This window comes from Streptomyces sp. NPDC016469 (assembly GCF_040632905.1).
Taxonomy (GTDB): domain Bacteria; phylum Actinomycetota; class Actinomycetes; order Streptomycetales; family Streptomycetaceae; genus Streptomyces.
On record NZ_JBEYCQ010000012.1, the window covers coordinates 1 to 56,372 of the forward strand.

Sequence of the window (56,372 nt, forward strand, 5' to 3'; positions counted from 1 at the left end):
GGGCCCGCCCGGGTCCCCGCCGGGTCCCTTTTGGGGGGGGGGCCCGGGACCCCGGCCCCCCCCGACGCCGTCACGGGAACGCCGGCTGGAGGCCCGCGTACACGCCGTGGCGGCCCAGCAGCTCCTCGTGCGTGCCGGCCTCCGCGATCCGGCCGCCCTCCATGACCACGATGCGGTCGGCGCCCTGGATGGTGGAGAGGCGGTGGGCGACGACGAAGACGGTCCTGCCGTGCACGAGGCGGGACAGCGCCTCCTGGACCAGCGCCTCGGAGCGGTTGTCCAGTGCCGAGGTGGCCTCGTCGAGCACTAGGACCCTCGGATCGCGGATCAGCGCCCGGGCGATCGCGAGCCGCTGCTTCTGGCCGCCCGAGAGCCGGGCGCCGCGCTCACCGACCACCGTGTCCAGGCCCTGGGGCAGGCGGCGGACGAACTCCATGGCGTTGGCGTCCTCCAGGGCGCTCAGCAGCGTCGCCTCGTCGGTGTGCCCGAGCCCGTACGTGACGTTGTCGCGGATGCTGCCCTCGAAGAGGATCGACTCCTGCGGCACGACCGAGAGGAACCGCCGGTAGCTGCGCAGGTCGAGCCCGGCCATGTCGGTGCCGTCCAGCAGGATGCGCCCCGCAGTGGGCCGGATGAACCCGATGAGCAGGTTGAGGACCGTCGACTTGCCCGCCCCCGAGGCGCCGACCAGGGCGATCGTCTCGCCGGGCCGCGCGGAGAGTGTGAACCCGTCGACGGCGGGCCGTTCTTCCTCGTACGCGAAGGAGACGTCCTCGAAGTCGATGCGTCCGGTGACCTGCTCCACCTGCGCCTTGCCCGCGTTGTGCTCCAGGTCGGGGGCCTGAAGGACCTCGCCCGCAGAACGGACCGACTCCAGGCCCTTGGTGAGGATGGGGGCGAGCCCGAGCAGCGTGGTCACCGAGCCGGTCAGGACGGTGAAGAAGGCGCTCAGCATGACGACGTCACCGGCGGTGACGTCCAGCCAGCCGTGGTACGCCACCAGCGCGGACCCGGTCAGGCACAGCACGCCCAGTGTGTTGAGCAGGACCCAGGCCAGCGAGCCGAAGCGGCCGTTGAGCATGTCCAGGCGCAGACCGGCGGCGAACACCTGTCGCAGGGAGCCGTCCACGCGTCCCAGTGCGGTCCGCTCCAGGCCGTGGGCGCGCGTGATGGGGATGAGGGTGGTCATCTCGCCGACCCGGGACGACAGCTGTTCCACCTCGCGCCGGAAGGACTCGTTGTGGCTGCGCAGCCTGCCCCTCAGCTTCATCACGAGGAACCCGGCGGCGGGGACGACCACCAGGAAGACGGGCAGGAACGAGGGGACCCGGATGCCGATGACGACGAGCCCGCCGACCAGCGTCACGACGGCCCCGAGCCCCATGTCGGCGCTCTGCTGCACCATCTGCTCGACCGCTTCGACGTCACGGACCACTTTGGCCTGGAGCACGCTGGAGCTGACCCGTGCGTGGTAGCCGACGGACAGCTGCTGCATCCGGCGGCAGAGCGCGGAGCGCAGGGTGATGCCCATGCGGCGGATGCTGCCGCCGAGGCACCGCACGTACCACTGATGGAGCGGGTAGTTGAGGACGAGGATGAACAGCAGGAGGCCGGTGGCCTTCCAGAGCTCGGATTCCGGGCCGTGCTGGACCACCACGTCCAGCACGGTGGCGGTGATCAGGGGCAGCAGCCATATGGGGCTGTGCTTCACGGTGAAGAGGACGACGGCGAGCGCCAGCCGCCGCCGGTCCGGGTGGAAGAGGAGTGCGAGGGTGCGGACCGGGTGTTCGCCGCGGTAGCGGTGGTCCAGGTGGTCGAAGGGTGCCAGGGATTCGGCGGAGGGTTGGGATACCGCTTTCTGCATGGCACCATCCCAACCCGCGACCGATGCCCGGGGCAACTGTGTTCCACGTACGGGACAGGGCGGCTCGGGCGGTAGGGGAGCGGTCAGCGCACGGGAAGTTCGCTCGGCCGCTGCTCCGGTGCCGGTTCGGCGCGGCGGGGGCGCCCCACGGTGGCGATCGCGCTGGTGACGAGACCGGCGAGCAGGCCCCAGAAGGCCGAGCCGATTCCCAGCAGCGTCACGCCCGACGCGGTGGCGAGGAAGGTGACGACGGCCGCCTCGCGCGACGCTTTGTCGGCGAGTGCGGTGGCCAGTGAGGACTCGATCGTCGCGAGAAGCCCGATCCCGGCGATCGCCATGACGAGTTCGTGCGGCATGGCGGTCAGCAGTGAGGCGACGGTCGCGCCGAGGAGCCCCACGCACAGGTAGAAGAACCCGGCCCACACCGCCGCCAGATAGCGCTTGTCGCGGTCCGGGTGCGCCTCGTCGCCCGTGCAGATCGCGGCCGTGATGGCGGCGAGGTTGATCCCGAACGCCCCGAAGGGCGCCAGCACGGCGTTGGCCGCCCCGGTCCATGTCATCAGCGGGGACACCGGCACGTCGTAACCGGAACCGCGGAGTACGGCGACCCCGGGGAGGTTCTGCGAGGCCATGGTGACGACGAACAGCGGAGCGCCGACGCTGACGAGCACCTTCCAGTCGAACTCGGGCGCGGTGAAGACCGGTGTGGCCAGGGACAGCTGGACCTCGCCGGTCCGCCAGCCCCCGGTGAACAAGGTGGCCACCACCCCCGCGGCCAGCGCCAGCAGCACCGCGTAACGCGGCAGCAGTCGGCGGCCCAGCAGGTAGATCACGAACATCGGGAACGCGACCGCGAAGCTCTGGTGCATGGTGCTGAACAGACCCGTGCCGAACCTCAGCAGCACACCCGCGAGCAGTGCGGCGGCCAGCGGCACGGGGATGCGGTTCATGACCCGGGCGAACCAGCCCGTGACACCGCTCACCACGATGAGCAGCGCCGAGAAGATGAACGCGCCGACGGCCTGGGCCATGGTCACCCCGCTCAAACCCGTCGTCAGCAGGGCCGCGCCGGGCGTGGACCAGGCGGTCACGACCGGTGCCCGGTGGCGCAGCGACAGGCCGGCACAGGTGCAGGCCAGTCCGACGCCGAGCGCCAGCATCCAGGAGGAGATCTCGCGCGCGTCCGCCCCCGCCGCCTTCGCGGCGGTGAAGACCAGCGCGGCGGAGCTGGTGACCCCGACCATGACGGCGATCAGCCCGGCCGCCACGGCGGAAGGAGGTGCGGCCGAACGTATGCGGGTCAACGCGGGCATGAGTGAGCCACTTCCGGGAAGCTGCCGGGCGTTCCGTATACGGAACGTTCTGTTTGTGGAACACTAGAGACGCGGGCCGGTGCCCGTCAACCAAAGAGGCGAGCGGGCGGACGCGATGGGGCTGAACGAGGACGTGGGGCGCAGGCTGCGGGCCCTGCGGCACGGCATGGACGTGTCGCTGTCGGAGCTCTCGCGGCGCTCAGGCGTGGGCAAGGGCACGCTCTCGGAGCTGGAGAGCGGCCGGCGCAACCCCACCCTGGAGACCCTGTACGCGCTCACCACTGCCCTCGGCCGCCCCCTCAGCGCGGTGCTGAGCGACCCGTCGCCCGACGGGGCGGGCGTCTCCGGCAGCGCGGTCACCGCCGTGCTGATCGAGCGGTACGAGGACGGGGAAGCGGTCACCGATGTGTTCCGGGTGACCATCCGCGCGGGCGCGGTCCAGGAGTCGGAGGCCCATGTGCCGGGTACGTCCGAGAGCCTGATGGTGCTCGCCGGTACCGCCGTCGTCGGACGGCCTGCTGACCTCAGCACCGTCGGGCCCGGCGCGTCGGCCCGGTGGCGGGCCGACGCGCCCCACGTCTACAGCGCGCCCGACGGCGATGTGCAGGGGATCCTCTTCGTACGCTGCCCGGTCAGCCCGTGCCGAGGAGATTGACCAGGCGGATGTAGCGGACCCAGTCCCAGTTCGGGCCCGGGTCGGTGTGGTCGGTGCCCGGCACCTCGACATGGCCGAGGATGTGGGCCCGGTCCTTGGGAATCCGGTAGCGGTCGCAGATATTGGCCGTGAGCAGCGCCGACTGTTCGTACATGGAGTTGGTGAAGTACGCGGGCTGGTCCACCCAGCCCTCGTGCTCGATGCCGATGCTGCGGGTGTTGTAGTCCCAGTTCCCCGCGTGCCAGGCGACGTCCTTCTCCCGCACCATCTGGTTGACGTACCCGTCGCCCGAGCGCACCACATAGTGCGCGGAGACCTGCTTCGCCGGGTTCTGGAAGATGGACACCGTCTCGGAGAACGTCTCCTGGGTGACATGGATGATGACGTACTGCACGGGATACGCCGAAGGGCGCGAAGAGGTCGTGTAGTTGGACCCCGAAGCGGGAACCCAGTGCGCCGCCGGGTAATCCGTGGCGCCCGTCGTCGCGGCGGTGGCGCGGACGGAGGCGGGGAGCAGCGCTCCCGCCGCCGCCACCGCGGCGCCCTGAAGGATTCTTCTGCGTTCCATGTCAACTCCTGTGGGGGTGAGACGGACAGGGGTACGGCAGGCGCGGCGCCGAGTGCGGGCCCCACCGTATGGGGAGCCGCGCATGACGCGGAAGACGTCAGGAGCCCCAAATCCCTTCCAGGAAAGGGGCGTTCAGGTGGCCGACCCGTTGTCAGACACCTTGCGCCTCCGCCCAGGCGGCCGCCGGATCGTCGTCGGACGGACCCGCCGGGAACCACTGACCGTTCTCCTTCCGGTACGGATACCAGCGCCCGTCCGGTCCGTAGCGGAGCTGGAGGCCGCCGTCCGCCGACGTCCAGCGGTTGCGCTCGGCCCGCAGCCGGGGCGCCTCGTCCTCCTCCCATGCCTCGGACAGCCGGGTCCTGGCCCGGGCCAGCGCCTCGCCGTCCAGGGGCCGGTCCTCGTCGAGCACGGCGAGCGCGGTCGCCCCACCGTACCGCCAGGCCGCGACCGCGGCGGGGAGCCCGGCCCGCGTCTTCCCCGCGCCGCTCGCCAGCCGGTGGACGATCCACTGCTCCGGACGGGCGTCGGCGGCCAGCCTGACGGCGTCCTGGCGCACCGTCGGCCCCCCGGGCACCGGGCGCCCTTCATGACCGGGCGTCAGTGCGTCGGCGAGCATCCGGTGCGCCCGGGTGGCCGCGTCCCGCGCCAGCATCTCCAGCGCCGTCGGATCCACCCCCGCCTCGGGGTCCGTCTCCGTGTCGAGCGAGGGGGCGGGGCCCGGCTCTCCGGGAAGTTCCGGCGGAGCCGGCAGCGCGGGCAGGATGGAGCCGGCGGCGTACGCCTGTTCCGCGGGTACGCCGCTCACACCCGGGTCCGGCGCCGGCTCCTCGGCCCCGGTCGTGACGTCCGGCGCCCCGGCCGCCGCCGCGATCCGCTCCTGGAGCCCGTCCAGCAGCATCCGTTCGCCGCGCCCCCGCATCAGCAGCAGCACGAACGGGTCCTGGTCCAGGAGCCGCGCGACCTGGTAGCAGAGGGCGGCGGTGTGCGGGCAGTGGTCCCACGCCTCACAGGTGCACCGCGGTTCCAGGTCACCGATCCCCGGGAGCAGGTCCATGCCGGCCGCCGCGGCGTCCTCGACCAGGTGCGGCGGCATCTCCCGGTCGAGCAGCGCCGCGATGTGTTCCGTCCGCTCGGCCGCCATGCCCAGGAAACGGTCCCACTCCTGCTCGTCCAGCTCCTGGAGCAGCACATCGCTGCGGTAGGTGCTCCCGTCCCGCTCACGCACCACCGACGTGATCCGGCCGGGTCTCACGGACACGGCGCCGACCCCGCCCTCCCGGGCCACGCGCCGACCCGCCTTGAGCTGCCGGAGCTCCAGAGCGCTGTCCTCCAGCGCCTTGAGCCAGGCCTTTCCCCACCAGGAGGCGGCGAAACCGCGGCCGGGCGCCGGCGGCAGAGCGGCGAACGTCCGTTCCTGCGCTGCCGCCCCGTCCTCCCGGTCGTCGCCGCCGTCGGCGAACTCCTCGGTCTCGTATCCGTCCCTCATCGCGTCCCCCCTCGAAGCTCCACCAGGTCGGCCAGTTCCGCGTCGCTGAGCTCGGTGAGGGCGCTCTCTCCGGACCCCAGCACCGCATCGGCCAGCCCCTGCTTGCGGGCGAGCATGTCCGCGATCCGGTCCTCGATCGTCCCCTCGGCGATCAGCCGGTGGACCTGCACCGGCTGCGTCTGCCCGATCCGGTACGCGCGGTCGGTGGCCTGCGCCTCGACCGCCGGATTCCACCAGCGGTCGAAGTGCACCACATGACCGGCCCTGGTCAGGTTGAGCCCGGTGCCCGCGGCCTTCAGGGACAACAGGAACACCGGTGCCCCGCCCGCCTGGAACCGGTTCACCATCTCCTCCCGCGCGGCGACCGGTGTTCCGCCGTGCAGGAACTGCGTGCCGATGCCGCGCGCCGCCAGATGCCGTTCGAGGAGCCGGGCCATACCGACGTACTGCGTGAACACCAGCACCCCGGCGCCCTCCGCCACCATGGTGTCCAGGAGTTCGTCGAGCAGTTCCAGCTTCCCCGAGCGGCCGGCGATGCGCGGTTCGTCCTCCTTGAGGTACTGCGCCGGGTGGTTGCAGATCTGCTTGAGCGAGGTCAGCAGCTTCACCACGAGACCGCGCCGGGCCATGCCGTCGGCCTCCGCGATCGCCGCCAGCGTCTCCCGTACCACCGCCTCGTACAGCCCCGCCTGTTCGGGCGTCAGCGACACCGCCCGGTCCGTCTCCGTCTTCGGCGGCAGCTCCGGTGCGATGCCGGGGTCCGACTTGCGCCGGCGCAGCAGGAACGGCCGCACCAGTGCGCCCAGCCGCTCGGCCGCCGCCGGGTCCCCGCCCTCCACCGCCCGCGCGTACCGGGTGCGGAACGTGCCGAGCCGCCCCAGCAGCCCCGGTGTCGTCCAGTCGAGGATCGCCCACAGCTCGGAGAGGTTGTTCTCCACCGGGGTGCCCGTCAGTGCCACCCGCGCCCCGGCGCCGATGGTGCGCAGCGCGCGGGCCGTCGCCGAGTACGGGTTCTTCACGTGCTGCGCCTCGTCCGCGACGACGATGCCCCACCGCGCCGCGGCGAGCTTCGGCGCGTCCAGCCGCATCGTCCCGTACGTGGTGAGCACGAACCCGTCGTCCGCCAGGTCGTCGAGGGCGCGGGACGCGCCGTGGAAGCGGCGGACCGGGGTGCCGGGGGCGAACTTCTCGATCTCGCGCTGCCAGTTGCCCATCAACGAGGTCGGGCAGACCACGAGTGTGGGCCCGGCACCTCCTTCCAGGGTCTGGCGGTGCAGGTGCAGCGCGATCAGGGTGATGGTCTTGCCGAGCCCCATGTCGTCGGCGAGGCAGCCGCCGAGCCCGAGCGAGGTCATGGTGTGCAGCCAGTTCAGACCCCGGAGCTGATAATCCCGCAGGGTCGCGGTGAGCGCGGCCGGCTGACCGATCGCCGGCTCCCCGCCCCCGTCCGGCCGCGCCGGGTCGGCCACGCGCTCGCGCAGCCGCTCCAGCCAGCCGGTGGCCCGGACCTCGACCCGCCGGCCGTCCACCTCGGCGGAACCGGTGAGCGCCGCGCCCAGCGCGTCGATCGGGGAGACCTTCCGGTCCCGCGTCTCCCGGGCCCGCCGCGCCTCGTCCGGGTCGATGAGCACCCACTGGTCGCGCAGCCGCACCAGCGGCCGGCCCGCCTCGGCGAGCCGGTCCAGCTCCTCGCGGCTGAGCTGCTGGTCACCGAGCGCGAACCACCAGTTGAAGGTGAGCAGGGCATCGGACGACAGCAGCGGCGCGGCGTCCGACGCCGTCCGCGCGAGCCCTCGGGGCGCGCCGCCGTCCGCCTCGTCGCCGTCCGGGCCGATCACCGCGCCCGCCGTGAGCTTGCGGGCGGTCAGCTCCCTTGGCCAGTGGACTTGGACGCCCGTCGCGGCGAGCGCCCGCGCGGCGGGTCCGAGGAGTTCGGTGATCTCCTCGTCGGCCGGCTCCACCGCATCGGGCACGGCCGCCGACAGCAGCGGGGTGAGCGTCGGCCAGGCGCGGGCGGCCCGGCGCAGCATCAGCAGGGTGTCCATCCGGGCGCGTGGCCCGAACGCCTCCGCGGCCGGACCACCGCCTGCCCACACCTCGGCGGCGTCGGCGACCACGGCCGGGTCGCTGACGCTGTGGATCTGCGGCACCACGCGGAACGAAGGCCCGGAACCTGGTCCGTCGCCCCGGTCGAGGCCCGTCACCTCCACGCGCAGCGACAGCCGGACCCCGGCATCGTGCCCGGCCGCGACATCGGCGGCCCAGGCCCGGTGGCCGGGCAGCCGCTGCGGCTCCCACGCCGTGAACGCCGGCCCGCCCGCGGCGAGCGGTGCGGCGGGCGTCCGGGGCAGCGAGTCCGCGACCGCGTCGAGGAACGCCCGTACCAGGCGCTCCGGTTCGGGCAGGAGCAGCGGCCGGGCCGCCGCGTCGACGGGCACGGCGTGGGCGGTGGGCGGCATGGAGGCGGCCAGGGTGCGGACGCGCATCAGGTCGTCGGGAGTCAGCGGTCCGGACCGCCAGCTGTCGTGGTCCGTCGCGGTCAGCCCCGGAAGGAGCAGGCCCCGTGCGGCGAACTGCAGGGCGAGCAGCCCCGCCGCACCCCAGAACGCCACGGCCGCGGAGGCGTGCGCCGCCGCCCGCGCACGCGTGAGCACGGGCAGCCCGTCGGCGACGGACACGAGGCGCGCCGGCACCTCGTACGGCAGGGCGTCGGGGCCCGAGACCGTCAGCGTGCCGGGCTCGCCGGGACCGTCGGGCGGGTTGCTGCCGTCGGGGTGCCAGAAGGCGAGGCGGCCGGTGCGGAAGGGGTCCGAGGGCAGGAAGACCGCGGAACACCCGGCGAGTTCGGAGATTTCGGAGAGGGAAGCGGAGGAGGGGCTGTGCACAGCGATGTCAGATTCCTCAAATTTGACTAGCCGACCGAGGTCGCCGAGGGTACTCCAACTTCCGCTTCCTGGGGTCGCCCCTCCGTGTGAGGTGCGCCACGCGGTGGTGCGGGCGCGGCCGGCCGGTGCAGTCGGCCCCCCACCCCGGACGGGTGCTGGCACCACCATGCCTCGGGTGGTGGCGCCATGGCTCCCAGCACCCCGTGAACCGTACGTTTCCTGAGGTAGGAGCGGATTCGAGACCGGAGAAACCATGCCCCAGGCCACCCTTGCCGCAGCGGAACGAACGCGTGACGGCGCCCGAAGCCCAGGAAGCGACTTCGCACCGCTGCTGCGGGACGCCAAGGCGCAAGGACTCCTCGAACGGCGCACCGGCTGGTACGCCGCCGGTATCACCGTCAACCTGCTCGCCCTGGCGGCCGTGGTCACCGGCATCGTCCTCCTGGGCAACACCTGGTGGGTGCTGACGCTCGCCCTGCCCCTGGCCCTCCTCTGGGCCCGTACCGCATTCGTGGGACACGACGCGGGGCACGCCCAGATAACCGGCAACCGCAAGGTCAGCCGTGTGATCGGCCTCTTCCACGGCAACCTGCTCCTCGGCATGAACGAGGCGTGGTGGAACGACAAGCACGTACGCCACCACGCCAATCCCAACCACATCGACAAGGACCCCGACGTCGGTGTGGGCGCCCTCGTGTGGACCCAGAAGCAGGCCGCGCAGCGCGAGGGCTTCGCCCGCTGGCTCACCCGCAACCAGGCCCGCCTGTTCTTTCCGATGCTGCTCCTCGAAGGCATCGCGCTCAAGGTCTCCGGGTTCCAGTACCTGAAGCGGCAGCCCCTGCGCGAACGCGCCCTGTCCGGACTCCTGCTCACCGCACACCTCGGCCTCTACGCCACCCTGCTCCTCACCGTCATGTCCCCGGGGAAGGCGGTCGTCTTCGCGCTCGTGCACCACGCGCTGTTCGGACTCCACCTCGGCATGGCCTTCGCCCCCAACCACAAGGGCATGGAGATGCCCGACCCCGACGGGGACCGCTGGGACCACCTGCGGCGCCAGGTCCTCACCTCGCGCAACGTACGCGGAGCGGCCCTCACCGACTGGTTCCTCGGCGGCCTCAACTACCAGATCGAGCACCACCTCTTCCCGAGCATGCCCCGGCCGCACCTGCGGCTGGTCCAGCCCCTGGTCAAGGCCCACTGCGAGGCCGTCGGCCTGCCGTACACGGAGACCGGACTCGTCGAGTCCTACCGGCAGGCGCTCACCCATATGCACGAGGTCGGTGCGCCGCTGCGGTGACCGGGCGCTCCGCCCACGAGGGAACGGGAATCAGGAACCGATGAGGGCGCGCGGACGTTCTCGTCATCAGAGGCGGCCACGGGTCGCGAAGGAGGTACGGACGATGTCCAACAGCGCCAAGATCGCCATCGGGGGAGTCGTCGTAGCGGTCGTCCTGATGCCGTTCATCGGGTTCTGGCTGTCCCTGCTCGTGCTCGTCGGCGTCCCCACGCTCGCGTATCTCGCCCTGGACCCCGGCCAGCGCCGACGGCTCCGTAGGATCACACGCAAGGAGATCGGCCGTTGAGGGCCGGCCGCTGAGAGGGGTATCCGCCGTGAGTGGCACCGTGACCGCCGTCAGCAGGAACGAGACCTACAGCTTCACCAAGCCCAACCGCGACAGCGTCACCCTGATTGCCGGGCTCGGCGTGGAGGGCGATGTGCACGCGGGGGTCACGGTCAAGCACCGCTCCCGGGTGGCCCAGGACCCGACGCAGCCGAATCTGCGCCAGGTCCACCTCATCCACGAGGAGCTGTTCGACGAGGTCCGCGCGCTGGGCTTCGAGGTGGCGCCGGGCGACATCGGGGAGAACATAACGACCCGGGGGATCGATCTGCTGGCCCTGCCCGTCGGCACCCTGCTCCACCTCGGCGACGAGGCGGTCGTCGAGGTGACCGGGCTGCGCAATCCGTGCATGCAGATCGACAACTTCCAGGGCGGCCTCCTCAAGCAGGTCGTCGGCCGCGACGAGGCGGGCAACATCGTCCGCAAGGCCGGGATCATGGGCGTCGTCACGGTCGGCGGCGTGGTCAGGCCCGGAGACCCGGTCAAGTTCGAGCTCCCTGCCGAGCCGCACCGGCCGCTCGACCGCGTCTGATCCCGCCCGGCTCCGTCCGGTCCCGTCGGCGGTCGTCCCCGCCGGCGGTCAGGACGGGCGTACGGCGATGGCGTCCAGCGCCGTGAGGAGACCGGGCAGTTCGGGCCCGCGCCTGACCGGCAGGATCTCGCCGGGGACCTCGTCCAGGAGCAGGAAGGCGATGTCGTCGGTCCTCGCCACCATCGACCAGCCGGAGCCGTCGGCCCGGATCATCCGGGCCTCCCCGGGCGCGAACGAGGACCGGACACGGCCCGGCGGCGGAGGATCGTCCAGGTAGCCGCGCGCCTCGGCCAGCGCCCGCCGGATCCCGGGATGACCGCCGGAAGCCGGTGGTCGCGGTACGTCGTCCGGGGCGGGGCCGGCCTCCGTCGCGTCGGCGCCGGGAACCGCGGTCCCGGCCTGCGAGCCTTCACCGGCGGCCTCCGCGTCGTTTCCCTGGGCGGCGGCCCCGGCCTCCCCGCTCACCGGGGCGGAGTCCGTCGCGTCGTCCAGCTGCCCGCGCCAGGCGGCCCACTGCGAGGCGATGGCGTCCGCACCCAGGCGGCGCTGGGCCGGCCCCCACACATCGGTGTCGGGAGGCGACAGGGGGGCCGGGTCCTCCCCGTCCGCCTCCGGATCGGGTTCCGGGTCGTGCGGGGCCGGCACCCCCGGCGCGGCGACGGCGACGGCCAGCGGCCAGCCGGGGAGCGCGCAGACCACCGAGCCGTCGTCCGGCGACAGGTCGTACTCCATGCCGCAGTCCCACGACGCGATCGCCACCGCCACCAGGGAGACGTCGTCCACGACGACGGTCCACCGGGCGCCGTCGGAGTCCTGGCCCAGCACCAGCCCGTACCCCTCGGCGTACGGCTCAAGGCCCAGCGCCGCGCACGCCGCCGGATAGTCGTCGCCGAGCACGCCGGGGAACTGCGCGGGCGTCAGCAGGACCGCGGTCAGCACATACAGCGCGTCGTCGTCGGCGACCGTGTCGTCCGTCCCGGTCACTGCGCTCTCCTCATCCGTCATGGTTTCCGTCGGCGCACCCTAACCAGTGGGTAACCCCGCCGTCGAGGGCCTGACAAGGACGGATGTCCCATGGGAGCCTCCGCCTGCCCTTCCGGATCAGGTGTCGGACAGGCCCATCAGCTCCCGCGCCACCACCTGCGGCGATTCGTTCCGTTCACGGGCCAGCGCGATCACCGCCCGGCAGGCCAGCTCGCTGACGCCGAAGGAGAGCTGCTCCGGCGACACCCACCCGCTCGCCTCGTCCATCCGCCCCTCGTCGTCCTCGGCCGACGCCGCGACGAACACGGCCGCCGCTTCGAAGAGGTTGTGCTGCCTGCGCCCGGCCGTCGCGGGGGCCGTCGCCGGGCGGCCGGCCCTGCGGCCCGTGGTCACGGCTCTGCGCAGGACGCCGAATATCGCGGTCATGGGGACCCCGCCTTCCGTCGATGCGTCAACACGTCAACGCGCGTGCGTCGCGCGTACTCACCGTCTTGCCCCCGGACGTAGGCTGGGACACTCGACCTGGACAAGGGGGGCGGTGCGGTGAAGCGTTACGACCGGCTGAAGGAGATCCAACGCCTCGATCCCGAGCGGGACTTCCTGGAGATCTACCGGATCACCGTCACCTACGAGTTCCCCTGGGACATCACCCGAGCCCTCGAACTCGCCCTCTACCGGACCTATGCCGTCCCCAGCATCGGCCGTCTCCTCGCGGGCACAGCCGAACTGACGGACCGTTCGCAGAAGCGGTACGACGACACCGCGCTGCTCCTCGACACCGTCGTCGAGCACGGCTTCGACAGCGATCCGGGGCGCACCGCCCTCCGCCGGATCAACCGGATGCACGCCGCCTACGACATCAGCAACGACGACATGCGTTACGTGCTGTGCACCTTCGTCGTCACCCCGAAGCGGTGGCTCGACTCCTACGGCTGGCGCCGGCTCTGCGACCACGAGCTGCGCGCGTTCGCCGCGTACTACAGGACGCTGGGCGCCCGTATGGGGATCAAGGACCTGCCGCAGACGTACGAGGATTTCGAGCGCACCCTCGACACCTACGAGGACGCGCACTTCGGCTGGGACGAGGGCGCGCGCTCGGTCTCCGACGCCACGCTGGACCTGATGGCCTCCTGGTACCCCCGCCCGCTCGCGCCGCTCGTACGCGGCGCCAGTCTCGCGCTCCTGGACGACTCGCTGCTGCGTGCCTTCCGCTACGAGCGCCCGGCGCCCGTGGCCCGGAGCCTCACCCGGGGCGCGCTGCGGCTGCGCGCACGCGCCGTACGCCTGCTGCCGCCGCGCACCACGCCGCACTACGCGCGGCAGAACCCTGAGATCAAGGGCTACCCGGGCGGATACGAGGTGGCGGCCCTGGGAACGTTCCCCACCCCCGGGGTGCGCGGCTGCCCGGTCCGTGATCTCGCGCCGCCCGAGGCCGTCGCCGAGTGACCGGGGGCACCGGCCCTAGGGCTCTGTCCGGCGAAGTTCCGCCGGACAGGGCCTAGGCGCGCGGTTCGGTGCGACGCAGCTGGGCCAGCTCCTCGTTCATCGCCTCCAGGAAGCGGATCACGACACGCAGCTCTTCGTCGGCGAACTGCCTGCGCGCCGCTTCCGTGCCCTCCGCCAGCGGCTTGAAGAAGTCCCGGGCCACATGTTTCGCGGCGGCCGCGTAGTGAAGATGCACCACGCGCCGGTCGCTGCTGTCCCGTACCCGCCGGATGTGTCCCGCGCGTTCCAGCCGGTCCAGACACGCGGTCACCGCTCCCGAGGTGAGATCCAGCTGCTCACGCAGCCGCCCCGGTGTCATGGCGCGGCCGCCCTCCCCCCGGTCCGCGTCGAGGATGGCGACGAGCGCCTGCATATCCGTCGGGTGCAGGCCCTGGGCCTGAGCGAATTCATGTGCGATGCGGTTGAACTCGCTGTTCATACGGCGCAGCAGCACAGCGAACGACTGGAGGCCTGTAGGCCCGTCGTCCGTGCCTCTGTCCGGGCTCTCGTCTGCTGTGCGCATGCCTCTACAGTAATATCTCTTGATCATTGAGATAATGAATGGCCGAGAGACTTCGGGTCATGTGTGTCATGTGTCGATCCCTGAGGAAGCAATGAAGCCCCCACCGAGGCACCGCGTCATCCGCTGGCTCGTGCCTGTAGCGCTGCTTGTCGTCTGGCTCGGGATCGGAGGGGCACTCGGTCCGTACGCCGGAAAGCTCGGCGAGGTGGCGACCAACGACCGGGCGGCGTTCCTGCCGCGCAGCGCGGAGCCGACCCGGGTCGCGGACGAGCAGAAGGCGTTCCAGCGATCCGGGACCGTGCCCGCGATCGTCGTCTGGACCGGCGAAGACGGGGGACTCACGGGCAGCGCCCGCGCGTCCGCGACCCGTGCGCTGGCCTCCCTGTCCGGGAAGCCCGGCGTGGTCGGCACACCGTCACCCGCACTGCCGTCCGAGGACGGCGAGGCCCTGTCGGGCGTCGTACAGCTCCGCTCCGACCTCGGCGACGAGCTCCCGGCCACCCTGGACGAGGTGCGCGACGCCGCCGGTTCGGTGGCGGGCACGAGCGCCGAGATCGCGGGACCCGCGGCCACCCAGGCCGACCTCAAGGACGCGTTCGCCGGCATCGACGGACTCCTGCTCGGGGTGGCGCTCGCCGCCGTCCTCGTGATCCTGCTGCTGGTCTACCGCAGTGTGCTGCTGCCCTTCCTGATCATCATCAGCGCCGTCTTCGCCCTCGCGCTGGCCTGCGCCGTCGTCTACGTCCTCGCGGACCACGACGTCGTCCTCGTGGACGGCCAGGTCCAGGGCATCCTGTCCATCCTGGTGATCGGTGCGGCCACCGACTACGCGCTCCTGCTGACCGCGCGTTTCCGGGAGGAGCTGGCGCTCCACGGCGACCGGACCACAGCCGCCCTGGCCGCGCTCCGCCGCTCCTTCGGCGCCATCGTCGCGAGCGCCGCCACGGTCGCGCTCGGCCTGCTCGCGCTGCTGCTCAGCGACCTGACGAACAACCGCGCCCTGGGGCCCGTCGGCGCGATCGGCATCGTCTGCGCGGTGCTGAGCACGATGACCTTCCTGCCCGCCGTGCTGGTCCTGTGCGGGCGGGCGGCGTACTGGCCGGCCAAGCCGCGCCCCGCGGACGAAGCGGCCGGCGGGCACGGGATCTGGCGCCGCGTCGCCGCGCGCGTCGACGGGGCCCCGCGCAAGGTGTGGCTCTCCTGCGCGGTCCTCCTGGTCGCCTGCGCCGCGTTCGCACCCACCCTGAAGTCCCACGGCGTTCCGCTGGACGAGATCTTCGTGAACGACGCTCCCTCCGTCTCCGCCCAGGCCACGCTGAGCAAGCACTTCCCGGGCGGCTCCGGAAACCCGGCCGTCGTCATCGCCGACGCCGACCGGGCCGACGAGGTCACCGAGGCCGCCGAGGCGACGCCCGGCGTGGCCTCCGCCGCGCCCGTCACCGCCTCGGGCCGGCCCGGCGGGGGCAAGCCGCTCGTGGTCGACGGCCGGGTCCGCGTCGATGTCACCCTGAAGGACGCGGCGGACAGCGAAGCGGCAACGGAGACCGTCAAGCGGCTGCGTACCGCCGTCCACGCCGTCCCCGGGGCGGACGCGCTCGTCGGCGGCTACACGGCACAGCAGTACGACACCCAGCGCACCGCCGAGCGTGACCGGAACATCATCGTTCCGGTGGTGCTCGTCATCATCCTGCTGATCCTGATGGGCCTGCTGCGGTCGGTCCTGGTGCCGGTGCTGCTGGTGGCCACCGTCGGTCTCAACTTCCTGGCGACCCTGGGGGTCTCGGCCCTCGTCTTCGAGCATGCCTTCGGCTTCAGCGGTACGGACGCCTCGGTGCCCCTGTACGGGTTCGTGTTCCTGGTGGCCCTCGGCGTCGACTACAACATCTTCCTGATGTCACGGGTCCGCGAGGAGGCGCTGGAGCACGGGGCGCGTCAGGGCATGCTCAGGGGCCTGGTGAGCACCGGCGGCGTCATCACATCGGCGGGCGTGGTGCTGGCGGCAACCTTCGCCGCGCTGATCGTGATCCCGCTCGCGTTCCTCGCGCAGATCGCCTTCATCGTGGCGTTCGGCGTCCTGCTGGACACGCTGGTGGTGCGGTCGCTGCTGGCGCCCGCGTTGGTCGTGGACATCGGGCCCGGGGCGTGGTGGCCGAGCGCCATCAGCCGTACCGCGCGTGGCGGGGACCCGGCCCACTCCGACTGACGGCCGCCCGGACGGAGACGGCCCGGCCACCGCTGACGCGGAGCCGGGCCGGTGGGCGGTCAGCCTCAGACGTTCACGCCGAAGTCCTTCGCGATACCCGCCAGACCGGAGGCGTACCCCTGGCCGACCGCGCGGAACTTCCACTCGCCGCCGTGCCGGTACAGCTCGCCGAACACCATCGCGGTCTCCGTCGAAGCGTCCTCGCTGAGGTCGTACCGGGCGAGCTCCACACCATTGGCCTGGTTCACGACGCGGATGAACGCGTTGCGCACCTGGCCGAAACTCTGCCCCCGGCTCTGCGCGTCATGGATGGAGACCGGGAAGACTATCTTCGCGACGTCGGCGGGGACCGCCGACAGATTCACGTTGATGGACTCGTCGTCGCCGTCGCCCTCACCCGTCAGGTTGTCCCCGGTGTGCTGGACGGAGCCGTCCGGGCTGTTGAGGTTGTTGTAGAAGACGAAGTGCAGGTCGGAGACCACCTTTCCGTGATCCGCGCACAGCAGCGCACTGGCGTCGAGGTCGTAGTCGGCCCCCGTCGTCGTGCGTACGTCCCAGCCCAGGCCGACCGTCACCGCGGTCAGGCCGGGCGCCTCCTTCGACAAGGAGACGTTGCCGCCCTTGGCCAGGGTCACACCCATGAACTTCCTCCAATGATCCAGTGGTTCACCGACCGCCACCCGTACGTTCCGGCCGATCGCGGTCCGGCCGCCGCCCGGAACGGACGACGGCTGTCCCCTCTCACTCTTCAGGAAACGCGAGGATTTGCCCAGGGCGCGAGTGGCGTCCGGCCCGATTCATCGCGGAGCGGGCGGGGAAGGCGCACTCCACCCCGCTGCCTCCCGGTGTGTTCCGGTCAATGTTTCCCGTGGCGCTGTGAGGAGAGGGGATCGGACTGACGATGGTCAGGTCCGGAGGCGCACGAAGCAACCGCACAGCACGACCAGAAAACCGCACAACTGCACGACCGTACGGGCGCCGCCGTGAGGCAGCCGCCCCGCGCGGCAGCCGTACGAACGGGGTGGCCCATGGCAAGCAGGAACAGAGCGACAGGGGCAGGGAGGAGGGGGAGCCGGCTGCGGCGCACGGCGGTGTCCGCACTGTCCTTCCTCGTCTTGCTGGTCGCCGGGATCGGCTGGGGGTATCTGAAACTCACCGGCAGCATCGACACGTTCAGCGCCGACGGCGTCTCCGGCGACCGGCCGCCCGGTTCCGCCGGCGGGCAGAACGTCCTCGTCATCGGATCGGACACCCGCTCGGGCAAGAACAAGGGGCTGGGCGGAGCCACCGGTGAGGTCGGCCGCTCGGACACCGTGCTCCTGCTGCATGTCTACGCCGATCGTCGACATGCGGTGGCCGTATCCGTTCCCCGTGACGCCATGGTCGACATCCCGGCCTGCCGGAAGCCCGACGGCAGTTGGACGGCCCCGCGCCACCACAGCCAGTTCAACGGGGCGTTCTCGGTGGGCGAGACCGTCGAGGGCAACCCGGCGTGCACCCAGAACACCGTCGAGCACCTGACCGGGCTGCGCGTCGACCACACCGTCGTCATCGACTTCGCGGGGTTCTCCGCGCTGACCTCCGCCGTCGGAGGGGTGCCGGTGTGCCTGCCGAACGACGTCTACCAGCGCGACCTGAACCCCAAGCGCACGACCCGGGGCACCCTGGTCTTCGAGAAGGGCCCGCAGACGGTCTCGGGCCAACGCGCCCTCGACTACGTACGGCTGCGCCACGGCATCGGTGACGGTTCCGACATAGGGCGGATCAAGAGGCAGCAGGCATTCGTCGCCTCCCTGGTCAAGAAGATCAAGTCGCGCGGCATGAACCCCACGACCCTCCTGCCGTTGGCCGACGCCGCCACCGACGCGATGACCGTCGACCCCGGGCTCGGCTCCGCCGACAAGCTGCTCTCGTTCGCCCTCTCGATGAAGAACATCGACCTGCACAACACCAAGTTCATCACCGTTCCCTGGCGGTACGAGGGCGAGCGCGTCGCCGTCGTGGAGCCGGACGCCGACGCGCTGTGGGCAGCGCTGAAGGCCGACCGTCCCCTCGACGCCAAGGCGGGCGCCGGCGCGTCCCCGAAGGCTTCACGGTCTCCCGTCTCGGGTACGGGCATCCAGGTCGCCGTCTACAACGGCACCACGGTGCCCGGGCTCGCGGCCAGGGCGGCCGGGCTCCTGCGCTCACACGGCTTCACCGTCACCGACACCGCCACCGCGCAGGACCAGACCCGCTCCGCGACCCTCGTCGCCTACGGCCCCGGCCTGCGGGACGAGGCCCGCGCCACGGCCGGGCTCTTTCCCGGCGCACGGATCACCGAGTCCGGCGGCGCGGGGAGCGGAATCCAGGTCACCGTCGGCCAGGACTACGCGGACGGACCGACGGCCGCACCCGACACCGCGTCCGCCACGCCGGAAGTGCCGGCCGCGATCGCCGACGAGGCCCGGTCGGCGGACGACGACCCGTGCGAGAACCTCTCCTACGGCTGAGCTGCGATGGCTGCTTCCCGACCGGTCACGGGAGCGGCGTGCTTGCCCGTACGTGACCCGTGCGCAAGGCTTGCTCACGAGCGAGGCACGGGGAACGCGTGAACGGGGAGGAAACAGAATGGCGATGGACAGGGGACTCGACTGGCTCCTGGACGATCTCACCAAGCGGGTGGCGCACATACGGCACGCCCTGGTGTTGTCGAACGACGGCCTGGTGACCGGCGCGAGCACCGGGCTCGCCCGTGAGGACGCCGAGCACCTGGCGGCCGTCTCGTCGGGCCTGCACAGCCTGGCCCGTGGGTCGGGCCGGCACTTCCGTGCCGGAAAGGCCCGGCAGACCATGGTGGAGTTCGACGAGGCACTGCTCTTCGTTACGGCGGCGGGAGAAGGCAGCTGCCTGTGCGTGCTGAGTGAGGCGGAGTCGGATGTCGGTCAGGTGGCGTACGAGATGACGCTTCTGGTCAACCGCGTGGGGCAGCACCTCGGCGTGGACTCACGGCAGGACGGGAGCGGGGGAGCCGACCGGTTCTGACAGCCCGGCACACTCCGGCCGCCGCCGGGTCCGTGGAGTTATCCACAGGCTCGGCGGCGGTTGACTTTTCCGGTCTACTCTGATCGCAGAGAGTAATCGCGATGTGCGGGGGAGTGACGTCATGATGACGGCGAATCAGCTGCAGAACCGGGTGTTCGGGGCGGATGCAGGCCCCGGGGGGATGCCGGTCCCCGACACCGTGCGTGACGAAGTCGGGTGCACGTTCGGTGCGGCCGGCGCCGCTGCGGCGCTCGGCCTCAAGCGGAACGAGTTCGACCTCGCCGTGTACCTGGGGGCGGTCCGGGTAAGGAGTGCGCCGGACGGCCGGCCCAGGATCGACCGCGAGGAGATTGAACGCCTGAGGGCCCAGGGCGGATTCCCCGGCTCGCTGCGCGAACGGGTGCGCACGGTGGGCACCGCCGAGGGGGCCCGGCTGCTCGGGATCAGCCCGGTCCGGTTCACCCGGCTCGCCCGGGCCGGATGCCTCACGCCGGTCGCCTTCTACCTCAACCGCTACCGGGCGGTGGTGTGGGTCTATCTCGCCCAGGAGCTCGAAGCGCTGGCTTCCCGATCGCCGGAGCTTCTGGTGGGCAACAGTCCTCCCTGGATGCGCAGCCGGCTGGACACCGGGGCCGACTGGCGGCCGCGCAACTGGCGCTCCCGGCGGATCGAGCGCCTGCTCGCCCTCACCGACGACCCGTGGGTGCGCGCGGCGATCGTCGCCCAGGGCCTGGACCCGGTCCAGTTGGCGGAGGTGGTGGACGACCCCTACGAGAGGGCGCACTTCACCCGGGTCAGGCCGGAGGCGGTGTTCGGGCGTCGAGGATCGGTCGCCGGCCGCGAGGCGATGGCGCGGCTGATGCCCGCCGACGAACCGGATGAGATCCTCTGGCGCCGGATCAGCCTGATCACGGAGCTGGACGCCGCCCGGGAGGCGCGGCCGGCGCCACGACCGGGGGACGGGCCGGCTGACGCGGCGGACGGGGTGCTCGCTGCCCCGGCTGCCTCGGCGCGGCACCGTGTGCCCGGCGTGGCGGCCGCACCCGGCGAGCCTGCTGCGCCCAGGCCGGAGGCTTCGGGACCGGTGCTCGCCCCCGCCGGTCGCACCCGGCCGGAGGGCCCGCCGGGATTGCTGGCCCGACTGCGGGGGCGCGCGGCCCGGCGGCTGGGGCTCCGCCGGCCGCGGCACGGCGGGGCGCCGAGTGCGGTGCGGCCCGGCCGACGCCAACCGGCGGGAAGCCGGACGGGTGCGGGGCACTCCGGATAACCGCTGGTGATCGGCAGGCCGACCCGGCATCCTGTCCGCCATGCTGATCAGGGAAGCCACCCCCGAGGACTGGCCCGCCATCTGGCCGTTCTTCCATGAAATCGTCGCCGCCGGCGAGACCTTCACCTACCCCCTCGACCTCCAGGAGGCAGACGCCGCGGACTGGTGGCTCCTGAAGCCACCCCACCGGACCGTGGTCGCGGTCGCCGACGACGGGACCGTCATCGGCACGGCGAAGATGAACAAGAACCACATGGGCAACGGATCGCACATCGCCAGCGCCAGTTACATGGTCGACCCCCGGCACTCCGGGCGGGGTGTCGGACGCGCCCTGTGCGAGTACACCATCGACTGGGCGCGCACGGCCGGTTACCGGGCCATGCAGTTCAACGCGGTGGTGGAGAACAACACCGCCGCGGTGAAGCTGTACCGCTCCCTGGGCTTCGACATCCTGGGCACCCTGCCCGAGGGGTTCGACCACCCGGTCGAAGGCTACGTCGGGCTCCACATCATGCACCGCCGGCTCTGACGGTGGGACGGGGCGACGGGACCGGTCGGGCGGCCCCGGCCCGTGTCCGGCATGTCCCAACCGGCGACGGTGTGGGGGTGGTTGTGACGCGGAAACGGCTGTGGGGCGGGTGCACACAGTGGGGAAGAGGGCAGTACTGTGCGCTGCACCGCCCAGACGGGCGCGAAACATCTGCGGAGGAAATATCCATGACCATACCCAGGAGATCGTGGCGCGCAGCGGGAACCCTCGTCGCCGCCGCGGTGGTCGGCCTCTCCGGCGCGGTCCTCACCGCCGGTCCGGCCGCAGCTCACACCCCCACCTGGGCCGTGACCTGTGACGAAGTGAGCCTGCACCTCACTCAGTACAACGCCGGTGTCACCAACGAGGTGACCGTCACCGTCGACGGCAAGGACCTGCTGCCGACGGAGAAGTTCGGCAAGGACTTCGACAAGAAGCTCGCGCTGCCCGAGCACGACCAGCCGCTGACGGTGCGCCTCGTCGTCAAGGCCGGGGACGGTGACCAGTTCTCGGAGGACGAGACCAAGCAGGCGCCGGTGTGCGAAGGCACCCCGCCGTCGAAGCCGACGCCGAGCCCGACCAAGACCAAGCCGTCCGAGACGCCGACCACGGCGTCTCCCAGCCCGACCGGCACGCCGAGCGAGTCCGCTTCGCCGTCCGCGCCCGCCGCGGCGCCGAGCCCCAGCTCGCCGGACCTGGCCGAGACCGGCTCCTCGTCCTCCACGCCGATCATCGGTGGTGCGGCGGTCGCCGTGCTGCTGGCCGGCGGCGGCATCATGTGGTCGGTACGCAAGCGCCGCACCGCACAGCACTGACGTGAACCGCGCCGCCCGGACGCGCACAGCGAAGGGCGGCGTGGCCGAGGGGCGTACCGACACGCGCGACGTGGCGGTACGCCCCTCACCGCTGTGCGGCCCCGCCCCGTGGGCCACCACCCTCGGGCGGTTCCGCGGCGTGCCGGTGCACGGGGGGTGAGGTGGGCGGCGCGCCCGGTCCGATCTCGCACCAGACCGCCTTGCCCTCACCCCGCGGCTCGATGCCCCAGCGCGTGGAGACGGCGTCGAGCAGCAACAGCCCCCGGCCCGATGTGGCGGTCTCGCCCGGTGACCGGCGGCGGGGCCACGCGCTGGACCGGTCCTGCACCGAGAGCCGCACCCGGCGGACCGGCTCGGGCAGCACCTCCAGGGTCAGGACGGCCCCGCCCTCCGTGTGGAGCAACACGTTCACCAGCAGCTCCCCGGTCACCAGCTCGGCGTCGTCGGCCAGTTCGGCCATGTCCCAGTCGGTCAGGGCCTGGCGCACGATGGTCCGGGCCTCGGACAGCCCCTCCGGGTCGGCCTGGTGGATGTACTGGTGGAGCCTCGGCGCCCGGGGCGACCCCGGGTCCGGGCTGCGGCGCAGCACCAGCAGGGCGACGTCGTCCCCGGACCCCCACCGCTCCCACAGCCGGTCCGACAGATGATCGGCCAGCGCCTCCGCGCCCGCCGGACCCGCGCTGACCTCGGTGATGAGGGTGCGCACCCCCGCGTCGATGTCGGCGCCCGGCTCCTCCACCAGCCCGTCCGTGTACAGCACGAGCGTCTCGCCCGGCACCAGGTCGAGCCGGGTCTCCGGATACTCCTCGTCGCCGAAGTCGGTCGAGATGCCCAGCGGCATGCCGCCACGCACCCGAGGGCTGCCGACCCGGCCGTCCATGTGCCGGATCAGCGGCCCGAAATGCCCGGCCCGCACGACCCGTACGGTCCCGGTCTCCAGATCGACCTGGGCATAGGCGCACGTCGCGAACCGGTCCGTGTCCAGCTCGGCGAGGAACCGCGAGGCGCGGGCCAGCACGGTCGAGGGCGGATGCCCCTCGGCGGCGTACGCGCGCAACGCGATCCGGAGCTGCCCCATGATCGCCGCCGCGTGCGTGTCGTGGCCCTGGACGTCGCCCACCACGATCCCGAACCGCCCTTTGGGCAGGGCGATCACGTCGTACCAGTCACCGCCGACCTGGCGGCCGCTCCAGGCCGCGTGGTAGCGGACCGCGATCTCGCCGCCCTCGATGTCATGGATGCGGCGCGGCAGCATCGCGGACTGCAGCCCGGTCGCGAACTCGCGCTCCTCGTCGAACAGCTTGGCCCGCTGCAGGGACTGGGCGACGATGGCGGCGAGCCCCAGACACAGATTGCGCTCGTCGGCCGTGAAGGCGGTGCGCTGCCGGTAGAAGAGGGCCAGGCCACCGAGCGTCCTCGCCTGGGCGACGAGCGGCAGATAGGCCGCCGCCTGGAACTTCAGCCGGCCCACGTACGGTTCCAGGGCCGGATAGCGCCGCGTCAGCGCCGCCAGTGACCCGACGAAACGGGGGCGCCCGCTGAGCACGGTGTCGGCCAGCGGAAACGTCGGGTCGAGGCGGCCCGGACCCAGGTCGTCCAGGACCTCCAGGGACTCACCGCTCAGCGCGATGACGTCGAGCGCCGCGTTGTCCAGCAGTCCGAGCGCCAGCCCGTCCGCGCCCAGCCGCGCAAGCCCGCCGGGGCCGGTCAGGGCGGCGGTCACATCGTCCACCGTCACCGCACGCGACAAGGCACTCGTCGTACGTTCCACGATGCCGGTCTGGCGGCGCCGGCGTTTTTCCAGCTCCAGCACGAAGTCCGAATGGGTGACCTCGGCCGTCGCGTCACGCACCAGACCGATCACCCGGTGCGCCGTCCCGTCCTCACCGCGCAGAATGCGTCCCTGGACATGAGTCCACTGATCCCGGCCGTCGGCGAGCGGAACCCGGAAGTGGACGCTGTACGAGCTGCCCGCGCCCTTCAGCGCCTCGTCCGTCGCCACGCCCAGACGGGTACGCTCTTCCGGCTCCAGCAACTCCGCCAGGGACTCCGGGCGCGCGTCGAACGCGGCCGGGTCCAGACCGAAGACCAGCAGGCCTGCCTCGTCCACGTCGAGGGTCCGGGCGTCGAGGTCCCACTCGAAGCTGCCCGTCCGGTTCAGGGCGAGCCGCTCCGCCGTACCGGTCTCGCCGACCGGCGTCCTGCCCTCCGGCCGGCCGGGCGGGCCGGGAACGCCCGGCGGCCGGTTCTGATCGGTCATTCCAGCTCCGAGGATCGTCCGGCGGGTCCGCCGTACGGCGTGCCTCAATTGTCCGGCCGGTGCGGCACGCCTGCCACAGCGGAAACCACCCCGCACCCCCCGCCCCTCCGGGGCCCGCGCACAATGGCAGCGGAAGATCGTCCCCCGACCGGCGGACGGCACGGCACCCGGGCTGAGCGGAGCGCACGCATGAACCACGAGGACCCCGTCCTGCTGCACACCGAAGGACGCGTCCGCCACCTCACGCTCAACCGGCCCCGCGCCCTGAACGCGCTCAACCACGCCATGGTGCGGCTCATGGCCGACGCGCTCGACGCGGCCGAGAGCGACGAGTCCGTCGTCGCCGTGCTGCTCACCGGCGCGGGGGAGCGCGGTCTGTGCGCGGGCGGCGACATCCGTGCCGTCCGCGACGACGCCCTGGCCGGGGGCACCGCCTCGCTGGACTTCTGGCGGGACGAGTACCGGCTCAACGCCCGGATCGCCCGCTTCCGCAAGCCGTACGTCGCGCTCATGGACGGCATCGTGATGGGCGGCGGCGTCGGAGTCTCCGCCCATGGCTCCGTCCGGATCGTCACGGAGCGCTCACGCGTCGCCATGCCGGAGACCGGGATCGGGTTCGTCCCGGACGTCGGCGGAACGTACCTGCTGGGAGCCGCACCCGGCGAACTCGGAACGCACCTCGCGCTCACCGGTGAGCCGGTCGGCGCGGCGGACGCGCTGCTCTGCGGACTTGCCGACCACTACGTGCCCGCCGAAGGGCTCGCCGACCTCGTCGCCGCCCTGGCCGAGAGCGCGACCCCCGAGGCCGTCACCGGGACCGTCGCGGACCACGCCCGCCCCGCCCCCGACGGCGAGCTCGCCGCGCACCGCGGCTGGATCGACTCCTGCTACGCGGCGGACACGGTCGAGGAGATCGTCGACCGCCTCGCCGGCCACGGGGACCCGGCCGCCAAGCAGGCCGCGGCGACCATCCTGGCCAAGGCGCCCACCTCGCTCAAGGTGACCCTCGAATCCGTGCGCCGGGCGCGCCGCCTCGGCGCCCTCGAAGCGGTCCTCGACCAGGAGTACCGCGTTTCGACCGCCGCCTTCGCGGGACCCGACCTGGTGGAGGGCGTCCGCGCCCAGATCGTGGACAAGGACCGCAACCCGCGGTGGCACCCCGCCGAGCTCGCCCGGGTCACCGACGAGGACGTGGCCCGCCACTTCGCGCCCCTCGGCGACCGCGAACTCGGCCTCGCACCACTCCCCGAGGCCGGCTGAGGCCCCACCGGCGGGGCACCGGCGCACCCCTCAGTGGTCGCTGCTCGTCAGACTCGGCCGGAGCGAGCCGACCAGCTCGAAGAAGCGTGTCTCGTTGCCGGCGAACCCCGCGCGCCGGAGCGCCCCGTCCGCCTCCTCCATCGGCGACGTGAGCAACGGCAGGTACAGCGGGGCGTCGTCCGGGTCGGACAGGGCCGCCCGGGTGGCCTCCAGTAAACGGACATACGCCTGCGCCGCCGCGAGTTCGTCCTTGCGCATCTCAGCATCTCCAGGTCAGAGGTGTCGGACCCGACCAGCATCCCCCATGGGTCTGACAACGGCGGCCGGCGAGCGGCACGGCACGGCGGCTATCGGTCGTCCGGCCGACCCGCCGGCGGCTCGACCTCCAGGAACCGGCGACCGCGCGGCCCCCGGTACAGCAGGGCGGTCCAGCCCCACTCCCGCAGCGCGGCCGCGCACCTGGGCAGCTCACCGTCCTCCTCGTACGCCGCCCCGCTCCCGGCCGGCCCCAGCCACTCCACCCGCACGGTGCCCGGCGACGCTCCCGCCGTCACCCGGTAACCCTTCGCCGTACGCTCCCCTGACGGGCCGACGGCCGAGGCGGGCAGCCCCGCGGCCTCCAAGGCCAGGGCCACCGCCCGTACCGGACGGTGCAGTTCCCAGGGCGCGGGCGCCGACTCCGGGTCGGCCCGGCCGTTGTTGGCCAGCCGCCTGATCTGCCGCAGCCCGGCCCACGCCGAGCGCACCGAAGCGGCGCGCGCCTCCGCCTCTCCGAGGGCCGGCGGGCCGTCCCCGGTCGCCGGTTCGAACCCGCGCTCCTCCCCGCCGCCCATCCGTGACTCCTCCGTCCCCTCGCCGTACCGCACTCCCGCCAGTGTGCGCCGCCCCACCGACAACGGCGGACCGCACGCGAAGCCGATAGGCTCCGGTGCTGCTCACGAACACCGCGCCCCGAAGGATCCACCCACGTGCCCGACACCGACCGACCCTCCGGCACCGACCGCCAGGACGGAGACGGCCGTGCCACCCTGCGCGCCGACTGCGGCAACTGCTTCGCCCTGTGCTGTGTCGCGCTGACGCTCACGCGCTCCGCCGACTTCGCCGTGAACAAGGCGGCAGGCACACCCTGCCGGAACCTCCGGGACGACTTCCGCTGCGGCATCCACGCGCGGCTGCGCACCGAGGGATTCCCGGGCTGCACCGTCTACGACTGCTTCGGCGCCGGCCAGAAGGTGTCGGTGGACATCTTCGGCGGCCGGGACTGGCGCGGCGAACCCGAGACCGCGCGGCAGATGTTCCAGGTCTTCCCGGTCGTCCGGCAACTCCACGAACTGCTCTGGTACCTGGCCGAGGCGGCCGCCCTCGCCCCCGCCCGCCCCCTGCGCGGCGAGATCCGGCGCACCCTCGAAGCGACCGAAGCCCTGACCCGACTCGATGCCGCCGCCCTGGCGGAGCTCGACGTGGCCGCCCACCGGGGAGAGGTCGCCGTGCTCCTCGGACGCGTGAGCGAACTGGTGCGCGCCACGGCCCCGGGCCGCAAGAAGCGCAGCCACCGAGGCGGCGACCTCATGGGCGCCCGGCTCGGGAAGGCGGACCTGCGCGGCGCCGATCTGCGCGGCGCCTACCTCATCGCGGCGGACCTCGGCGGCGCCGACCTGCGCCTCGCGGACCTCATCGGCGCGGACTTCCGGGACGCGGACCTGTCGGGCGCCGACCTGACCGGGGCGCTGTTCCTGACGCAGGCACAGGTGAACGCCGCCCGGGGGAGCGGCATGACCCGGCTCCCCTCGTCGCTCGGCCGCCCCGCGCACTGGACGGCGTGACCCGTCAGGCGTCCGCGGACTCCAGCGCCGCCTTGAGGCGTTCGAGCGTGGTGCGGATGTTGCGCCGCTGGAAAACGGCGAAGGTGTGCCCCCGGGTGGCCACCCGGTCGAAGGCGTTGGCCACGACGTCCGGCCAGGCGCGGCGGTCGTCCGTCCAGGTCTCCGTGACCCGGGTGCCGCCCTCCACCGCCTCGAAGCGGTACTCCCACGTGGCGATCGGCCCGCGCAGCAACGGACGCCGCGCACCGATCGCGTGGACCCGGAACGCGAACCGCCGGCCCGGATCGGCCGCGGTCACCGTGCACCGCGTCGTCCAGCTCACCGGCCCCCGCTTGTTGCGGCCGTCGAAGACCATCCCGACGTACGTCTCCCGGCGTTCCCCCCGCACCCGCGCGCCCAGGTTCTCCGGGCTCCAGCGGCCCATCGCCGTGGGGTCGCTCAGCCGGGCGTACACCTCCAGCGGTCCGGTGTGCACGACGATGCTGTCCGACACGGACATGGTGCGGGGCATGGAGCACTTCCGTTCCGCGGCCGGCTGCGGTCACCACCGGGCGTCGGACCGGCCGCACGGCCGACGGGTTCCCGCCCCGACACCTTACTGACCGGTCACATAGGATCCGGAAGCGGGGAGTGACGTATCCGGCAGCGGGGACGAGAACGCCCCGCGGCCGTGGTTCGTTGCACAGACGTCGCATCCGGAACACGCCGACGACCGACCGAGGAGCCCGCACATGCCCAGCCGTACCGATCCCTGCCGCACCGAGCCCGGCACCCCAGACCGCACCCGGCTCGTCGAACGGCTGATGGAGGAGTTCCCGCACGTGCCGCGTGAGGCCGTCATCAAGGAGGACCTGCTGCGCGGCGGCGTCGCCTTCGACGAGTCCGCGCTCAGCGACAACGAGGGCGGTGACGTCAAGCCGAAGTCGTACTTCATCTTCTCCTTCGACCACGGCACCCTGCCCGAGCTGGGCGCGGCCGCCCTGCGCCGCCCGCCGGAGGAGATCGTGCTCACCGGCGGTCCGTACGAACTGCGGCGCACCGTCGTCTCCGTGCGCGTCAACCCCGCGTCCCCGTACCGCGTCGCGGCGGACGCGGACGGGATGCTCGGGCTCTACCTCGACGGCAGGCGCGTCTCCGACGTCGGCCTGCCGCCGATGCCGGACTACTACCGGCACACGCTCGCCAACGGGAAGTCCGTGATGGAGGTCGCCCCGACCATTCAGTGGGGCTACCTCGTCTACCTCACCGTCTTCCGCGTCTGCCAGTACTTCGGCGCGAAGGAGGAGTGCCAGTACTGCGACATCAACCACAACTGGCGCCAGCACAAGGCGGCGGGCCGCCCGTACACCGGGGTGAAGCCCGTCGAGGAGGTGCTGGAGGCGCTGGAGATCATCGACCGGTACGACACGGCGAAGACCTCCACCGCGTACACCCTCACCGGCGGCGCCATCACCTCGCACATCGGCGGGCGGGACGAGGCCGACTTCTACGGCCAGTACGCCAAGGCCATCGAGGAGCGTTTCCCGGGCCGCTGGATCGGGAAGGTCGTCGCCCAGGCCCTGCCCAAGGCGGACGTCCAGCGGTTCCACGACTACGGGGTGCAGATCTACCACCCCAACTACGAGGTGTGGGACCGGCGGCTGTTCGAGCTGTACTGCCCGGGCAAGGAGCGCTACGTCGGCCGTGACGAGTGGCACCGCCGCATCCTGGACTCCGCCGATGTCTTCGGCGCCCGCAACGTCATCCCGAACTTCGTGGCCGGTGTGGAGATGGCCGAGCCGTTCGGCTTCACCACGGTGAAGGAGGCCATCGACTCGACCACCGAGGGCCTGCGCTTCTTCATGTCGCGCGGCATCACCCCGCGCTTCACCACCTGGTGCCCGGAGCCGACGACCCCGCTCGGCAAGACCAACCCCGACGGGGCGCCGCTGGAGTACCACATCCGGCTCCTGGAGTCGTACCGCGCGACCATGGAGGAGTTCGGGCTCAGCTCGCCTCCCGGTTACGGCCCGCCCGGAGCGGGGAACGCGGTGTTCTCCGTCAGCTCCTTCATGGACAGCCTGCCGGCCGCGCCCGAAGCGGGGTGAGCCCTCACGCCTCCGCGGCGAGCTCGCGCACCACGCGGGCGAAGCCCCGTACCAGGGCCGTGTCCGCGCCGTCCGCCCAGGCCAGGACCACGCGCAGCGGCTCGACGTCGGTGAGCGGCACCCAGAACAGGTCGGGGCGCGCGTAGTAGCGGGCCATGCTCTCGGGTGCGAAGCAGATCGCGGAACCCTGCGCCACCTGCTCCAGCATCTCCTCGACGTTGTCGTTGGTCGGCCCCCAGACCGGGGCCGACCCGTCGGGGCGCGGGTTGACGGCCCACCAGTCCACCCACGGCCGGGGCGCCCGCCGCGTCCACAGCAGGGGCTCGTCCTTGACCTCAAGGATGGAGACGCCGTCGCGGGACGCCAGGGGGTGACCCGTGGGCAGGCCCACGACGCGGGGCTCGGTGTGCACCGGCTCGTACGTGAGCCCGGTCAGGTCGTTGGGCAGCCAGACGAACGCCACGTCCGCGAGGCCGTCCCGCAGCGCGTCGGCCTCCTGCCCCCAGTCGTAACGCTTGGGCGCCACCCGCACCCCGGGGTGGCGGCGCGCGAACTCCGCCCGCGCCCTGGTGGTCAGTTCGCCCGCCCCGCTCGCCTCGAAGCCCACCCGCAGTACGCCCGTCTCGCCCCGCGTGTGCCGCTCGGCCGCCGCGGTCACGCGCTCGGCCTGGCGCACGGTGAGCAGGGCCTCGGCGATCACATCGCGTCCCGCCGAGGTGGCCGAGACCCCGCCCGCGTGGCGGTCGAAGAGCCTCACGCCGAGCTCCGCCTCCAGGCTCTTGAGCGCGTACGAGAGAGCCGGCTGGCTGACGAAGAGCCTGCGGGCGGCCCGGCCCAGGTTCTCCTCCTCGGCTATCACCGTGAGGTAGCGCAGCTGGCGCAGTTCCATGGCGCGATCATAAGCCGTCTTTATCGCTCCGGAGAATCCATGTCTTGGACCGTTCGTGGGCGCGGATGACATAAATGGATCACCGCAACGCGCCGACAGAAAAACGGAGTTGGACATGAACACCGCACCCGCCACCCCCGCCCGCGACGACGCCCCGGGCCGCGTCTGGCTGATCACCGGCGCCTCCTCCGGCTTCGGCCGGTCCATCGCCGAGGCCGCCCTCGCCGCCGGCGACACCGTCGTCGCCACGGCCCGCCGCCCCGAGGCGCTCGACGCCCTCGTCGCCGCGCACCCCGACCGCGCGGTCGCCGTCCAGCTCGACGTCACCGACACCGCCCGCATCGCCGACGTCGTCGCGGACACCGTGCTCTGGTACGGGCGGATCGACGTGCTCGTGAACAACGCGGGCATGGGACTCATCGGCGCGGTCGAGGAGACCAGCGACCGCGAGCTGCGCGACCTCATGGACCTCCACTTCTTCGGCCCCGCGGCCCTGGTCCGGGCCGTGCTGCCGCACATGCGCCGCAACGGTTCGGGCGCCGTGGTCCAGATGAGCAGCATGGGCGGCCGGTTCACCTTCCCCGGCGTCGGCGGCTACTCCGCGACGAAGTTCGCCCTGGAGGGCCTGTCCGAAGCCCTGGCCGCGGAGGTGGCCCCGCACGGCATCAAGGTCCTCATCGTCGAACCCGGCTCCTTCCGCACCGGATTCGCCGGCGGCGGCGCCCTGCGCCAGTCCGCGCCGCTGGACGCCTACGCGGACTCCGTCGGCCCGGTCCGCAGCGGCCTGCCCGACTCGGACGGCAAGCAGGAGGGCGACCCCGCCAAGGCCGCCGCGGCCATCCTGACCGCGCTGGACGCCGGGGACACCCCGCTGCGGCTGCCGCTCGGCAACGACGCGACGGACGCCGTGCTCGGCGCGCTCGACGCATCCCGCGCCGAAGTGCTCGCCTGGGAGAAGGTCAGCCGCTCCACCGGATTCGACGCCTGACGATCGGCGGGCGCGTGCCCGCCCGCGTGTGTGTGCCGGAGCGTGCGCCCCGGCACACACGCGCATTCGTGCTTCAGGTGAGGGTGGGAAGCGGGCGATCAGGGAAAGTAAGCGGAACAGAGCACCCCGATTGTAAAGGCGGCGCCCATGCTGCACGGTGTCGATATCAGCGCCCATCAGTCCTCGTTCGACGCGAACGGACTGGACTTCGTCTTCATCAAGGCGACCGAGGGCCGTTCGTACGTCAATCCACGCCTGACCGACCAGACGAAACAGGCCCGCGACGCCGAATGCGTCGTCGGCTTCTACCACTTCCTGTGGCCCGGAAACATCGCGGCCCAGGCCGAGTACTTCCTGAGCAAGGCGCCCGAGAAGGCCGGCGACCTGCTCGCCGTCGACTGGGAGCAGAACGGCGAGGGCACGCGCGCGAGCAACGCCGAGAAGGACCGTTTCATCCGCGAGGTCAAGCGCCTGCGGCCGCACCACCGCGTCCTGCTGTACTGCAACCGCTACTTCTGGCTGAACCACGACACCACGTCGTACGCCGGGGACGGGCTCTGGATCGCCGACTACGTGAAGGCGGGCAAGCCGCGCATCAAGGCTTCCTGGCGCATCCACCAGTACACCGACCGGCCGCTCGACAAGGACGTCGCCGACTTCTCCTCCCGTTCCGCCATGCGCGCCTGGGCGCGGAAGTGACGTCCACCGGCACCGCTCAGTAGGACTGCAGCTCCACGAGATTCCCCTCCGGGTCGCGGACATGGGCGGTGCGCAGCCCCGGCCCCCACTCCGGGCGGTCGCACGCGGGCGCGGCCGGCTCGGCGCCACGGCCGAGGCAGAGGGCCAGCCCCGCGTCGACGTCCGCCACGCGCAGGACGAACATCGACCGGTCCTGGGCCGGTGGCGGGTCCGCGGGCAGGTGGGTCGTACCGGCGACCGCGGCCATCGCGCCCCGGTCGAACAGCACCAGCACGCCCTGGCCCTCGACGTCCCAATGGGCGTACGGACCCGAGGCGTTGCCGCTGGCCCGTACGGCACCGATCAGCTCCGGCAGTACGGCGTCGTAGAAGCGGAAGCAGTCGGCGAACCGGTCGACCAGCAGGCGGGGATGCAGCGCGTCCACGGAGTCTCCTTCAGTAGGTGCGCACCCATCATTGGGTTGGCCCTACGATATACCGGATGAACGAAACCCCTCCCAGCCTCCTGGGCCTCACGACCTACCTCATGTCCAAGACCGGCAAGGCGGCGCGCGGCAGGCTGGCGGACCGGCTGGCCGAACGAGGTCTGAGGCTCTGGCACATGGCGGTGCTCGCCGCGCTGGCCGACTTCGGCCCCCATGTGCAGCGCGAACTCGCCGCGCGGCTCTCGATCGACCGCAGCGACGTCGTGAAGATCGTGGACGGGCTCGGTGCGTCCGGCCTGGTGGAGCGGGCCCGTGACACCGCCGACCGGCGCCGCGTCACGGTCACCGTCACACCGGCCGGCCGCGCCCTGCTGGAAAGCCTCAAGTCCGAGGCGCGGGCCGTGCAGGACGATGTCCTCGCCCCCCTGACATCCCGCGAACGCGCCCAGCTGACCGCCCTGTTGCTCCGCGTCCACGACGGGGCACGGGAGAACGGACCGGCACGGCCAGGTCGCTGACCCGATCGGGGCACCGGGTGCGGCAGAATTCCCCGGTGACCACACCCGCGGCCCAGCCGCCTCGTGACCGTGCGCTCGGGCGCGGCATCACCACCCTCATCCCGCAGGCCGCGCAGGCCGCGCCGGCCACACCGGCCGAACAGGCGGCGGCCGTGCTGACGGCCATGCGGTCCGTTCCGGTGCGCGTCGGCGTACTCCAGGCGGCGGTGGTGCTGCTGGAAGAGCGGGTGCGCGCCACGGAGGACGAGGCGGAGCGGGCCGCGGCGGCGACCACCGTGGCCATGCTCCGCAGCGCCATCGGACAGGCCGGCTGACCAACGCCTTGATCATTTCCGTCGAATTCGCGTCGCGCCGACGCGGGAAGTGAGCCATCCTGATCGTCGCTCCCGGCCCGGGAGCGACGATCGAAAGGCAGTTGGGACGCGTTGACGGACAGCGGTGTGTATGAGACGGCAAGCGGTCGGGTACGCGGACGCGCACCGCACAGAGACGTCGTCGCCGTCCTCGGAATCCCCTACGCCGCGCCTCCGTTCGGCGAGCACCGTCTCCGGGCCCCACGCCCGCGTGCCCCGTGGCCCGGAGTCCGCGACTGCGCGGAGTTCGGGCCCGTCCCGCCCCAGTCCGCCGAACTGCCGGGCGCCCCCACCTGGTCGCCGGGTGACGAGGACGTCCTGAGCCTCAATATCTGGAGCCCGGCGACGGCAGCGGGCCCGCTCCCCGTACTGGTCTGGATCCACGGGGGCGCCTACACCTTCGGATCGAGCGCGCAACCGGACTTCGACGGAACGGCGCTGGCGCGCACCGGCCTCGTCGTCGTCACCCTGAACTACCGCGTCGGCTTCGAGGGCTTCGGCCATGTCCCGGACGACGCCTGCCCGCCCAACCGGGGTCTGCTCGACCAGATCGCCGCCCTCGAATGGGTGCGCGACAACATCGCCGCGTTCGGGGGAGCCCCGGACAACGTCACCCTGGCCGGACAGTCGGCCGGAGCGACGTCCGCGGTCTGCCTGATGGTGATGGACGGCGCCCACGGGCTGTTCCGGCGGGTGATCGCGCACAGCGCGGTCGGTCCCGTCTTCGCCCCGGAGCTCGCCGAGCAGGTCGCGGCGCGTGTGGGCGCCGCTGCGGGGAGGCCGCTGACCGCAGCCGCGCCGCAGGACCTGCTGAAGGCGTCGAACCGGGTCGTCGGGGACTATCGCGAGGACCCCGGCTCCGGGGCGCTGCACTGGGACCCGGTCATCTACGGACCGGTCGCGGACGGGGAGATCCTGCGCGACGACCCTCTCGCCCTCGTCGCCGCCGGGGTCAGCCGGGACGTCGATCTGCTCGTCTGCCACACGACCGAGGAGTACTGGCTGATGGACGCCGTCGGCAGCAGTATCCCGGTCCCCGCGGAGGAGCGGCTGCACCGCTTCGCCGCCGACTTCGGCCTGCCCGCCGGGCTGGTCGAGGGGTACCGCGCGCTCATGCCGGGCGCCGGACCGCACGACATCCACCTCGCCGTGTACGGGGACCTGATGTTCGGCGAGTACAGCACCCGGCTCGCCGAGGCCCACACGGCGGCGGGCGGCCGCGCCCACCTCTCGCGGTTCGACCGCAGGGGTGGGGGAGTGCGTGCCTGGCACTGCGCCGACGTGCCCTTCGCCTTCGGCAACGTGGACGACGAGCGCACCCGGTTCCTCATCGGCGGCGTCGCTCCGACGCCCGACGACCGGGCCCTCGCGGACCGGATGACCTCGGCCTGGGCCGGGTTCGCGGCCACCGGCGACCCGGGCTGGGAGCCGGGCGCCGGCCACGCCAGGGTGTGGGGGACGCCGGACCGCGCGGCGGCCTCCGGACACTGGCGGGACAGCGACGCGGTCCGGGCGCTGTGGGACATGTACACGTACCGGCCCGCCCGCTCCTGACGCGGCGGGGCCGCGAGGGGTCACCTCGGGGGCAGCCGCAGCGGCCCCCGGCCCTGCCCGAAGCCGGTCCTCGACGGCCCTGTGGACGGTGGCGGCGGACTTCTGCCGTTCGGCGAACGGGCGGCCGTACGTCCACCCCTGTCATTGGCATGGACCTGCTAACGATTTCTCCGCTACAGTCCGGAGCGGCACACTCTGAGAGCGCTCTCACGGAGGACGCCTCGGACGCCTGCTGTTCCTCCCCCACCCAGCCGGAACAACAGAAGGGCCAAGACCTTGAGACGCTCCACAGCCTTGAGGACCGCACTCTCCGCCGTACTCCTCCTCGGAGCCTGGGCGGGCGCGGGCTTCCCCTCGGCCTCCGCCGCCGACGCTCCCACCGCCGCTCCCGCGCCCGCATCCGACGGCCTGCTCACCGCCATGCAACGGGACCTCGGCCTGACGGCGAGTCAGGCAAAGGTGCGGCTCTCCCAGGAGAAGTCCGCCACCGAGCTCCAGCCGAAGGCGCGCCACGCCGCCGGGGCGGCGTACGGCGGCTCCTGGTTCGACCCCGCGACCGGTGGTCTCACCGTCGCCGTCACCGACGCCGAGCAGGCGGACGCCGTACGGGCCACGGGCGCCGCCGTGCGGATGGTGACCCACACCGAGAAGCGCCTGGACTCGGTCAAGGCGAAGCTCGACAAGCTGGACGCCCCGCAGGGCGTCAGCAGCTGGCACGTCGACCCCCGCACCAACTCGGTCGTCGTGGACGTCGTCGCCTCGCAGCGTACTGACAACGATGTCCAGGTATTCGTGCGCAAGGCGAAGGCGGCCGGGCCGGTCACCGTCGAGCAGACCGCCGAAGCACCGCGCACCTTCTCGGCCGGGACCGTGGGCGGCGACCCGTACTACACGGGGAACGTACGGTGCTCCATCGGCTTCTCCGTCTACGGCGGCTTCGTCACGGCCGGCCACTGCGGCCGGGCGGGTGCCGGGGTCAGCGGCTGGGACGGCTCCTTCATCGGCAACTTCCAGGGCTCGTCGTTCCCCGGCGACGACTACGCGTGGGTCAGCGTGGGCAACGGCTGGTGGACGGTCCCCGTCGTCCTCGGCTGGGGCACCGTCTCCGACCAGCTGGTCCGGGGCTCCAACGTGGCCCCGATCGGCGCCTCGATCTGCCGCTCCGGGTCCACCTCGCACTGGCACTGCGGCAATGTGCTCGCCACCAACGACACGGTCAACTACGCCCAGGGCGCGGTCTACCAGATGACCAAGACCAGCGTCTGCGCGGAGGGCGGCGACTCCGGCGGCTCCTTCATCAGCGGTGACCAGGCGCAGGGTGTCACCTCGGGTGGCTGGGGCAACTGCAGCTCCGGCGGCGAGACCTGGCACCAGCCGATCAACGAGATCCTGAACCGCTACGGGCTGACGCTCCACACCGCCTGACCGCGTTCCGCGCAACCCGGGGCCCGCCGAGCCGGACGGCGGGCCCCGGGTTGCGCGAGCGCCGGGGCGTCAGGCGAGCCGGAGGTCGATGAACGGCACGGTGTCGCCCGGAAGGACGTACCGCTCGGTCTCCACGAAACCGTTCCGCGACGCGAACCGCAGGCCCTCGGGGTTCGACCCCAGGACACACGTCTCGATGACCTCGGCGCCGAGCCCCCGGGCCAGCTCCAGCCCGTGCGCGTACAGCTGCCCGCCGAAGCCCTGGCCCCGGTGCTCGGGCAGGACGCGGGCGATCACGGTCCCCACCGGGCTGTCCGCGCCGGGCGGGCGCACCGTGGAACACCCCACCAGGACGGCCCCCGCGTACGCGACGCACAGCCGGTTGCGCCCGGCGCGCTCCGTCACTTCCGCGAACGACAGGGCAGCCGTCGGGATGATGGCGTTGTGGACGAACTGCCAGTCCAGGAGCGAGGCGTCACCACCCACGGGCTGGATACGAAGATCGGTCATCGCGTCAGGAAAGCGGTTCCCGGGGCCCCGCGTCAACCGGTGCCTGCCCCGCCTCCCGTTGGAAATGCGTTGCCCCACCAGGGACCGCCTGCCAGGCTCGACGCCATGTCCGACCAGCAGACCACCAGGCAGCCCGCCGGCAGCCGCAGCGTGCACGCCCTCTTCTCCCATGGCCGCCTGACCGCGATCCCGCGCAAGCCGGCGCGACGGGAACAACTCCTCGTCCACCTCGCGGAAACCCTGTTCGACCCCGGACGCACCTATACGGAACGCGAGGTGAACGAGGCCCTGCGCACCGTCCACGACGACTGCGCGGCGCTGCGCCGGTACATGGTCATCGGGGGCCTGCTCAGCCGCACGAAGGACGGCGTCAGCTACCGGACGGTCCCGCAGCCGGCTGGGTGACCCGCGGCAGGACGGGGCGGGCCGACCGGATGCGAACCGGCGTGCTCCCACATGCGGTGAAGGCGCGACGACCACTGCGCTACGGCCCACCCCGCCGGGCAGCCCAACGGCCGCGCGGCCCCGGAACTCCGGCGGTGTCACATCCCGGGCTCCCCGCACACCTCATGGGGTGGGAGACACCCGAGGAGGCCCAAGTGACCACAGTGACCGGAACCGGCTCCGCGCAGCCCGTCGCCGCACCGGCGCCCATCCGAAGAGTGCGCGAAGTGCCCGTCTTCCGCAGCCGCTTCGGCACCTTGTTCAACGACGACGTCGTCGCCCCGTCCGGGGCCACCGGACAGTACCTGCGGTGGCAGGCGCACAAGGAGGGGGCCGTCGTCGTCCCGGTGGGCCCGGCCGGCTACGCCTTCGTGACGAGCTACCGCTACCCGATCCAGGCCGCTTCCCTGGAGTTCCCCCGGGGGTCGAGCGAGGGCGGGGAAGGGCTCGCGGCGGCGGCCGCCCGTGAACTGCGCGAGGAGACGGGGCTCGTCTGCGCGTCCCTGCGGTCCCTCGGCATCATCCACGCCGACACCGGCATCCTCGCCGCTCCGATCCAGGTGTACGTCGCGGAGGTGGACGTGGCGAGCGCGGGTCCGGCGGAGCCCGAGGCGATGGAATCCCTCACCGAACCCGTCTGGGCCACCCCCGGAGAACTGCCCGGGTGGCTGGCCGAGGGACGGATCACCTGCGGCATCACCCTCGCGGCGCTCGCGCTCCTCCAGGCCCGCTACCCGACACCGGCGGACATCCGCGCGAGCGGGCGGTCCTGAGCGGCCTTCACCCGGGCCCGGCCCGCTCAGGCGGTCCAGGTCCCGCGCAGCGCGGCCGTGGCGAAGCCCGGTCCGTAAGCGACGGTGATCCCGTCGGCGCCGGCCGGCGGCGGTTCGGCGTGGGTGCGTTCGAGGATGCGGAGCACGGAGACCCCGCCGAGGTTGCCTTCGTCGGCGAGGGTGGCGGTGGAGTGCCGGGTGTCGTGGGCGTCGAGGCCGAGCGCCGTCGCGGTGTCGCTGATGATGCGCGCGCTGCCGGGATGAATGACCCCGAAGTCGACGGAGGGCCGGCCCAGCCAGTCCAGCAGACTGGGCAGCACGTCGTCCGCCGCGCTCAGCGCCTCCTTCGTACTGTCGAAGTGGAATCCGGCCGGATCGACGCGGCCGGCGTACCTGGTGAGGCTGTCCGGCAGGACGTGCTCGTAGGTGTCGGCCGGGGAACCCACGCGGAAGCCGGGGCCCAACGGGGCATCGGTGACGAGGGTCGCCGCCGCGCTGTCCCCGAACAGCACCTTGTAGATCATGTGCTCGACGGCATCGTCCTGATGGTTGTACACGGCGGAGATGACCTCGGCGGCGACCACCAGGACGGTCGCCCCGGATCTCGCGGCCACCAGGTCGACGGCCCGGATCAGCGCCTGGGTGCCGCCCGCGCACGCCAGCGTCGTCAGGGCGATCCTGCGGACGTCCGGCCGCAGGCCCAGCCGGTCGATGAGGTGGATGTCCATGTTCGGGACGGACCAGCCGGTCGAATGCGTCGTGATGATCGCGTCCACATCACCCGGCCCCAGCCCGTATGCCCGGAGCACACCCCGTGCCGCCTGTTCCGCCATGTCCAGTGCGTCGGCGAACGCCGCCTCGGCCCGGGCCGTGACACCGGCGTCCCCCGACACGGTCGGCGCCGCCAGGGGCCGGGTGAAGTACCTGCTGCGCACCCCGGTGTTGGCCACGATGCGGAGGATGGCGGCGAGCCGCGGGTGGTCCGGGTGATGGGCGCGGATATCGTCCGCGATCTCCCCGGTGGTCACTTTGTGGGCGGGGAACACGGTGGTGGGGCGGGCTATGTAGGCGGGCACGACATCCTCCGGCGGGCACGGTGCGGCGGCGATGTGGGGGTGGGCACAACCTAAGCCACAAACGGCCGTGCCGCCCTGATCACAACACCGCGGAACGCAGGAGGGACGTGTTCACGGCGCGCGCAGGACCGGGACGCGTGTGTGCGCACGCCGCGCACCCGCGTGGAAGACGAGAACGATCATGCGCGCGCCGGGGGCCGCCATGGGCTGCGCCGCGCACATCGTCACCCACCCCGGACCGTCGACGGCGTGCCGGATGGGCCGTTCGTCGCCGTCGGGGTGGATGTGTGCGCCGCCCGACTCCCAGATCTGCGCACACTGCGGGTCGGCCAGCACGTCCTTCTCGAGCCGGCGGAGCACCTCGTCGTCGGGCCGGCTGGCGAGCGCGGCCCGCAGCTGCGGCACGACGAGCGGGGCCCAGGCGGTGTCCCAGTCGATGAGCATCTCGCGGCCCTGCGGTTCGAGCAGCATCCACCGCATGGTGTTGGTGGGCACATTTCCGGTGGGGAACAGCCGCGCGAACTCGTCGTTGTGCGCGATGAGCTCCCAGGAGGCGTCGGTGACGTATGCCGGGTGGGTCATCCCGTCGATGGCCTCCTGCCACACCCCCGGCACCTCCTTGCCCGAGCGGGCGGTGAGCGGGCCCGGCGGGTCGCCTATCCCGGCGTACCGGCACAGCGACACCCACTCCTGCTCGTTGAGGGCGAAGAGCATCGCCACATCACGGAGGAAGCCGGTGTCCGGCCTCGGCCAGGCACCGGACTCCAGCCGGCGGTAGGTGCCGGGGGTGCGGTGCAGCAACTGGTCGACCTGGTGCTGGGACAGTCCGGGCGCGCGGCGCCCCTGGCGCGACGAACGGTGGAAACCGTGTCCGGTCGGGTCGATCAGTGCGCGACGGACTCTGAGCAGTGTCCGCAGTGCCGTCTTGTCGGTGTTGGTCATGCGATCAAATCCCCCGCGTATGGGCCCGGTTGCGCGGGCGTGAGCCTAATTGGCGCGACGTGGCTTAGCGCTAAAAACTGGACGTAGAAAACAGTCTGTTTACCTTCCATGCTGGACCGCGTGAGGCAGCGGACCGCGGCTCTTCGGGGCAGTGGGCCCGCGCCTGACGTGCGGTCTTCCTGCTGTCCTCTCCTGGCAATGTTCGCAGCCGGAATTCCGCACCCGTTCAGAACGGTGGCGGGAAGGGCTTGACCAGCAGACCGTATGTCGCCCCCGGTGGGGCGGACTGCACAGCACGGTCCGCTGATCTGGCTCTTTCCGTCACCCACCTCGGTCTCCCGGGCCGAGGCGGGGCGGTACTCGGTGCGGTCGGCAGCCCCCCTGCCGGCCGCACCCTTTTCATCCCGGCGGTCACTGCTCCATCCGGAGCCGGGTCGTCCCCCTCCGGTGCTCCGGTACGGTGACGCCGCGGCGGGCGTCCGGCTTGCCACCGCCCCCCGGTTTCCCGTGAGTACGGCCCCATCAGCGGCTTTCCCCGGCATCCGGCGCGACGCGAAGTCGTTGCTCTCTGGTGGAGAGGGGTTTCGCCATGTAGCGTCACTGCCGGAAGTCGTGGTTCGCCGAAACCGCCCGTGCTCCGGCGCGGGCGCCTTGCTGTGCAGGGGGCGGACCAGGACGCCACTGGGACCGCGTGGTGCGGCTCCCGATATCGACTGAGAGGCACCGGCATGGCCAGCGGAACCGTCAAGTGGTTCAACGCCGAAAAGGGTTTCGGCTTCATCCAGCAGGACGGCGGCGGGCCGGACGTCTTCGCTCACTACTCGAACATCAACGCCACCGGCTTCCGTGAGCTCCAGGAGGGCCAGGCGGTGACCTTCGACATCACGCAGGGCCAGAAGGGCCCGCAGGCGGAGAACATCACGGCCGCCTGACGCCGCGGTACCACCGTCCGGCCCCCGGGGAGCGTGCTCCCCGGGGGCCGGACGTGTGAAACGGCCTCGTGCCGCTCAGCCGGCCACCGGGGCCTCGCCGCCCTCGGGCGCGGCAGGCGCGGTCGCGGTGTACATGGCCGTCCCCTTCTGGATGCCCTTGCCGACGACCCCCCGCTTCACCAGGATCTCCAGGGTGTTGCGCACCACCTGCACCGAGGTGCCGCGCTCCGGGTGCGCCTTGGTCAGATCCGCGTGCACCTCGCGTACCAGGCGCGGTTCGCCCAGGGGCATCAGGGCGCGGATGAGCTGGTGCAGAGGTGCGCCCGCCGTGGGCGCCGCCTTCTTGCCGCTCGCCCTCGCCCGGGACGGCCTCGCCTTCGCGCGTCCGGCGGGCCGGGGCCCCGGGACGGGGGTGCCGGCGGGGGCGTCCCCTTCAGCCGGCTCCACCCCGGTGCGCGGCGCGCGGCGCGGCCGAGGGGGTGCCGTCTCTCCAGGCAGCGCGGCCTGCATGCCGGTCAGCCAGGTCTCGTCCACCCTGAGCTGTTCCAGGCGGGCCCGCAGCCGCTCGATCTGCGCGGTGAGTTCTTTCTGTTCCGCACGGTTGTCGGTGAGATCGGTGGCGAACCGCTCGGCATACATCGTCTGTACGCTCTGCGACGCACTGTCCGTGTTGTTCATGATGGTCCACGCTCCTCGGGCCGGGGGTTTGCTGTCGCACGCCCCCATTCACCCCCCGGAAGGACGCGAAAGGCGCAATTTGCGCCCAAGATCCAGCCGAAGGGATGAATGCCCGGCCGGAGACGGAGACGATCTCATCGACCGGGCGCATACGAAGGTCGGATTTCCCAACTCCGTTTGTGTGTACAGGTCTTGCATTGACGGACGCGTGTGCTGTTCATAACATCGCAACACCTGAAGCCGTGAATGACCGGATCTCGCCGGTGGCGAGACCGTTCGGCCGCCGCGGTATCCCCGTGCCGTCGCGTCCCTCCGTCCCCCACATGCTCCACACGTCCCCAATGACCTGAAGCAACCGCACACCACGCCGCTCGGCGTGCGCGCCGAGGGAGTCGGATGAGTACCCAGGTCGTCCAGTCGAACCTGACGCATGGCCAGAAACGTCTGTGGTTCCTGCACCAGATGGACCCCGGCGACGCCTCGTACAACATTCCGCTCGTCCTGCGTCTCTCCGGAGAACTGTCCGAGCCGGCCCTGCGTGCGGCCTTCGACGCGGTGGCGGCCCGGCACGAGGCGCTGCGGAGCCGCTTCCCCGCCGAGGACGGCGCACCGGCCGCGCTGGTGGCCGCGCCGGGCCCCGTGGACGTGGAATGCCGCGACCTGCGCGGTGCGGGCGACCGGCTCGAACCGCTCATCGCCGAGCGCACGAACCGCGCCTTCGACCTCGCCCGGGGCCCGTTGCTGCGCGTCTCCCTCTTCCGTACGGGAGACACCGAGCACGTCCTGTGCGTGGTCCTGCACCACATCGTCGCCGACGGCTGGTCCCTCAACGTCCTGCGTGAGGAGCTGGCGGCGCACTACACCGCACACCTCCGGGGCGGGACCGCCGAGCTGCCCGCCCCGCCCGCGCACCCGGCCGTGCGGGAGTGGGAAGCGGACGAGGCGCAGGCGAGCGAAGCCCTCGCCTACTGGCGGGAACGCCTCGGCGGCGCACCTCCGCTGGAACTGCCCCTCGACCGCCCCCGCCCCGAACACCCCTCGCCCGATGGTGCCTTCCACACCCAGCTCCTCACCGGCGCCGGACCCGTGATCGACGCCCTGGCCCGGGCCCGGCGCTGCACCCCGTTCATGGTGCTGCTCGCCGCCTACCAGGCGACCCTGCACCGCTGCACCGGGCAGCGCGACTTCTGCGTCGGCGTTCCCACGGCGGGCCGCTCCGGCCCCGAATCCGAACAAGCCATCGGCTACTTCTCGCGGACCCTGGTCCTGCGCTCCGACCTGTCCGGGACGCCCACCTTCGCCGACCTGCTCCGCCGCGCCCGCACCACGGTGCTCGGCGCCTTCGCCCACGACCGCATCCCCTTCGAGGAACTGGCCGAATCCCTGCGCCTGGACCGGGACCCCGGCCGCACCCCGCTGTTCCAGACGATGCTCACGGTCCACACCCAGGACGCCGGGCTGCTCCGCGACGCGTCCTTCGCCGGTCTCGGCTGCACCGAACTGGACCCCGGCATGCGGGCCTGCAAGTTCGACCTCACCCTGGATGTGCGCCGGGACGGCGAGGACGTGGTGGCCGTCTTCGGCTACCGCACGGACCTGCTCGACGGGGACCGGGTCGCCCGCCTCGCGCGCTGGTTCGAGACGCTGCTGCGCGGAGCGGCGGACGGCCCGGACACCCCGGTCCACCTCCTGCCGATGCTGGACGAGCCGGAGCGCACCGCCCTGGACGCGGCAGGGCGGGGCCCCGCCCTGCCCGGGGGCGCGTCCACCGTGCACGACGCCATTGCCCGGACCGTCCGCGACCGCCCCAGTGGCGAGGCCCTGCGCGGGCGGGACGACTCGCTCTCGTACGCCGAACTGTGGCACGGCGCTGGGAGGCTCGCCGCACGCCTGACCGCCGCGGGGGTCCGGCGCGGGGACACCGTGGGCGTGCTGCTGCCGCGCGGTCCGCACGCCGTCGTGGCGATGCTCGCCGCCTGGCGCGCCGGCGCCGCCTACCTGCCCCTGGACCCCGACTACCCACCCGCCCGGATCGCGTACATGGTCGCCGACAGCGGCGCCCGCACCGTCCTGACCTCCCGCGACACCACACCGCCCGAGCTGCCCGGGAGCGTCCGGACCCGGTACGTGGAGGACGCCGACGACACCGGCCCGGCGGGGGAGGGCTGTACCGTGCCCCTCCCCGACGACCCCGCGTACCTCGTGTACACCTCCGGCTCGACCGGCAGGCCCAAGGGCGTCCTCGTCCCGCACCGGGCGCTGGCCGAGCGGGTGCGCTGGATGCGCGACGGGTACGGCATCACCGCAGAGGACCGCGTCCTGCACTGCGCCTCGCTCAGCTTCGACACCTGCGCCGAGGAGCTGTTCCCCGCGCTGGCGGCCGGTGCCACCCTCGTCGTGGCCGACCCCGGCGCGACGCTGCCCGACCAGCTGACCGAGGACTTCACCGCCGACGTCACGGTCATGGACCTGCCCACCCCGTACTGGCAGCACCTGGTCGGCGACCCGGACGTCGTCGCCTGGCCGGTCGGGCTGCGGCTGCTGATCCTGGGCGCCGACCAGGTCCAGGCCGCCGCCGTCGGTGCCTGGCGCGAGCGGTTCGGCGACCGGGTACGCCTCGTCAACTCCTACGGCCCCACCGAGACCACCGTCATCGCCACGACCGCCGGCCTCGGCGACGCGGACACCCGCGCCCGGCCGCCCATCGGCACCCCGATCGGAGGCGTCACCGCCACCGTCTGCGACGAATACGGCGGCCCGGTCCCGCCCGGCACCCCCGGCGAACTCCTCCTCGGCGGTACGGGGGTGACCTACGGCTACACCGGCCGGCCCGGCGCCACCGCGCGCGCCTTCGTTCCCGACCCGTACGGCCCGCCCGGCTCCCGCCGCTACCGGACCGGCGACCTCGTGCGCCGGAGGACCGACGGCGCCCTGGAGTTCCTGGGACGGCTGGACGACCAGCTCAAGGTGCGCGGCTACCGCGTCGAGCCCGGCGAGACCGAGAGCGCGCTCCGCGCGCAGCCCGGGATCGCCGAGGCGGTGGCCGTCGCGCACCGCGACACCCTGGTCGCCTACGTGGTCCCCGCCGCCGCGGAACCGGTTGATCCCGCCGGCCTGCGGAGCGCCGTGGGAGCGCTCCTGCCGGCCCATCTCGTGCCCGCCGCCGTCCTCGTCCTGGACCGGTTGCCGCTCACCCCGAACGGCAAGCTGGACCGCGCGGCCCTGCCCGCTCCCGAGCAGCGCCCCGAACTCCGCGCGAGCTATCTGGCCCCGCGCACCGAGGCGGAGGAGCTGGTCGCCGAGATCTGGCGCGAGGTGCTGGACATCGACCGGGTCGGCGCCCTGGACGACTTCTTCGACCTGGGCGGCCACTCCCTGCTCGCCACCCGGGTCGTCGCCCGCGTCCGGGCCACCGCCGAACTCACCGTCCCCCTGCGCACCCTCTTCACCCATCGCACGGTCGCGGCGTTCGCCGAGGCCGTGGAGGCCGCCCTGATGGCCGAGATCGACGCCCTGTCGGAGGAGGAGGCCGCCGCACTCCTCGCCTCGGACGGCGGCACCCTGGAAGGAACCGGTACGCCGTCATGAGCGACACCACCACATCCCCCGCCGGCCTCTCCGACGCCAAGCGCGCCCTGCTCAGCCGCCGGCTCAAGGCCGGCCGGGCTGCCGCCTCCCGCCCGGCCGTCCCCCGGAGACCCGAGGGCGCCGTGCCGCCGCTCTCCTTCGCGCAGGAACGCCTCTGGTTCATGGAGCAGTTCGCGCCCGGCACCGCCGCGTACAACATCCCCGTCGCACGCAGGCTGCGCGGCGAACTGGACCGGGAGGCGCTGGCCCACGCCCTGGACACCGTCACCGCCCGGCACGAGACGCTGCGCTCCCGCTACCCGGTGACCGACGACGGCCGTCCGGTGCTGGAGATCGCGGAGCCCGCGCCCGCGCCGCTGCCCCTCGTCGAGGCTCGGGACGAGGAGCACGCGGCGCGGCTCGTGGACGAGGCGGGGGCCGAGCCCTTCGACCTGGCCGCCGGTCCACTGCTGCGCAGCCTGCTCGTACGCGTGGCCGACCGCGACCACATCCTGCTGCTCGTCGTCCACCACAGCGTCAGCGACGGCTGGTCCAGCGAAATCCTGATCTCCGAGATCCTGCGCTGCTACACCGCCCGCATCGCGGGGGACGACGACCCGCTGCCCGAACTGACCGTGCAGTACGGCGACTTCGCCCAATGGCAGCGCGACCGGCTGAGCGGGGACGCGCTCACCGCCGAAGTCGCCTACTGGGCGGACGAGCTCGCCGGCGTGGAACCGCTCGTCCTGCCCACCGCCCGGCCCCGCCCGGCGCGGCAGACCTTCGACGGGGCCGGCTACGGATTCCAGGTCGAGCGTGACCTCCTCGACCGGCTCGCCACCCTCGGCAAGGCGCACGGCGCCACGATCCACATGGTGCTGCTCGCCGCCTTCCAGGAACTCCTGTCCCGGTTCAGCGGCCAGCGCGACTTCGCCGTCGGATCGCCCGTCGCCGGCCGGCCCGAACCGGAACTCGAGGGCCTGGTCGGCATGTTCGTCAACGTCCTGGCACTGCGCGCCCGGCTCGACGGCGACCCCACCTTCTCCGAGCTGCTGGAGCGCACCCGCGAGACCTGCCTGGAGGCTTACGCCCACCAGGAGTTGCCGTTCGCACAACTGGTCACCGAGCTGCATGTGGAACGCGACGTCTCCCGCTCCCCGGTCTTCCAGGCGGTGCTCGCCGTCCAGAACTACGCCACCGGACGCCAGGCCGCCGCAGGCCCGGAGCTCGATGTGGAGACCTACGGCCTGCGCGCCTCGGGAACCCGTTTCGACGTCGAACTCTTCCTCATGGAGTGGCCGGACGGCCTGCGCGGCGCCTTCAACTACAACACCGACCTCTTCGCCGAGCAGGACATCGCCCGGCTCGCCGCCCACCTCGACCGGCTGCTGCACGCGGTGGCCGACCGCCCGGACGTGCCGCTGTCCGGAGTCGACCTGCTCACGGACGCCGAACTCGGCCTGGAGATCGAAAAATTCAACCGTACGGAGGTGCCGGTACCGGCCGACGCCACCCTGGTCTCCCTCATCGCCGAGCAGATCGCGCGCACCCCCGACGCCACCGCCGTGACGGCCGACGACCGCAGCCTCACCTACGCCGGACTCGACAGCGCCGCCGACCGCATCGCCGCCCGGCTCGTCGCGGCGGGCACCGGCCCCGGGGACGTCGTCGCCGTCGCCGCGGAACGCTCCCTCGAACTGGTCGCCGCGCTCCTCGCCGTCCTGCGCACCGGTGCCTGCTACGCCCCGCTCGACACCGAATACCCGCCCGAGCGGCGCTCGTTCATGCTGGACGACAGCGGTGCGCGGGTGCTTCTGACCCAGCGAACCATCCCCGTTCCCGAGAACTGCCGGGCTGCCGTCCTCTTCCTCGAAGACGACGATCCGCTTCGCGGGAGCGCTCCCACGCCATCGGGAGGCGCTCCGGCACCCGACGATCCCGCCTACCTCATCTACACCTCCGGCTCCACCGGCCGGCCCAAGGGTGTGCCGAACACCCACCGCGGCATCGTCAACCGCTTGTTGTGGATGCAGCGGAGCTACCCCATTGGCCCCGAGGACTCCGTGCTCCAGAAGACGCCGACCGGGTTCGACGTCTCCGTCTGGGAGTTCTTCTGGCCGCTGATGACCGGCGCGCGTCTTGTGCTGGCCCGTCCCGGGGGCCAGAAGGACGCCGCCTACCTGACCGAACTCATCCGCTCCGCGCCCGTGACCGTCGCCCATTTCGTCCCCTCGATGCTGCCGCTCTTCCTCGCCGAGGAGGCGGTGGGGCGGTGCACGGCCCTGCGCCGCGTCGTGTGCAGCGGCGAGGCGCTGCCGCCCGACACGGCGCGCGCCTTCCGTGCGGCGCTGCCCGGCTGCGCCCTGGCCAACCTGTACGGGCCCACCGAGGCGGCGGTCGACGTGTCGGCCTGGGAGTGCGAGGGGCCGTCCGACGTGGTCCCCATCGGCTTCCCGGTCGACAACATCCGCCTCTACGTCCTGGACCGGGCGCTGCGGCCGGTGCCCCCGGGCGCACCCGGTGAAATCCACATCGCCGGGACCGGGATCGCGCTCGGATACCACCGGAGACCGGGGCTCACCGCCTGCCGGTTCGTCCCCGACCCGTACGGCCCGCCCGGTTCACGGCTCTACCGCACCGGTGACCTGGGCAGACGCCGCCCCGACGGGGCTCTGGAACACCTGGGCCGCATCGACCAGCAGGTCAAGCTGCGCGGCCTGCGCATCGAACCCGGAGAAATCGAGTCCGCCCTGCGCGACCTGCCCGCGGTGAGCGAGGCGGCCGTCGTCGTACGTGAGGACACCCCGGGCGACAAACGGCTCGCGGCCTACCTCGTCACCACCGGCGGGGCACCCGCGCCCGACCCGCAGGACCTGCGCACCGCGCTCAAGCGGGTGCTGCCCGATTACATGGTGCCCGCCTCCTTCACCGCACTGCCCGCCCTTCCCCTCACGCCCAACGGAAAGCTGGACCGCCGGGGGCTGCCCGCCCCGCAGATGCACCGGACGAGCGGCGCGACCAGCGCGCCCGGGACCCCGGCGGAGCGGGTGCTCGCCACGGTCTGGGCCGATGTGCTCGGCCTCGACGGGGTCGGTGTGGACGAGGACTTCTTCGACCTCGGCGGCCACTCGCTCCTCGCCACCCAGGTCGTCGCCCGCGCCCGCAAGCTGCTCCCGGAGGCGGGCGCCCGGCCGGTCAGCGTGATGGACCTGTTCACCTGCCGGACCGTCAGGGACCTCGCCGCGCTGGCGGACACACCCGAGGACGCCAGAGGTCCCCGCAGACTGCTGCACCGCCTCACTCCGGAGGCCCCGGCCGGACGCCTGCGCGCCACCCTGGTCTGTGTCCCGTACGGCGGGGGCAGCGCGGTCGTGTACCAGCCCGTCGCCGATCTCCTGCCCGAGGGCTACGAGTTGTGGTCCGTCGCCATCCCGGGCCACGACGTCGGTGTGACGGAGGAGTACCTGCCGTTCGGGGAACTCGCGGAGAGCCTGGCCGCCGAGATACGCGAACGGGTCCGGGGCCCACTGATCGTGTACGGGCACTGCGGTGTCGGCACCGCGCTGGCCGTGGCGACCGCACGGCTGCTCGAAGCGTCGGGCCGCGAGCTCGAAGCGGTGTACGCGGGCGCGCAGTTCCCCTTCGCCAAGCCGCGCGGACGGGTGCTCGGCGCCCTCTCCAAGGTGGCGTCGCTGGAGTCGCTGCTCGGGAACCGGGTGTACGTCAACTGGCTCACGGGCATGGGAGTGGACACATCCCAGCTCGACCGCGAGCAGACCGAGTTCATCGTGAGCAACATGCGCCGCGACAGTCAGGCCGCCGAGGAGTACTTCACCGGGGCGATCGCGGACGTCGAGGCCGGCGCCCCGAGGCTGCGGGCCCCGCTGGTGTCGCTCGTCGGCGACCGCGATCCGGCCGCCGACTTCTACCAGGAGCGCTACCGGGAATGGCTGCTCCTCGCGGAGCGCTCGGCGGTCGCGGTCATCGACCAGGGCGGCCACTTCTTCGTGAAGTACCGGGCCGCCGAGGTCGCCGAAGCCGTGACGAGCGTCCATGAGGCGATCCGCGCGGAGACCACCGCGACCCTGCCCGCGCGCTCCCCGGACGCGGCCTGGTGGTTCCACGCGGAGACCGGGCCGCCGGGTGACGCCGAGGCCGACCCGGTGGACGGCGGTGAGGCGTCGGCCTCGGGCGCCCCCGCGCCGGGTGCCACGCGCTTCCTCGCCGTCGTGCTCGGGCAGTTGGGGTCGATCGTGGGTTCCGCGCTCACGGAGTTCGCCCTGCCCATCTGGATCCTGCTGGAGACCGGTTCGCTCGCCCGGTTCGCGCTGTACTCGGTCGTGGCGATGCTGCCCGGCATCCTCGTCGGCCCGCTGGCCGGTGCCGTCGTGGACCGGTTCGACCGGCGCAAGGTCATGCTCGCGGGCGACCTCACGGCGGGGCTCAGCCAGGTGGCCATGCTGTGCCTGCTGCTCGGCGGTGTACTGGACACCTGGTATCTCTACGTGCTGCTGGGCAGCCTCTCGGTGGCGCTCACCTTCCAGCGACTGGCGTACAGCTCGGCGATCCCGCAACTCGTCCCCAAGCGCTATCTCGGCCACGCCAACGGGATCGTCCAACTCGCTTTCGGGGCTGCGCAGTTCGTCGTACCGCTGATCGCGGTGGCGCTGATGGCGGGCATCGGACTGCGCGGCATCCTGATCCTCGACATCGCGAGTTACGTGGTCGCGGTCGCCGTACTCGTCTGCGTCAGGTTCCCCCGCACCCTCCCCTGGACCCGCCGGGAACCGGTCATGGAGGAGATCAAACAGGGTTTCGCCTACACCTGGAGCCACCGGGGCTTCCGATCGATGCTCCTGTGGTTCGCCGCGCTCAACCTCTTCCTGTCACCACTGTTCCTGCTGGTGACGCCCCTGGTGCTGTCCTTCGACACCCTCGACGGGGCGGCTGCTGTGGCCACGGCGGGCGGCGCCGGAGCCGTCGCGGGCGGGCTGATCATGGGGGTGTGGGGCGGGCCGCGTCGACACCGGGTGCGCGGCATGCTCGCGCTGGCCGGGGTGTTCGCCCTGGCCGGGGCGGTGACCGGGCTGCGGGCCGACCTCTGGGTCATCGGAGCCGGGGCCTTCGGGATGTCCTGCGCCATCGCCCTGGTCAACGGGGTCTACTCGACCATCGTCCAGGTGAAGGTCCCGCAGCGCTTCCACGGCCGCGTCTTCGCCCTGAACACCATGGTCGCCTGGTCCACCCTGCCCATCGGCCATGGACTGGTCGCGCCCCTGGGCGCCCGGCTGTTCGACCCGTTGCTGGCCGACGACGGGGTGCTGGCCGGGAGCGTGGGACGGGTGCTGGGCACGGGGCCGGGGCGCGGGATCGGGCTGATGTACCTGCTGTGCTGCCTGGTCATGCTGGCGCTGGTGGCCCTGGCCCTGCGGCTGCCGGTCCTCGCCCGCTTCGACCGCGAGGTGCCCGACGCCGAACCCGATGACCTGATCGGCCTCCGGGAACGCGCGGCCACCGCCGCCGCCGCCGCGCCCGTTCCCGCCGGGGCCGACCGATGAGCCCCGCCGCGCCCCCGCGCTCCCTGATCGAGCTGCTGGTGCACCGCGCCGCCCTCCACCCCGACCGCGTCGCCCTCCGCAACGGTCCGCGCGCCCTGGACTTCGGGACCTGGCGCGACCGGGCCGCCGCCCTCGCGCACGGCCTGCGCGCCCGTGGCCTGCGCCCCGGCGACCCGGTCGGGCTGCGCTACGGCAGTACGGAGTGGACCGACTACGCGGTCGCCTACTGCGGGGTGCAGTGGGCAGGCGGCATCGCCGTACCCCTCTCCGACCGGCTGGCCCCGGCCGCCTCCGCGCACATCGTGGAGGACAGCCGGTGCGCGGGCGTCCTGCACGGCGGGGGCGGGCCACCGGACCGGCTGCCCGCAGGGGCGTGGCGGGCGTCCACCGAGGACATCGAAGACATCGGGACCGGGGCGGGGGACAGGCTGCCGCTGCCCGAGCCGTCCGCACCCGCGCAGTACCTCTACACCTCCGGCACCACCGGCCTCCCCAAGGGCGTCCGGGCCGCCCACGCCAACCTCGCCCATGGCTGCACCCTCGACGAACGCCGCCGCCCCCTGCGTCACTCGCGCACCTTCCTGCACAGCTTCCCGATCGGTACCAACGCCGGACAGACGATGCTCGTGAACTGCCTGGACACGGCGGCCACCGGTGTCGCCGCCCCGCAGTTCACCCCGCTGCGGTTCGCCCGGCTCATCGAGGAGCACGCGGTCGGCAGCATCTTCCTGGTGCCCGCCACCGCCATCGAACTGCTCGCGTCCACCGCCCTCACCCGCCGCGACCTCAGCACGGTCAAGCTGGTCGGCTCGACGGCGGCGGCACTCCCGCAACCCGTCGCGCTACGGCTGTCGCAGGCGTTCCCCGGGGCCCAGATCGTCAACTACTACACCTCGACCGAGGCCGCGCCCGCCCAGATCACCCTGCTCTTCGACCCCGGCCACCCCGACTCACCCGGCCGGCCCGCCTCACTCGACCACCTGCGCGTCACCGACGCCGAAGGACGCCCGGCGGACACCGGGGAACCCGGCGAGATCTGGCTCCGCTCACCCACCGCGCCCCGCGCCTACCTGGGCGCCCCCGACGCGGACGCCGAGGTCTTCCGGGGCCGGTGGGTGCGCATGGGGGACATCGGGCGGCTCGACGCGGACGGCTACCTCCACCTGCTCGACCGGGAGCGCGACGTCATCAAGTCCGGCGCCCACAAGGTGTCCACGATCCAGGTCGAGAACGCGCTCCACGCCCACCCGGACATCGCCGACGCGGCCGCCTTCGGCATCCCGCACCCCGTGCTGGGCAGCGTCGTCGCCGCCGTCGTCGTGCCCCGGCAGGGCGAACCGGACGTGCCCCGGCTGCGGGCCTTCCTGCTCGACCGGCTCGCCGCGCACGAGCTGCCGGCCCGGATCCTCTTCCGCGCCACCCTGCCCCGCAACGAGGGCGGCAAGGTCCTCAAACGTGAACTCCACCGGCTCCTGGACGACGAGGCGACCCCATGACCCCCTCCTTCGAAGCACCGGCCCCGCTCGACCCGGCCCAGCACGGGCTCTGGGTCACCGAGCAGACCCTCGACACCGGTTCGGCGTACCACCTCGGCCTGGCCCTGTACTTCCGAGGACCCCTGGACCCGGCGGCCATGGCGGCGGCCTGGGACGCCTACGTACGGGCCACCCCCCTGCTCACCTCCCGGACCGATCCGGCCGGGCCCGGCCTGCTCCCGGGCGATGCACCGCCCCTGCGGCCGGTCACCGCCGCTCCCGGCGACCTCGGCAAGCTCCGTGACGAGGAGACCGCCGCCCGCTTCGGGCCGGGCGAGGCCCTGATCCGCGCCACGCTGTTCACCACCGCCCCGGACCGGCATCTGCTGCTCGTGGTCGCCCACCACCTCGTCTTCGACGGGGAGTCCAAGGACCTCCTGGTCACCGGACTGGCCCAGGCGTACCGGGCGGTGACGGGGGAGAGCCGGCCGCCCTCCGCGGCCGAGGCGCCGACACCCCCACCGCCCGTCTCCGGGACGGCCGTCCACGACGCGACCCGGTTCTGGGCCGGCCGCTGGCGCGACAGCTCCGCGCCCGCCCTCCCCGGCCTCACCGCCCACCACGCGGACCCCGTCGCCCCGGCCCCCGGCAGCGCCTGCGGATTCCGGCGCGACGGGGAGTGGCACGCCCGCCTGGTGACCGCCGCCGCGACGCTCGGCGTCACCCGCTTCGAACTCATCACGGCGGCCTGGCACGCCCTGCTGCTGCGTTACGGCAACACCGCCCCCGCCACCGCGATCGAACTGTCCACCCGCGTGCCCGGCGCGCCCCGGCAGGTCGGCCTGCACGTCAACGAACTGCCCCTCTTCGCCGACCCGCGCCCGGAAGCCGCCTTCGCGGACTTCGCCCACGAGGTCCGGGCCGAACTGCGCGCCCTCTACCCCCACCGCTCCGTCCCCCTCAGCCGTGCGGTGCGCGGACTCACCCCGCGCACCGCCCTCTGCCCGGTCTCCCTCAGCTACCGCCGGCGCGACACCTCCCGGCCCGCCGACTTCGGCCCCGGTCTCGACGTGCGCACCGAGTGGACCGGCTTCGCGCACACCGCCCGCAACATCGCCCACCTCCAACTGGTCGACGCCCCCGACAGCCTGGAGGGCAGCCTTCAGTACCGCACCGCCGCCTTCGAGAGCGAGGCGCCCGCCCGCGTCCTGGACCACTTCCTCACCCTGCTCGACGGTGCCCTGGCCGCACCGGACACCGCCCTCGGCCGCCTGCCGGTCCTGCCGCCCGGGGAACGCACGGCGCTGCTCGCCGACACCGCCCACGCCCCGGGCAACGCCCGCGCCACCCTGCCCGCGCTGTTCGCCGCCCAGGCCGCCGCCACCCCGGACGCCGTCGCCGTCATCGAGGGCGACACCACCCTCACGTACGCCGAACTCGACGCGGCCGTCCGCCGCCGCGCCCACCGGCTGCGCGCCCAGGGGGCCGGTCCCGGTGCGCTCGTCGGCATCGCCCTGCCCCGCTCGGCCGCCCAACTCGTCGCCGCCCTCGGCACGCTCACCGCCGGTGCCGCCTACCTGCCGCTGGACCCCGACCACCCGGCGGAGCGCCTGGCGTTCCTCCGCACCGACTCCGGGATCACGCTGGAGACCGTCACCGACCCGGGGCGCGAGGACCTGGACCGGCTCCCCGACGCCCCGCCGGCGCCCGCCCCGCCCTCCCTCACGGACCCCGCCTATGTGCTGTACACCTCCGGTTCCACCGGTGTGCCCAAGGGCGTCGAGGTCTCGCACGCGGCCCTCGCCAACCTCCTCGCGGCCCTGCGGGACACCACCGGCACCGGGCCCGGCAGCCGCTGGCTCGGGCTCACCTCGCTCTCCTTCGACATCTCCACCGTCGAACTCTTCCTGCCCCTCATCACGGGCGGCACCGTCGTCCTCGTCCCCGAGGGCCACCACCGCGACGGCACCGCGCTCACCGCACTCGTCGCACGCCACCGCCTCACCCACGTACAGGCCACCCCCAGCGGCTGGCGCACCATGCTCGCCGCCGGGCTCCACGCACCGGATCTGGTGGCCCTGACCGGGGGAGAGGCCCTGCCCGACGCCCTCGCCCGCGAACTGCGCACCGCCGTCGGCCGGCTGGTCAACGTGTACGGGCCGACCGAGACGACGGTCTGGTCCACGGCCGCCGAGCTCGGACCCGATGACCCCGTCACCATCGGCCGCCCGCTGGCCAACACCCGCGCCTACGTCCTGGACGCCCGCCTCGAACCCCTGCCGCAAGGGCTGACCGGCGAGCTGTACCTCGGCGGCGACGGTGTCGCCCACGGCTACCGGGGCCGCCCCGGACTCACCGCCTCCCGCTTCGTCCCGGACCCGTTCGGTCCGCCCGGCGCCCGCCTCTACCGCACGGGCGACCTGGTCCGGCTCACCGCCGACGGCCGCATCGCCTTCGCGGGCCGGTCCGACACGCAGGTGAAGGTGCGCGGCCACCGCGTCGAACTCGGCGAGATCGACGCAGCCCTCGGCAGCCACCCGCGGGTCGCGCAGGCGGTGACGGTGCTGCGGGACGGCCCGGACGGTGAGCCCGGACGGCTGGTCGGCTATGTGGTGCCTGCCCCGGCCGGCGTACCGCCGACGCCCGAGACCCTGCGCGATCACCTCGCGCGGAGGCTGCCCTCGGCGGCCCTGCCCGACGCCTACGTGACGCTCGACGCGATGCCCCTCACCCCCAACGGCAAACTCGACCGGGCCGCCCTGCCCGAACCGCCGCGTGAACGGGCCACCCGTGAAACCCCCGCGCAGGCGGCCGACGAAGACATCACCGCCACCGTCCTCGCCATCTGGCGCGAGGTGCTGGACCTCGACGACCTCGGCGCCGACGAGGACCTGTTCGACCTCGGCGGCCACTCCCTCACCATCACCGCCATCGCGGGCCGCATCCGCAAGGAATACGGCGTCTCCGTGCCCTTCGACGTCTTCTTCGACAGCCCCACCGTCCACGGCGTCGCCGCGTGCGTCGCCGCACTCATCGAGGAGAACCAGTGAACACACCCGCCCTCCGCTATCTGGTGGCGGTCAACGACGAGGAACAGCACGCCCTCTGGCCCGCCGACACCCCCTTGCCGGCCGGCTGGCGACCCGAAGGGTTCAGCGGCACCGAGGAGGAGTGCGTGACCCACGTCGATCAGGTGTGGCCCGACATCAGGCCCCTGAGCCTGCGCCGCCGACTGGCCGGCGAGGGGGGCAGTTGAGCACCGCCCAGGACCCGGCCACCGAGGAACGCGCACGGCTCGCCGGGCTGATCAGCGACGCCATGGACGGGCAGCTCACCGCGGCCGAGATCCTCACCGCCCGGGGCACCCTTACCGAACTCGGCGTCACCTCCCTCGCGTTGCTCCGGCTCGCCGACACCGTGGAGGACGAGTACGGCATCGAACTCGATCTGGCCGACCCGGCGTTCTACCGGGAGAGCATCGACAGCCTGGCGGCCAGGCTGGTGACCGGATGACCGGCCTCGCCACCGCCCGCACCCTGCACATCCCCTTCGCGGGAGACAGAGCGGGCACGGCACCCCTCACCTGGGGACAGCGGGCGATCTGGCACGCGATCCTGCGCACCGCGCCCAACGACGTCTACTTCAACATCGGGCGCCTGCTGCCGCTGGGGGAGCGCGGACAGGTCACGGACCTGCGCGGGCTCGCCACCGGGCTCGCCGCCCTTCTCGAACGCCACGAGGCGCTGCGCACCCGGCTGTACGACGGCGAGGACGGCGCCCCCCGCCAGTCGCTCACCGACTGCGGTGCCCTGCCGGTCACCGTGGTGGACGAGCCCGACGCCGACCGGACCGATGCCACCGCAGGAGCCCTGCTGGACGAGATGACCGCCACCCGCTTCGACTACGCGCGGGAGTGGCCGCTGCGCGTCGGCGCCGTCTGCCACCGGGGCCGGGTGACCCACGCGGCACTGGTCCTCTGCCACCTCGCGGCCGACGGCCACGCCGCCGAGCAGGTGGTGCGCGACCTGCGGCTGCTGGTGCGCCGGGGCTCGGCCGGGCGGTCCCCGCGCACCAACCCCCTCGACCTCGCCCGGTACCAGCACGGGCCGGCCGGTGTACGCCGCAGCGAGCGGGCCCTCGCGCGCTGGGAGAGCTTCTACCGGACCATGCCGCCGACGATGTTTCCCCGGCAGGCCGCCGCACCCCGCACTCCCCGCTTCTGGAGCGGCCGGCTGGTGTCCGAGGCGCTGATGAGGGCGACGGACACGCTCGCGGCCGCGCACCGGATCAGCGGATCGACGGTCCTGATGACCGCCCTGGCCGCCCTGGTCGCCGCCGAGGGCGGACATCCGGCGGCGGCCATGATGCCCATCGTCGCC

General features: G+C 72.7%; 49 protein-coding genes and 1 tRNA gene (1 of these 50 running past the window's edge). 30 read left to right on the top strand and 20 right to left on the bottom strand.

Annotated features, from left to right (window positions below; all coding sequences use genetic code 11):
- Nucleotides 1-70: 70 nt before the first annotated feature.
- On the bottom strand, nt 71-1,864 hold the full coding sequence (locus ABZ565_RS15605) for an ABC transporter ATP-binding protein (RefSeq protein WP_361025918.1): 1,794 nt from the start codon (nt 1,862-1,864) through the stop codon (nt 71-73).
- 83 nt (nt 1,865-1,947) lie between these two features.
- Nucleotides 1,948-3,177, bottom strand: a complete 1,230-nt coding sequence (locus ABZ565_RS15610; RefSeq protein WP_361025921.1) for a benzoate/H(+) symporter BenE family transporter — start codon at nt 3,175-3,177, stop codon at nt 1,948-1,950.
- A gap of 115 nt (nt 3,178-3,292) precedes the next feature.
- On the opposite strand from ABZ565_RS15610, the gene ABZ565_RS15615 reads away from it, so the two are divergent.
- Nucleotides 3,293-3,832: a helix-turn-helix transcriptional regulator gene (locus ABZ565_RS15615; RefSeq protein ID WP_361026464.1), complete on the top strand. Its 540-nt coding sequence runs from the start codon at nt 3,293-3,295 to the stop codon at nt 3,830-3,832.
- Here ABZ565_RS15615 and ABZ565_RS15620 read toward each other — a convergent pair.
- From ABZ565_RS15620 to ABZ565_RS15630, 3 genes are all read right to left on the bottom strand, one after another.
- Nucleotides 3,810-4,400, bottom strand: a complete 591-nt coding sequence (locus tag ABZ565_RS15620) for a peptidoglycan recognition family protein (protein ID WP_361025923.1) — start codon at nt 4,398-4,400, stop codon at nt 3,810-3,812. The genes ABZ565_RS15615 and ABZ565_RS15620 overlap by 23 nt on opposite strands.
- A 151-nt stretch (nt 4,401-4,551) precedes the next feature.
- On the bottom strand, nt 4,552-5,889 hold the full coding sequence (locus ABZ565_RS15625) for an SWF or SNF family helicase (RefSeq protein ID WP_361025926.1): 1,338 nt from the start codon (nt 5,887-5,889) through the stop codon (nt 4,552-4,554).
- On the bottom strand, nt 5,886-8,774 hold the full coding sequence (locus ABZ565_RS15630) for a DEAD/DEAH box helicase (protein ID WP_361025929.1): 2,889 nt from the start codon (nt 8,772-8,774) through the stop codon (nt 5,886-5,888). Before ABZ565_RS15630 ends, ABZ565_RS15625 begins: the two co-directional genes overlap by 4 nt.
- Nucleotides 8,775-9,027: 253 nt before the next feature.
- Here ABZ565_RS15630 and ABZ565_RS15635 point away from each other — a divergent pair, with 253 nt between their 5' ends.
- The 3 genes from ABZ565_RS15635 (at nt 9,028) to ABZ565_RS15645 (ending at nt 10,928) form a co-directional block, all read left to right on the top strand.
- The gene (locus tag ABZ565_RS15635) at nt 9,028-10,071 is read left to right on the top strand and encodes an acyl-CoA desaturase (protein WP_361025932.1); all 1,044 of its coding nucleotides are present in this window, start codon (nt 9,028-9,030) and stop codon (nt 10,069-10,071) included.
- A gap of 103 nt (nt 10,072-10,174) precedes the next feature.
- Nucleotides 10,175-10,357, top strand: a complete 183-nt coding sequence (locus ABZ565_RS15640; RefSeq protein WP_164399881.1) for a hypothetical protein — start codon at nt 10,175-10,177, stop codon at nt 10,355-10,357.
- A gap of 28 nt (nt 10,358-10,385) precedes the next feature.
- Nucleotides 10,386-10,928 (top strand): MOSC domain-containing protein, encoded by a 543-nt coding sequence (locus ABZ565_RS15645; RefSeq protein ID WP_361025936.1) that lies wholly within the window; start codon nt 10,386-10,388, stop codon nt 10,926-10,928.
- Between the two features lie 48 nt (nt 10,929-10,976).
- Here ABZ565_RS15645 and ABZ565_RS15650 read toward each other — a convergent pair whose 3' ends face one another.
- Together ABZ565_RS15650 and ABZ565_RS15655 are read right to left on the bottom strand one after the other, a co-directional pair.
- On the bottom strand, nt 10,977-11,912 hold the full coding sequence (locus tag ABZ565_RS15650; protein WP_361025939.1) for a hypothetical protein: 936 nt from the start codon (nt 11,910-11,912) through the stop codon (nt 10,977-10,979).
- 117 nt (nt 11,913-12,029) lie between these two features.
- A complete protein-coding gene (locus tag ABZ565_RS15655) occupies nt 12,030-12,338 on the bottom strand; it encodes a hypothetical protein (RefSeq protein ID WP_361025942.1) in 309 nt (102 codons plus the stop codon).
- A gap of 117 nt (nt 12,339-12,455) precedes the next feature.
- Between ABZ565_RS15655 and ABZ565_RS15660 the strand changes: the two genes are divergently transcribed.
- Entirely contained in the window at nt 12,456-13,358 is a 903-nt protein-coding gene (locus ABZ565_RS15660; RefSeq protein ID WP_361025945.1) for an oxygenase MpaB family protein, read from the top strand.
- Between the two features lie 52 nt (nt 13,359-13,410).
- Here the strand turns inward: ABZ565_RS15660 and ABZ565_RS15665 are convergent, their stop codons facing one another.
- Nucleotides 13,411-13,920, bottom strand: coding sequence for a MarR family winged helix-turn-helix transcriptional regulator (locus ABZ565_RS15665; RefSeq protein ID WP_361025948.1), 510 nt, complete (start codon nt 13,918-13,920; stop codon nt 13,411-13,413).
- Between the two features lie 91 nt (nt 13,921-14,011).
- Here ABZ565_RS15665 and ABZ565_RS15670 point away from each other — a divergent pair, with 91 nt between their 5' ends.
- Nucleotides 14,012-16,123 carry an MMPL family transporter gene (locus ABZ565_RS15670; RefSeq protein ID WP_361025951.1) on the top strand — a complete coding sequence of 704 codons (2,112 nt, stop codon included), beginning with the start codon at nt 14,012-14,014 and terminating at the stop codon, nt 16,121-16,123.
- 65 nt (nt 16,124-16,188) lie between these two features.
- On the opposite strand, the gene ABZ565_RS15675 is transcribed toward ABZ565_RS15670, so the two are convergent.
- Nucleotides 16,189-16,764, bottom strand: a complete 576-nt coding sequence (locus ABZ565_RS15675) for a TerD family protein (RefSeq protein ID WP_073967026.1) — start codon at nt 16,762-16,764, stop codon at nt 16,189-16,191.
- Between the two features lie 450 nt (nt 16,765-17,214).
- Here ABZ565_RS15675 and ABZ565_RS15680 point away from each other — a divergent pair, with 450 nt between their 5' ends.
- From ABZ565_RS15680 to ABZ565_RS15700, 5 genes are all read left to right on the top strand, one after another.
- Nucleotides 17,215-18,615, top strand: a complete 1,401-nt coding sequence (locus ABZ565_RS15680; protein ID WP_361025955.1) for an LCP family protein — start codon at nt 17,215-17,217, stop codon at nt 18,613-18,615.
- 118 nt (nt 18,616-18,733) lie between these two features.
- Nucleotides 18,734-19,147, top strand: coding sequence for a roadblock/LC7 domain-containing protein (locus tag ABZ565_RS15685; protein WP_361025958.1), 414 nt, complete (start codon nt 18,734-18,736; stop codon nt 19,145-19,147).
- Nucleotides 19,148-19,328: 181 nt separating this feature from the next.
- Nucleotides 19,329-20,414: a DUF6397 family protein gene (locus ABZ565_RS15690; RefSeq protein ID WP_361026467.1), complete on the top strand. Its 1,086-nt coding sequence runs from the start codon at nt 19,329-19,331 to the stop codon at nt 20,412-20,414.
- A gap of 40 nt (nt 20,415-20,454) precedes the next feature.
- Nucleotides 20,455-20,943: a GNAT family N-acetyltransferase gene (locus ABZ565_RS15695; RefSeq protein ID WP_361025961.1), complete on the top strand. Its 489-nt coding sequence runs from the start codon at nt 20,455-20,457 to the stop codon at nt 20,941-20,943.
- Between the two features lie 188 nt (nt 20,944-21,131).
- The gene (locus tag ABZ565_RS15700; protein ID WP_361025964.1) at nt 21,132-21,758 is read left to right on the top strand and encodes an LAETG motif-containing sortase-dependent surface protein; all 627 of its coding nucleotides are present in this window, start codon (nt 21,132-21,134) and stop codon (nt 21,756-21,758) included.
- 85 nt (nt 21,759-21,843) lie between these two features.
- On the opposite strand, the gene ABZ565_RS15705 is transcribed toward ABZ565_RS15700, so the two are convergent.
- Complete coding sequence (locus ABZ565_RS15705; protein ID WP_361025967.1) at nt 21,844-24,018, bottom strand: SpoIIE family protein phosphatase; 2,175 nt, start codon at nt 24,016-24,018, stop codon at nt 21,844-21,846.
- 189 nt (nt 24,019-24,207) lie between these two features.
- On the opposite strand from ABZ565_RS15705, the gene ABZ565_RS15710 reads away from it, so the two are divergent.
- Nucleotides 24,208-25,278, top strand: a complete 1,071-nt coding sequence (locus ABZ565_RS15710) for an enoyl-CoA hydratase/isomerase family protein (RefSeq protein WP_361025970.1) — start codon at nt 24,208-24,210, stop codon at nt 25,276-25,278.
- 30 nt (nt 25,279-25,308) lie between these two features.
- On the opposite strand, the gene ABZ565_RS15715 is transcribed toward ABZ565_RS15710, so the two are convergent.
- Nucleotides 25,309-25,536: a hypothetical protein gene (locus tag ABZ565_RS15715; RefSeq protein ID WP_361025973.1), complete on the bottom strand. Its 228-nt coding sequence runs from the start codon at nt 25,534-25,536 to the stop codon at nt 25,309-25,311.
- Nucleotides 25,537-25,625: 89 nt separating this feature from the next.
- A complete protein-coding gene (locus tag ABZ565_RS15720; RefSeq protein WP_361025976.1) occupies nt 25,626-26,111 on the bottom strand; it encodes a hypothetical protein in 486 nt (161 codons plus the stop codon).
- 135 nt (nt 26,112-26,246) lie between these two features.
- On the opposite strand from ABZ565_RS15720, the gene ABZ565_RS15725 reads away from it, so the two are divergent.
- Complete coding sequence (locus ABZ565_RS15725) at nt 26,247-27,101, top strand: pentapeptide repeat-containing protein (protein WP_361025978.1); 855 nt, start codon at nt 26,247-26,249, stop codon at nt 27,099-27,101.
- A gap of 4 nt (nt 27,102-27,105) precedes the next feature.
- Here ABZ565_RS15725 and ABZ565_RS15730 read toward each other — a convergent pair whose 3' ends face one another.
- Nucleotides 27,106-27,612, bottom strand: a complete 507-nt coding sequence (locus ABZ565_RS15730) for an SRPBCC family protein (RefSeq protein ID WP_361025981.1) — start codon at nt 27,610-27,612, stop codon at nt 27,106-27,108.
- Between the two features lie 220 nt (nt 27,613-27,832).
- On the opposite strand from ABZ565_RS15730, the gene ABZ565_RS15735 reads away from it, so the two are divergent.
- Nucleotides 27,833-29,188 carry a radical SAM protein gene (locus ABZ565_RS15735; RefSeq protein WP_361025984.1) on the top strand — a complete coding sequence of 452 codons (1,356 nt, stop codon included), beginning with the start codon at nt 27,833-27,835 and terminating at the stop codon, nt 29,186-29,188.
- Nucleotides 29,189-29,192: 4 nt separating this feature from the next.
- On the opposite strand, the gene ABZ565_RS15740 is transcribed toward ABZ565_RS15735, so the two are convergent.
- Nucleotides 29,193-30,077, bottom strand: a complete 885-nt coding sequence (locus ABZ565_RS15740; RefSeq protein ID WP_361025987.1) for a LysR family transcriptional regulator — start codon at nt 30,075-30,077, stop codon at nt 29,193-29,195.
- Between the two features lie 115 nt (nt 30,078-30,192).
- Here ABZ565_RS15740 and ABZ565_RS15745 point away from each other — a divergent pair, with 115 nt between their 5' ends.
- Together ABZ565_RS15745 and ABZ565_RS15750 are read left to right on the top strand one after the other, a co-directional pair.
- Nucleotides 30,193-31,065, top strand: coding sequence for an oxidoreductase (locus ABZ565_RS15745; protein WP_361025990.1), 873 nt, complete (start codon nt 30,193-30,195; stop codon nt 31,063-31,065).
- A gap of 147 nt (nt 31,066-31,212) precedes the next feature.
- Complete coding sequence (locus ABZ565_RS15750) at nt 31,213-31,764, top strand: glycoside hydrolase family 25 protein (RefSeq protein ID WP_361025993.1); 552 nt, start codon at nt 31,213-31,215, stop codon at nt 31,762-31,764.
- Nucleotides 31,765-31,780: 16 nt separating this feature from the next.
- Here ABZ565_RS15750 and ABZ565_RS15755 read toward each other — a convergent pair whose 3' ends face one another.
- Nucleotides 31,781-32,188 carry a VOC family protein gene (locus ABZ565_RS15755; protein ID WP_361025996.1) on the bottom strand — a complete coding sequence of 136 codons (408 nt, stop codon included), beginning with the start codon at nt 32,186-32,188 and terminating at the stop codon, nt 31,781-31,783.
- A gap of 56 nt (nt 32,189-32,244) precedes the next feature.
- Here ABZ565_RS15755 and ABZ565_RS15760 point away from each other — a divergent pair, with 56 nt between their 5' ends.
- The 4 genes from ABZ565_RS15760 to ABZ565_RS15775 all read left to right on the top strand — a co-directional run bounded on the left by ABZ565_RS15760 (nt 32,245) and on the right by ABZ565_RS15775 (nt 36,038).
- Nucleotides 32,245-32,706 carry a MarR family winged helix-turn-helix transcriptional regulator gene (locus tag ABZ565_RS15760; protein WP_361025999.1) on the top strand — a complete coding sequence of 154 codons (462 nt, stop codon included), beginning with the start codon at nt 32,245-32,247 and terminating at the stop codon, nt 32,704-32,706.
- A gap of 35 nt (nt 32,707-32,741) precedes the next feature.
- On the top strand, nt 32,742-33,020 hold the full coding sequence (locus ABZ565_RS15765) for a hypothetical protein (RefSeq protein WP_361026002.1): 279 nt from the start codon (nt 32,742-32,744) through the stop codon (nt 33,018-33,020).
- Between the two features lie 126 nt (nt 33,021-33,146).
- Nucleotides 33,147-34,613 (top strand): carboxylesterase family protein, encoded by a 1,467-nt coding sequence (locus ABZ565_RS15770; RefSeq protein ID WP_361026005.1) that lies wholly within the window; start codon nt 33,147-33,149, stop codon nt 34,611-34,613.
- A gap of 276 nt (nt 34,614-34,889) precedes the next feature.
- Nucleotides 34,890-36,038 carry a S1 family peptidase gene (locus ABZ565_RS15775; RefSeq protein WP_361026008.1) on the top strand — a complete coding sequence of 383 codons (1,149 nt, stop codon included), beginning with the start codon at nt 34,890-34,892 and terminating at the stop codon, nt 36,036-36,038.
- A gap of 69 nt (nt 36,039-36,107) precedes the next feature.
- Here the strand turns inward: ABZ565_RS15775 and ABZ565_RS15780 are convergent, their stop codons facing one another.
- Entirely contained in the window at nt 36,108-36,548 is a 441-nt protein-coding gene (locus ABZ565_RS15780; RefSeq protein ID WP_361026011.1) for a GNAT family N-acetyltransferase, read from the bottom strand.
- Between the two features lie 105 nt (nt 36,549-36,653).
- Between ABZ565_RS15780 and ABZ565_RS15785 the strand changes: the two genes are divergently transcribed.
- The gene (locus ABZ565_RS15785) at nt 36,654-36,953 is read left to right on the top strand and encodes a DUF2087 domain-containing protein (protein ID WP_361026014.1); all 300 of its coding nucleotides are present in this window, start codon (nt 36,654-36,656) and stop codon (nt 36,951-36,953) included.
- Between the two features lie 16 nt (nt 36,954-36,969).
- Here the strand turns inward: ABZ565_RS15785 and ABZ565_RS15790 are convergent.
- Nucleotides 36,970-37,042: transfer RNA gene (locus ABZ565_RS15790), tRNA-Ala, on the bottom strand.
- A gap of 105 nt (nt 37,043-37,147) precedes the next feature.
- Here ABZ565_RS15790 and ABZ565_RS15795 point away from each other — a divergent pair.
- On the top strand, nt 37,148-37,765 hold the full coding sequence (locus tag ABZ565_RS15795) for an NUDIX domain-containing protein (RefSeq protein WP_361026017.1): 618 nt from the start codon (nt 37,148-37,150) through the stop codon (nt 37,763-37,765).
- A 26-nt stretch (nt 37,766-37,791) separates the two neighbouring features.
- Here the strand turns inward: ABZ565_RS15795 and ABZ565_RS15800 are convergent, their stop codons facing one another.
- The gene (locus ABZ565_RS15800) at nt 37,792-38,841 is read right to left on the bottom strand and encodes a PhlD (RefSeq protein WP_361026020.1); all 1,050 of its coding nucleotides are present in this window, start codon (nt 38,839-38,841) and stop codon (nt 37,792-37,794) included.
- A 111-nt stretch (nt 38,842-38,952) separates the two neighbouring features.
- Nucleotides 38,953-39,783, bottom strand: a complete 831-nt coding sequence (locus tag ABZ565_RS15805; protein ID WP_361026023.1) for a helix-turn-helix transcriptional regulator — start codon at nt 39,781-39,783, stop codon at nt 38,953-38,955.
- 728 nt (nt 39,784-40,511) lie between these two features.
- Between ABZ565_RS15805 and ABZ565_RS15810 the strand changes: the two genes are divergently transcribed.
- The gene (locus ABZ565_RS15810) at nt 40,512-40,715 is read left to right on the top strand and encodes a cold-shock protein (protein WP_018552900.1); all 204 of its coding nucleotides are present in this window, start codon (nt 40,512-40,514) and stop codon (nt 40,713-40,715) included.
- Nucleotides 40,716-40,790: 75 nt separating this feature from the next.
- Here the strand turns inward: ABZ565_RS15810 and ABZ565_RS15815 are convergent, their stop codons facing one another.
- A complete protein-coding gene (locus ABZ565_RS15815) occupies nt 40,791-41,393 on the bottom strand; it encodes a hypothetical protein (RefSeq protein ID WP_361026026.1) in 603 nt (200 codons plus the stop codon).
- A 396-nt stretch (nt 41,394-41,789) separates the two neighbouring features.
- Between ABZ565_RS15815 and ABZ565_RS15820 the strand changes: the two genes are divergently transcribed.
- The 7 genes in view from ABZ565_RS15820 to ABZ565_RS15850 are tightly spaced (each overlapping or abutting the next) and all read left to right on the top strand, a layout consistent with a single transcriptional unit that may run on beyond the window.
- Entirely contained in the window at nt 41,790-44,981 is a 3,192-nt protein-coding gene (locus tag ABZ565_RS15820; protein WP_361026029.1) for an amino acid adenylation domain-containing protein, read from the top strand.
- Nucleotides 44,978-50,518, top strand: coding sequence for an amino acid adenylation domain-containing protein (locus ABZ565_RS15825; RefSeq protein WP_361026031.1), 5,541 nt, complete (start codon nt 44,978-44,980; stop codon nt 50,516-50,518). The genes ABZ565_RS15820 and ABZ565_RS15825 overlap by 4 nt, the downstream gene beginning before the upstream one ends.
- Complete coding sequence (locus ABZ565_RS15830; protein WP_361026034.1) at nt 50,515-52,014, top strand: AMP-binding protein; 1,500 nt, start codon at nt 50,515-50,517, stop codon at nt 52,012-52,014. Before ABZ565_RS15825 ends, ABZ565_RS15830 begins: the two co-directional genes overlap by 4 nt.
- Nucleotides 52,011-55,043 (top strand): amino acid adenylation domain-containing protein, encoded by a 3,033-nt coding sequence (locus tag ABZ565_RS15835; RefSeq protein ID WP_361026037.1) that lies wholly within the window; start codon nt 52,011-52,013, stop codon nt 55,041-55,043. Before ABZ565_RS15830 ends, ABZ565_RS15835 begins: the two co-directional genes overlap by 4 nt.
- On the top strand, nt 55,040-55,249 hold the full coding sequence (locus ABZ565_RS15840) for an MbtH family NRPS accessory protein (RefSeq protein ID WP_361026040.1): 210 nt from the start codon (nt 55,040-55,042) through the stop codon (nt 55,247-55,249). The genes ABZ565_RS15835 and ABZ565_RS15840 overlap by 4 nt, the downstream gene beginning before the upstream one ends.
- Entirely contained in the window at nt 55,246-55,506 is a 261-nt protein-coding gene (locus tag ABZ565_RS15845) for an acyl carrier protein (RefSeq protein ID WP_361026043.1), read from the top strand. Before ABZ565_RS15840 ends, ABZ565_RS15845 begins: the two co-directional genes overlap by 4 nt.
- Nucleotides 55,503-56,372, top strand: partial view of a condensation domain-containing protein gene (locus ABZ565_RS15850; protein ID WP_361026046.1) — the 5' portion only. The gene runs 549 nt beyond the window's last position; only the first 870 of its 1,419 coding nucleotides appear in the window; its start codon is at nt 55,503-55,505; its stop codon lies off the right edge, out of view. Before ABZ565_RS15845 ends, ABZ565_RS15850 begins: the two co-directional genes overlap by 4 nt.

What these genes read in the sequence shown, in the direction of transcription:
- ABZ565_RS15605 (WP_361025918.1), bottom strand. Translation starts at nt 1,864, where the DNA reads ATGCAGAAAGCGGTATCCCAACCCTCCGCCGAATCCCTGGCACCCTTC.
- ABZ565_RS15610 (WP_361025921.1), bottom strand. Translation starts at nt 3,177, where the DNA reads ATGCCCGCGTTGACCCGCATACGTTCGGCCGCACCTCCTTCCGCCGTG.
- ABZ565_RS15615 (WP_361026464.1), top strand. Translation starts at nt 3,293, where the DNA reads ATGGGGCTGAACGAGGACGTGGGGCGCAGGCTGCGGGCCCTGCGGCAC.
- ABZ565_RS15620 (WP_361025923.1), bottom strand. Translation starts at nt 4,400, where the DNA reads ATGGAACGCAGAAGAATCCTTCAGGGCGCCGCGGTGGCGGCGGCGGGA.
- ABZ565_RS15625 (WP_361025926.1), bottom strand. Translation starts at nt 5,889, where the DNA reads ATGAGGGACGGATACGAGACCGAGGAGTTCGCCGACGGCGGCGACGAC.
- ABZ565_RS15635 (WP_361025932.1), top strand. Translation starts at nt 9,028, where the DNA reads ATGCCCCAGGCCACCCTTGCCGCAGCGGAACGAACGCGTGACGGCGCC.
- ABZ565_RS15640 (WP_164399881.1), top strand. Translation starts at nt 10,175, where the DNA reads ATGTCCAACAGCGCCAAGATCGCCATCGGGGGAGTCGTCGTAGCGGTC.
- ABZ565_RS15655 (WP_361025942.1), bottom strand. Translation starts at nt 12,338, where the DNA reads ATGACCGCGATATTCGGCGTCCTGCGCAGAGCCGTGACCACGGGCCGC.
- ABZ565_RS15665 (WP_361025948.1), bottom strand. Translation starts at nt 13,920, where the DNA reads ATGCGCACAGCAGACGAGAGCCCGGACAGAGGCACGGACGACGGGCCT.
- ABZ565_RS15670 (WP_361025951.1), top strand. Translation starts at nt 14,012, where the DNA reads ATGAAGCCCCCACCGAGGCACCGCGTCATCCGCTGGCTCGTGCCTGTA.
- ABZ565_RS15675 (WP_073967026.1), bottom strand. Translation starts at nt 16,764, where the DNA reads ATGGGTGTGACCCTGGCCAAGGGCGGCAACGTCTCCTTGTCGAAGGAG.
- ABZ565_RS15685 (WP_361025958.1), top strand. Translation starts at nt 18,734, where the DNA reads ATGGCGATGGACAGGGGACTCGACTGGCTCCTGGACGATCTCACCAAG.
- ABZ565_RS15690 (WP_361026467.1), top strand. Translation starts at nt 19,329, where the DNA reads ATGCCGGTCCCCGACACCGTGCGTGACGAAGTCGGGTGCACGTTCGGT.
- ABZ565_RS15695 (WP_361025961.1), top strand. Translation starts at nt 20,455, where the DNA reads ATGCTGATCAGGGAAGCCACCCCCGAGGACTGGCCCGCCATCTGGCCG.
- ABZ565_RS15700 (WP_361025964.1), top strand. Translation starts at nt 21,132, where the DNA reads ATGACCATACCCAGGAGATCGTGGCGCGCAGCGGGAACCCTCGTCGCC.
- ABZ565_RS15705 (WP_361025967.1), bottom strand. Translation starts at nt 24,018, where the DNA reads ATGACCGATCAGAACCGGCCGCCGGGCGTTCCCGGCCCGCCCGGCCGG.
- ABZ565_RS15710 (WP_361025970.1), top strand. Translation starts at nt 24,208, where the DNA reads ATGAACCACGAGGACCCCGTCCTGCTGCACACCGAAGGACGCGTCCGC.
- ABZ565_RS15715 (WP_361025973.1), bottom strand. Translation starts at nt 25,536, where the DNA reads ATGCGCAAGGACGAACTCGCGGCGGCGCAGGCGTATGTCCGTTTACTG.
- ABZ565_RS15720 (WP_361025976.1), bottom strand. Translation starts at nt 26,111, where the DNA reads ATGGGCGGCGGGGAGGAGCGCGGGTTCGAACCGGCGACCGGGGACGGC.
- ABZ565_RS15730 (WP_361025981.1), bottom strand. Translation starts at nt 27,612, where the DNA reads ATGCCCCGCACCATGTCCGTGTCGGACAGCATCGTCGTGCACACCGGA.
- ABZ565_RS15735 (WP_361025984.1), top strand. Translation starts at nt 27,833, where the DNA reads ATGCCCAGCCGTACCGATCCCTGCCGCACCGAGCCCGGCACCCCAGAC.
- ABZ565_RS15740 (WP_361025987.1), bottom strand. Translation starts at nt 30,077, where the DNA reads ATGGAACTGCGCCAGCTGCGCTACCTCACGGTGATAGCCGAGGAGGAG.
- ABZ565_RS15745 (WP_361025990.1), top strand. Translation starts at nt 30,193, where the DNA reads ATGAACACCGCACCCGCCACCCCCGCCCGCGACGACGCCCCGGGCCGC.
- ABZ565_RS15750 (WP_361025993.1), top strand. Translation starts at nt 31,213, where the DNA reads ATGCTGCACGGTGTCGATATCAGCGCCCATCAGTCCTCGTTCGACGCG.
- ABZ565_RS15760 (WP_361025999.1), top strand. Translation starts at nt 32,245, where the DNA reads ATGAACGAAACCCCTCCCAGCCTCCTGGGCCTCACGACCTACCTCATG.
- ABZ565_RS15780 (WP_361026011.1), bottom strand. Translation starts at nt 36,548, where the DNA reads ATGACCGATCTTCGTATCCAGCCCGTGGGTGGTGACGCCTCGCTCCTG.
- ABZ565_RS15785 (WP_361026014.1), top strand. Translation starts at nt 36,654, where the DNA reads ATGTCCGACCAGCAGACCACCAGGCAGCCCGCCGGCAGCCGCAGCGTG.
- ABZ565_RS15805 (WP_361026023.1), bottom strand. Translation starts at nt 39,783, where the DNA reads ATGACCAACACCGACAAGACGGCACTGCGGACACTGCTCAGAGTCCGT.
- ABZ565_RS15810 (WP_018552900.1), top strand. Translation starts at nt 40,512, where the DNA reads ATGGCCAGCGGAACCGTCAAGTGGTTCAACGCCGAAAAGGGTTTCGGC.
- ABZ565_RS15815 (WP_361026026.1), bottom strand. Translation starts at nt 41,393, where the DNA reads ATGAACAACACGGACAGTGCGTCGCAGAGCGTACAGACGATGTATGCC.
- ABZ565_RS15820 (WP_361026029.1), top strand. Translation starts at nt 41,790, where the DNA reads ATGAGTACCCAGGTCGTCCAGTCGAACCTGACGCATGGCCAGAAACGT.
- ABZ565_RS15825 (WP_361026031.1), top strand. Translation starts at nt 44,978, where the DNA reads ATGAGCGACACCACCACATCCCCCGCCGGCCTCTCCGACGCCAAGCGC.
- ABZ565_RS15830 (WP_361026034.1), top strand. Translation starts at nt 50,515, where the DNA reads ATGAGCCCCGCCGCGCCCCCGCGCTCCCTGATCGAGCTGCTGGTGCAC.
- ABZ565_RS15835 (WP_361026037.1), top strand. Translation starts at nt 52,011, where the DNA reads ATGACCCCCTCCTTCGAAGCACCGGCCCCGCTCGACCCGGCCCAGCAC.